Annotated in this window: 40 protein-coding genes and 1 pseudogene (2 of these 41 only partly in view); 17 read left to right on the forward strand and 24 right to left on the reverse strand. The window is 70.0% G+C overall.

Translation table 11 applies throughout. From position 1 onward, the window contains the following. Positions 1-1878, forward strand: the 3' portion of a protein-coding gene (locus ACIA8N_RS15755) for a GDSL-type esterase/lipase family protein (RefSeq protein WP_365780593.1). It extends 90 nt beyond the left edge of the window; only the last 1878 of its 1968 coding nucleotides appear in the window; the start codon falls outside the window, past its left edge; the stop codon is at positions 1876-1878. Positions 1879-1936: 58 nt separating this feature from the next. Here the strand turns inward: ACIA8N_RS15755 and ACIA8N_RS15760 are convergent, their stop codons facing one another. Together ACIA8N_RS15760 and ACIA8N_RS15765 are read right to left on the reverse strand one after the other, a co-directional pair. After that, a complete protein-coding gene (locus tag ACIA8N_RS15760; protein WP_365780592.1) occupies positions 1937-3034 on the reverse strand; it encodes a ricin-type beta-trefoil lectin domain protein in 1098 nt (365 codons plus the stop codon). 76 nt (positions 3035-3110) lie between these two features. Further along, complete coding sequence (locus tag ACIA8N_RS15765; RefSeq protein ID WP_399416589.1) at positions 3111-3362, reverse strand: hypothetical protein; 252 nt, start codon at positions 3360-3362, stop codon at positions 3111-3113. On the opposite strand from ACIA8N_RS15765, the gene ACIA8N_RS15770 reads away from it, so the two are divergent. The 5 genes from ACIA8N_RS15770 (at position 3343) to ACIA8N_RS15790 (ending at position 7954) form a co-directional block, all read left to right on the forward strand. After that, entirely contained in the window at positions 3343-3690 is a 348-nt protein-coding gene (locus ACIA8N_RS15770) for a hypothetical protein (protein ID WP_365780591.1), read from the forward strand. The genes ACIA8N_RS15765 and ACIA8N_RS15770 overlap by 20 nt on opposite strands. A 445-nt stretch (positions 3691-4135) precedes the next feature. Next, positions 4136-5536, forward strand: a complete 1401-nt coding sequence (locus ACIA8N_RS15775; RefSeq protein ID WP_365780590.1) for a hypothetical protein — start codon at positions 4136-4138, stop codon at positions 5534-5536. A 553-nt stretch (positions 5537-6089) separates the two neighbouring features. Next, entirely contained in the window at positions 6090-6935 is an 846-nt protein-coding gene (locus tag ACIA8N_RS15780) for an IS5 family transposase (protein ID WP_365780589.1), read from the forward strand. A 240-nt stretch (positions 6936-7175) separates the two neighbouring features. Then, positions 7176-7331 carry a hypothetical protein gene (locus ACIA8N_RS15785; RefSeq protein ID WP_365780588.1) on the forward strand — a complete coding sequence of 52 codons (156 nt, stop codon included), beginning with the start codon at positions 7176-7178 and terminating at the stop codon, positions 7329-7331. 98 nt (positions 7332-7429) lie between these two features. Next, entirely contained in the window at positions 7430-7954 is a 525-nt protein-coding gene (locus ACIA8N_RS15790) for an ATP-binding protein (RefSeq protein ID WP_365780587.1), read from the forward strand. Between the two features lie 298 nt (positions 7955-8252). On the opposite strand, the gene ACIA8N_RS15795 is transcribed toward ACIA8N_RS15790, so the two are convergent. Then, the gene (locus ACIA8N_RS15795; RefSeq protein ID WP_365780586.1) at positions 8253-8693 is read right to left on the reverse strand and encodes a hypothetical protein; all 441 of its coding nucleotides are present in this window, start codon (positions 8691-8693) and stop codon (positions 8253-8255) included. Between ACIA8N_RS15795 and ACIA8N_RS15800 the strand changes: the two genes are divergently transcribed. After that, complete coding sequence (locus ACIA8N_RS15800) at positions 8656-9231, forward strand: L,D-transpeptidase family protein (protein WP_365780585.1); 576 nt, start codon at positions 8656-8658, stop codon at positions 9229-9231. The genes ACIA8N_RS15795 and ACIA8N_RS15800 overlap by 38 nt on opposite strands. Before the next feature lie 495 nt (positions 9232-9726). On the opposite strand, the gene ACIA8N_RS15805 is transcribed toward ACIA8N_RS15800, so the two are convergent. Further along, the gene (locus ACIA8N_RS15805) at positions 9727-10302 is read right to left on the reverse strand and encodes a hypothetical protein (RefSeq protein WP_365780584.1); all 576 of its coding nucleotides are present in this window, start codon (positions 10300-10302) and stop codon (positions 9727-9729) included. Between the two features lie 1223 nt (positions 10303-11525). Between ACIA8N_RS15805 and ACIA8N_RS15810 the strand changes: the two genes are divergently transcribed. From ACIA8N_RS15810 to ACIA8N_RS15825, 4 genes and pseudogenes are all read left to right on the forward strand, one after another. Next, positions 11526-19226 (forward strand): DNRLRE domain-containing protein, encoded by a 7701-nt coding sequence (locus ACIA8N_RS15810; RefSeq protein WP_365780713.1) that lies wholly within the window; start codon positions 11526-11528, stop codon positions 19224-19226. A gap of 29 nt (positions 19227-19255) precedes the next feature. Then, positions 19256-19834 carry an SMI1/KNR4 family protein gene (locus ACIA8N_RS15815; protein ID WP_365780583.1) on the forward strand — a complete coding sequence of 193 codons (579 nt, stop codon included), beginning with the start codon at positions 19256-19258 and terminating at the stop codon, positions 19832-19834. 716 nt (positions 19835-20550) lie between these two features. Further along, entirely contained in the window at positions 20551-21015 is a 465-nt protein-coding gene (locus ACIA8N_RS15820; protein WP_365780582.1) for a hypothetical protein, read from the forward strand. Between the two features lie 47 nt (positions 21016-21062). Then, positions 21063-21617, forward strand: a pseudogene (locus tag ACIA8N_RS15825) (RNA polymerase sigma factor); the annotation flags it as partial. Between the two features lie 419 nt (positions 21618-22036). On the opposite strand, the gene ACIA8N_RS15830 reads toward ACIA8N_RS15825, so the two are convergent. Genes ACIA8N_RS15830 through ACIA8N_RS15845 form a run of 4 tightly spaced genes read right to left on the reverse strand, consistent with a single transcriptional unit; the run spans position 22037 to position 26646 of the window. Further along, positions 22037-23425 (reverse strand): GH1 family beta-glucosidase, encoded by a 1389-nt coding sequence (locus ACIA8N_RS15830; RefSeq protein ID WP_365780580.1) that lies wholly within the window; start codon positions 23423-23425, stop codon positions 22037-22039. A gap of 32 nt (positions 23426-23457) precedes the next feature. Further along, positions 23458-24297, reverse strand: coding sequence for a carbohydrate ABC transporter permease (locus ACIA8N_RS15835; RefSeq protein WP_365780712.1), 840 nt, complete (start codon positions 24295-24297; stop codon positions 23458-23460). 28 nt (positions 24298-24325) lie between these two features. After that, the gene (locus ACIA8N_RS15840; protein ID WP_365780579.1) at positions 24326-25318 is read right to left on the reverse strand and encodes a sugar ABC transporter permease; all 993 of its coding nucleotides are present in this window, start codon (positions 25316-25318) and stop codon (positions 24326-24328) included. 11 nt (positions 25319-25329) lie between these two features. Beyond that, positions 25330-26646 (reverse strand): sugar ABC transporter substrate-binding protein, encoded by a 1317-nt coding sequence (locus ACIA8N_RS15845; protein WP_365780578.1) that lies wholly within the window; start codon positions 26644-26646, stop codon positions 25330-25332. A gap of 180 nt (positions 26647-26826) precedes the next feature. On the opposite strand from ACIA8N_RS15845, the gene ACIA8N_RS15850 reads away from it, so the two are divergent. Then, entirely contained in the window at positions 26827-28137 is a 1311-nt protein-coding gene (locus ACIA8N_RS15850; protein ID WP_365780577.1) for an ROK family protein, read from the forward strand. 12 nt (positions 28138-28149) lie between these two features. On the opposite strand, the gene ACIA8N_RS15855 is transcribed toward ACIA8N_RS15850, so the two are convergent. The 5 genes from ACIA8N_RS15855 to ACIA8N_RS15875 form a co-directional block, all read right to left on the reverse strand. Then, entirely contained in the window at positions 28150-29169 is a 1020-nt protein-coding gene (locus ACIA8N_RS15855) for a LacI family DNA-binding transcriptional regulator (protein ID WP_365780576.1), read from the reverse strand. A 65-nt stretch (positions 29170-29234) separates the two neighbouring features. Next, the gene (locus ACIA8N_RS15860; RefSeq protein ID WP_365780575.1) at positions 29235-31691 is read right to left on the reverse strand and encodes a glycoside hydrolase family 3 C-terminal domain-containing protein; all 2457 of its coding nucleotides are present in this window, start codon (positions 31689-31691) and stop codon (positions 29235-29237) included. Positions 31692-31794: 103 nt separating this feature from the next. Then, complete coding sequence (locus ACIA8N_RS15865; protein ID WP_365780574.1) at positions 31795-32886, reverse strand: DUF1996 domain-containing protein; 1092 nt, start codon at positions 32884-32886, stop codon at positions 31795-31797. 139 nt (positions 32887-33025) lie between these two features. Then, positions 33026-35152 (reverse strand): discoidin domain-containing protein, encoded by a 2127-nt coding sequence (locus ACIA8N_RS15870; protein WP_365780711.1) that lies wholly within the window; start codon positions 35150-35152, stop codon positions 33026-33028. A gap of 243 nt (positions 35153-35395) precedes the next feature. Then, positions 35396-37588: a discoidin domain-containing protein gene (locus ACIA8N_RS15875; RefSeq protein WP_365780573.1), complete on the reverse strand. Its 2193-nt coding sequence runs from the start codon at positions 37586-37588 to the stop codon at positions 35396-35398. Between the two features lie 275 nt (positions 37589-37863). Between ACIA8N_RS15875 and ACIA8N_RS15880 the strand changes: the two genes are divergently transcribed. Then, positions 37864-38496: an RNA polymerase sigma factor gene (locus ACIA8N_RS15880; protein WP_365780572.1), complete on the forward strand. Its 633-nt coding sequence runs from the start codon at positions 37864-37866 to the stop codon at positions 38494-38496. Next, positions 38493-39590, forward strand: a complete 1098-nt coding sequence (locus ACIA8N_RS15885) for a CU044_5270 family protein (protein WP_365780571.1) — start codon at positions 38493-38495, stop codon at positions 39588-39590. Before ACIA8N_RS15880 ends, ACIA8N_RS15885 begins: the two co-directional genes overlap by 4 nt. Positions 39591-39654: 64 nt before the next feature. Here ACIA8N_RS15885 and ACIA8N_RS15890 read toward each other — a convergent pair whose 3' ends face one another. The 3 genes from ACIA8N_RS15890 to ACIA8N_RS15900 form a co-directional block, all read right to left on the reverse strand. After that, positions 39655-41202, reverse strand: coding sequence for an MFS transporter (locus ACIA8N_RS15890; RefSeq protein ID WP_365780570.1), 1548 nt, complete (start codon positions 41200-41202; stop codon positions 39655-39657). A gap of 92 nt (positions 41203-41294) precedes the next feature. Further along, complete coding sequence (locus ACIA8N_RS15895) at positions 41295-41708, reverse strand: RidA family protein (RefSeq protein WP_365780569.1); 414 nt, start codon at positions 41706-41708, stop codon at positions 41295-41297. After that, a complete protein-coding gene (locus ACIA8N_RS15900) occupies positions 41705-42979 on the reverse strand; it encodes an acyl-CoA dehydrogenase family protein (protein ID WP_365780568.1) in 1275 nt (424 codons plus the stop codon). Before ACIA8N_RS15900 ends, ACIA8N_RS15895 begins: the two co-directional genes overlap by 4 nt. A gap of 278 nt (positions 42980-43257) precedes the next feature. Here ACIA8N_RS15900 and ACIA8N_RS15905 point away from each other — a divergent pair, with 278 nt between their 5' ends. Both ACIA8N_RS15905 and ACIA8N_RS15910 read left to right on the forward strand, forming a co-directional pair. Continuing rightward, complete coding sequence (locus ACIA8N_RS15905; protein WP_365780567.1) at positions 43258-44895, forward strand: AMP-binding protein; 1638 nt, start codon at positions 43258-43260, stop codon at positions 44893-44895. 72 nt (positions 44896-44967) lie between these two features. After that, positions 44968-45810 (forward strand): PaaX family transcriptional regulator C-terminal domain-containing protein, encoded by an 843-nt coding sequence (locus tag ACIA8N_RS15910; protein ID WP_365780566.1) that lies wholly within the window; start codon positions 44968-44970, stop codon positions 45808-45810. Positions 45811-45825: 15 nt separating this feature from the next. Here the strand turns inward: ACIA8N_RS15910 and ACIA8N_RS15915 are convergent, their stop codons facing one another. The 3 genes from ACIA8N_RS15915 to ACIA8N_RS15925 form a co-directional block, all read right to left on the reverse strand. After that, positions 45826-46302 (reverse strand): anthrone oxygenase family protein, encoded by a 477-nt coding sequence (locus tag ACIA8N_RS15915; RefSeq protein ID WP_365780565.1) that lies wholly within the window; start codon positions 46300-46302, stop codon positions 45826-45828. Between the two features lie 76 nt (positions 46303-46378). Further along, the gene (locus tag ACIA8N_RS15920) at positions 46379-48655 is read right to left on the reverse strand and encodes a bifunctional salicylyl-CoA 5-hydroxylase/oxidoreductase (RefSeq protein ID WP_365780564.1); all 2277 of its coding nucleotides are present in this window, start codon (positions 48653-48655) and stop codon (positions 46379-46381) included. Further along, positions 48640-49467 carry an enoyl-CoA hydratase family protein gene (locus tag ACIA8N_RS15925; protein ID WP_030146875.1) on the reverse strand — a complete coding sequence of 276 codons (828 nt, stop codon included), beginning with the start codon at positions 49465-49467 and terminating at the stop codon, positions 48640-48642. The genes ACIA8N_RS15920 and ACIA8N_RS15925 overlap by 16 nt, the downstream gene beginning before the upstream one ends. 277 nt (positions 49468-49744) lie before the next feature. Here ACIA8N_RS15925 and ACIA8N_RS15930 point away from each other — a divergent pair, with 277 nt between their 5' ends. Next, a complete protein-coding gene (locus tag ACIA8N_RS15930; RefSeq protein WP_365780563.1) occupies positions 49745-50227 on the forward strand; it encodes an ATP-binding protein in 483 nt (160 codons plus the stop codon). Here the strand turns inward: ACIA8N_RS15930 and argF are convergent. From argF to ACIA8N_RS15955, 5 genes are all read right to left on the reverse strand, one after another. After that, positions 50218-51234: an ornithine carbamoyltransferase gene (gene argF, locus ACIA8N_RS15935; protein ID WP_365780562.1), complete on the reverse strand. Its 1017-nt coding sequence runs from the start codon at positions 51232-51234 to the stop codon at positions 50218-50220. The genes ACIA8N_RS15930 and argF overlap by 10 nt on opposite strands. 141 nt (positions 51235-51375) lie before the next feature. Beyond that, positions 51376-52608: an arginine deiminase gene (locus ACIA8N_RS15940; protein WP_365780561.1), complete on the reverse strand. Its 1233-nt coding sequence runs from the start codon at positions 52606-52608 to the stop codon at positions 51376-51378. 64 nt (positions 52609-52672) lie between these two features. Next, on the reverse strand, positions 52673-54598 hold the full coding sequence (locus ACIA8N_RS15945; RefSeq protein ID WP_365780560.1) for a hypothetical protein: 1926 nt from the start codon (positions 54596-54598) through the stop codon (positions 52673-52675). Next, a complete protein-coding gene (locus ACIA8N_RS15950; RefSeq protein ID WP_365780559.1) occupies positions 54595-56862 on the reverse strand; it encodes a hypothetical protein in 2268 nt (755 codons plus the stop codon). Before ACIA8N_RS15950 ends, ACIA8N_RS15945 begins: the two co-directional genes overlap by 4 nt. Then, positions 56859-57671: the 3' portion of a hypothetical protein gene (locus ACIA8N_RS15955; RefSeq protein WP_365780558.1), read on the reverse strand. Its footprint extends 1800 nt past the window's final position; the window shows 813 of its 2613 coding nt (coding positions 1801-2613); its start codon lies off the right edge, out of view — the gene reads right to left on this strand; its stop codon occupies positions 56859-56861. Before ACIA8N_RS15955 ends, ACIA8N_RS15950 begins: the two co-directional genes overlap by 4 nt.

Genomic DNA, 57671 nt, shown 5'->3' on the forward strand with positions numbered 1-57671 from the left:
GAAACCCTTCGTGACGCATCGTCGCACAGTGTGAGCCGACCGCGTCTTCTTGTTCTGGGCGACTCGACTGCTGCGGTGAACCCGAAGCAGCGTCCCTTGCAGGGTTGGGGTCAGGCGCTTACCGAGGTGCTCGCCGGGCACACCGAGGTTCTCAACTTCGCGCTGTACAACGCCTCAAGCCGAAGCTTCTACACCCATCCATTCATTGGCGTGCTCAACAAGGCGCGGCCGGGCGACATCGCGCTCGTGTCCTTCGGGCACAACGACCAGAACATGATGGAGCCCGACAAGTACACGAGCGAAGAGGAGTACCGGGCGTACCTGGAGCTGTTTGCGGAGGCGCTGCGGGAGCTCGGGGTGTCGCCGGTGTTCGTGACGTCACTGGCTCGTGGGACCTTCCACGCGGACGGGCGGGTGGCCAACGGTTTGCGCGAGCGCGCTGACCTCATGGTCAAGGCCGCCGCCGATGCGGACGTACCGCTGGTGGACCTCAACCAGTGGTCCGAGGAGCTGTGGCAGGGCCTCGGCCCGACGGCAGCCGTACGCCTGCTGGGCTGGTTCGAACCCGGCGAGCACTCTGAGCACCCGCAGGGCAAGCGGGACTGGACCCATCTCAACATCCGCGGCGCCGAAGCCACAGCTGCGTGGCTGCTGACCCAGCTCGTCGAGCACGACCTGCTCACAGCGGCCGACATCCCGCAGCGAGCGGTGGATGCCGTCCTGACCGACGCAGAGGTCGGCGCCTTGAAGAGCGCGGCCGCCGAACAGGAAGCCCACCTCGTCCGGGTCGAATCGTGGTTGGGGCAGAAGCCTGAGCCGCAGCGCAAGCGGCAGTGGCTGCGGCGTGCCCAGCCTGAGGCTGAGCCTGTCGCGCCGCAACCGGTGACGATCACGGCCCCTCGAGCGCAGGCGATCGTCGGGCCGCTCGTCTCCCTGACCGGCGCCTGTCCGCCGGACACGGACGCGCTCTACTTCTTCGCCGGTACACGGTGCATAGGCACCACCCGTCCTGGCCCGAACGGGGTCTGGAACTGGCGCCGCGAGAGCGGCTGGCAGGCCGGTGAGAACACCCTGCTCGTCGCTGCGGGCCGCGGCCAGGACCTGACCAACACGGCGACCGTCACCTTCGTCGTGGTCACCCACGTCGAACCCCCGGTGATCGAATCGCCGTCGGACGGTTCGTACACGCACCCCCGGCCCGAGTTCCGCGGTACTGCCCAGAAGGGCGTGCGCGCCGTCCACCTCCTCGACGACGGCATCAGCGTCGGCCAAGCCCCGGTGGACGCCGACGGCAAGTGGAGCTGGAGCCCGCCCCAGACCTGGTCCCCCGGTCCCCGCAAGATCGAAGCCGTCGCCTGGGTCGCCAGCAACCACTCCGAGCCCGCGACCATACGCTTCCAGGTACACGGGATACCCACCGGGCACCCCGCCGAACAGCTGCGCCGGCAGGCCGATGCCCCCTTCACCGAAGGCACGCACCGCCCCCCGCTGCTGGTCTCGAGCCAGCAGACCGCCCCGGCCTTGGACCGGCTGGAGACCTCTGTGGACTTCCCCGCCGCTGCCTGGGCTCCTGTCACCTTCACCGTGCCGTCGTCCGGTGCCGCCTACGTCACCATCTCCGCGGCCCTCCACACCACCGCCGGCCCCACCGCCACGGTATGGGCGCTGTGGCGGGCCAGCGGCGGATACACCCCCGCAAGCCCCGCCCGTGGACTCTCCGCCCACGGCCCCAGCCGCGTCTACGCCTCCCGCCGCCACCTGCTCACCGGTATGAAGCCCGGCGAACGCGTCACCATCACGCCGCAGTGGAACATCAACACCGGTACCAAAACCCAGGTCCACTTCAGCGGCGGCCAACTCCTCGTCGAACCCGCATAACGGGCCCGAACTTTAAATCGCGCGGGACGCGATCGCGCTCAGATCCCGGGAGCTGCGGTCATCCGGCGGCCAGGGTGGTCCACTTCTGGTTGGCGCCGCCGTGGCAGGCCCACAGCTGGATCTGCGTGCCGTCGGCGGTGGAGGAGCCCGGGACGTCGAGGCAGCGGCCGGAGGCGGGGTTGCGGTAGCCGCCGTTGTGGGGCTGCCACACCTGGTTGGTGCCGCCGTGGCAGGCCCAGAGCTGGACCTTGGTGCCGTTGGCGGTGCCCCAGCCTGCGGCGTCGAGGCACTTGCCCAGGGAACGCAGGGTGCCGTCCGTGTAGGCGGACCAGAACTGGTTGGCGCCGCCGCCGCAGCTCCACGTCTGGACGGCGGTCCCGTCGGTGCTGCCGCCGCCACTGATGTCCAGGCACTTCCCGGCGATGCCGGACTGTACGCGCGCCGGAGCGGGGGCGGGGTTCCTCAGCCACCCGGCGCTGTCCGCCGCCTGGACGCCGCGGTGGAAGGCGTCGGCCATCTTCCGGTAACCCGCGTCGTTGGGGTGCAGGGCGTCGGCCAGGTCGGCCGTGGTCAGGCTGCTCATGTCGACGTACGCGACACGCTTGCCCGCCGCCTGCGCCTCGCGCACGATGCCGGGAATGGCCTGGTTGTACGCCGCCCGGTACTGCTCCTCGGATCCGCTGGTGGACACGACCAGGGAGGCCACGAGGACGGTGGCGTCGGGGGCGGCGGCGGTGATCCGCCCGACCAGGGACTGCAGCCGGGCGGTGGCGGTGGAGACCTGGTGGGAGCGGTTGAGGTCATTGGTGCCGATGTGCAGCGTCACGACGTTAGGTCGGTAACGCGTGAGTGAGGCATCGGTGAGGGCATCGATCTGCTCGATGAGGTATCCGGAGTGCCCTTCGTTGTCGGGGTCGGACATCGAACCGGCCCGTCCCGTACCCACGAAGTCCACCGGGTGGCCGTCCACCGCCAGCCTGTCCCACAGCGGCCCCCGGTAGCCGTTGCCCGTACTGCTCCCCACGCCCCAGGTGATCGAGTCGCCCAACGGCATGACCCGCAAAGGCGGGTCGGAGGCGGGGGCCGCCCCTCCCGCTGTCACCGCGAGACCGGCGGCGGCAAGTGTGACCAAGGGGCGAATCCAGGACCTTCTCATGGGGCCCTTTCTTGCTTGAGTGAGTGATTGCTGGATCAGCGCGGCTGGTCGCCGTACGTGGAGGAGGGGTGGCGCGTCACGGAAGCGTGGTCCACTGCTGGTTGCTCTGGCCGTTGCAGGTCCACATTATGACGGGGGATACCATCGTCGGTGGTGCCGGCCCCGTTCGCGTCGAGGCACAGACCAGCTTGGATATTGTGGATCGACCCGTCGGCCCGCGACCTCCCTTCTGGGTGTTCTGACCGTTATAGGGACAGATGACGACGGGCGTGCCATTTGTGGCGCCCTGGCCGGAGGCGTCCAGGCACTTGACGCCGTCGATGCGGATCTCGCCGCTGGCCCACGTGGTTCAGAGCTGGTCGGCGGCGGTGTGGCTGTCCCAGATCAGCGCCCGCGTCCCGGCCACGCTGGAGGCACGGTCCGCGTCCAGGAAGCGGCCCGATCCAGTACCGCGCAGGCGTGCGGTACTGGCGGCCAGCGGCCTCCCTCAGGTCATCCTGAACACGGCGGCGCCGTGCGCGGGGACGCTCGCGGAGATCTGGCCGGAGGGGCTCGACGTGCCGCCGGTTCACAGGTCGGTGAGGGCGAACGACCCGCCGATGAGGCTGACCTGCGCGGCCGCGGCGGTGATGGTCGTGGGGCTCCTCCCCTGCTGAGCAGGCCTATGTTCCCGCGCTGCACCGGGCCCCTGAGCCAGACCCGCCCGGATGGCCCGCACTAGCTGTGCCCCGAACTCGCCTGCCGTCTCTGCAACAGCGCTGCTCCCGTCCCACCGCCCTTCGCTGTGGAGCGATACCGCAAGGTCCGGCGCGGCACCGAGGTCGAGCACGTTTGAGCCCATGTCCCGCTCCCCCTGATCGGCGGAAGCATGAGTTCCCAGCACGAGCATTCGGACATCGACCCGCACGAGGGCACTCAGGCCCCATCGGGTTGACGACCGTGCACCGTCGGATGTTCCACGGACATGTCCGCCGTCGCCGCGCAGGTGGCCATGGCCGGATCAGCACGCTGATGCACCATGCGTACTTGTATGCGCCCCAGAGGTCCGGTCTAGCGTTCCCGGCCAGCCAGCCAGGAGCACGCGGACACCGTGGGGGACGTATGGCAAGAACCGCGCGACAGATCCTGAACACCCTCAGCCGTCGGCAGACCGTTCACCTCCGGTCGACGACAGAACTCGCCGCCCACGTCGACTCCGCGGCGGCGGCCGTTGACAAGCAGCGCCGCGAGAAGGGCCAGGAGGCAGTCCGCAGGAAACCCGAGCTGCGGCCCATCACACAGGCCGAGCACGGCCGGTTCATCGAGCTCACTCCCTGGCAGGTGCTCCATGCCGTGGCGCGTGGCTACGTGCTGGCGGGTCAAGGCATGGGGCGGGGGCTCGCGGAGCACTGGCTGAGCCTGAAGTACTGCGAGGCGCTGTACGGCAACCGCGCCGGCGCCATGGACCTCACCGACAAGGGCCGTACCGCCGAGCGCTGGTACAAGTCCATGCAGGCCCGGGAACTGGCGGTCGGCTTCGGTCTCGCCACAGCGGAGCACATCGCGAGGGAGCGGTACCCGGACCACATCGTCTCGGTCGTGGACACGAGCACCGTCCTGCGGGCCGGATGGGCCTTGGGCGGCGCCCAGCGGGACAAGGGCTCACGCCCCCGACCCGACTTCCTCATCGAGGCGTGGAAGCCCGGTGAGCCGTCGAAGGTCACGTTCGTGGCCTGCCGGGGCAACCACCAGAAGCCGACCAAACGATCCGGCCGCACCCGCAGCACCACGATCCAGCAGCTGGTCAAGGGATCAGAGCTGGCCGAGGGCATGCAGATCGGCGAGTGGAACACGACCCCGTGCCTGATGCTGTCCACCGAGCTCATGGGACAGGGCGGGATCGTCGTCAACGCCCTGCAGTCCCGCGGCGAAGCCCTGCTCCCTCTCCGAATACCGGGAACGCCCGGGAACGCGGATGCGGAGATCACCGGCAAGTCCGGTATCCCTTACCCCAACGCCATCCGCATCCCGGCCCGCGAGGGCCGGCGGGCTCGGAACGTCGACGGCTTCCAGGTCGGCGAGAACGACCTCCCCTGGTTCGGCCAGCTCCTGGCCCGCACCGGGGCCGCCGGACTGACCGCCTTCGCCGGCGGGGGCCACAAGACCGCCCAGTACCTCACCAAACGCCAAGGCCGCGAGCACTACAACGTGCCCACTTTCGCCGCCACCTCCAGCTCCCACGACGCCGAGATCACCGTCGCCGGCAGGAAATTCGTCGGCACCGACCACGTCTTCCGCATGGAGACCGTCCGCATCGAGGCATTCTCCGGAATGGACGCGGAGCTGTACGGGCTGGTCAGCGAAGGGCGTGTGGAGGAATACCGGCAGGCAGCCTACGAACTCCGCTCCGCCCTGCCCGCCGCCGCAGAGACCGGGAGATGGAACGGACCGATCTCGTTCCACGACGACGGCACCGTCATGGCCCTGAGCAGCCTGCCCGTCCGCAGGAGCAACCCCGCCTGATCCAGCACCCGGCGTCGATGGTCCCCGCAACTCCGCGCCCAAACGGCAAGAATAGGCGCAATAGGAAAATTTCTAGCTCATGGGACATGCGCGATTCCGGGCTGCTGCAACGCCCCTGCCCTGTCGGCGGTTTTCATCCGCAGCATGCGCACCAGTTGACCGACCGTTGGCCGCCGACTCAACAGAGCGCGGCGTTTCTGACGGGAGCGCCGAACGGGCGACCTGACCGCTCTCCCGAACGGCAACACTCCGCCCTTCCCCCGCGTGGCGTCATGTTTGTCTCTGCGTCTGTGCTCACCACTCACGTGTGGGACTTCTCTGGGACTTTCCTGGGACTTTCGACTGCATCAAGTGGTACGACAGCGAAAGAAGGGAAAGGACGTTTTCCCAGGTCAGCCGCCTCACGCCGCGAGTCTGCGCAGCTCACAGGGCCGCCGAGTCCTTTCCGGGATATCTGACAAACCGTCAGAAAGTGGTCGGCACAGCCATCCTGACCTGCGACAATGAACAACGACGGGAGGTGTGGCGTGCCTCGTGGGAGTTCTCTGGGACTTTGCACGGGGAGTCACACGTGCGAGGGGATGACTCATCAGAGGGCGGGGCTCTGATCGAGCCGGTGATCACGGCGTGGAAGGGCCGGCACTGCTCGGCCAGCGGCCACCAGGGCGCCTACGCGATGCGGGAGATCGTGAACGCGATCCTCTACCAGGGCCGGGCCGGCTGCCAGTGGGCCTGCCTGCCGCACGATCTGCCGCCGCAGAGCGCGACGTACTACTACTCCGCCGCCTGGCGGGACGACGGGACCGATCAGGTCATCCGCGATCTCCTGCGCTGCCAGGTCCGTGAACGGACCCGATTAGAGGACCCGACCCTGGTGGTCCTGGATACCCAGAGTGTCCACGCGGCCGCCGGGGTCCCCGCCTCCACGACCGGTCGGGATCCGGCGAAGAGGGTGCCGGGCCGCAAGCGGGGACTGGCTGTGGACGTGCTGGGGCTGGTCATCGCCGTCACCGTCCTCGCCGCGAGCGCGCACGACAACGCCGCGGGCATCGCCCTGCTGGACCAGGTCGCCGAGAACGCCGGCGGCACGGTCGAGAAGGCGCTGGTCGACCAGGGTTTCAAGAAGGCCGTGGTCGACCACGGCACCGCACTCGGCGTCGACGTGGAGATCGTCAAACGCAACCCGCAGGACACCGGCTTTGTACCTCAGCCGAAGCGGTGGAGGGTCGAGCAGACCTACGGGATCCTGATACTGCACCGGCGTCTGGTCCGCGACTACGAGCACCACCCGGCCTCGTCCGCTTGCCGCGTCTACTGGGCCATGACCCAGGTCATGGTCCGCCGCCTCACCGGTGCGAACACCCCGACCTGGCGCGAGGCGCAGGCGGTGAGCGCGTGAACATCCAGCCCCTGCTCGACGCGCTCGGCATCCAAGAGGACGCCGCCCGGGCCCTGACCGACGACCTTCGCACGCAGATCGGTGAACTGCAGGCCCGGCTACGGGAGGCCGAGACCCACCGCGAACACCTCGCGATCACCCGGAAGACCGTCACCGGCTTCGCCGACCGGCTCCCAGCCGTCCCGCCGGACCTGCCCGAGCACCCGGACTACCCCCCGCATCCTCGGTGTCTTCAACGACGTGACCAGCCCGCTGCGGGCCCGGGACGTGTGCGAAGCCCTCGACCACGAACTGCTGCCGAAGAACATCGAGGGCACCCGTGCCAAGCTGAAACGCCTGGTCAAGCTCGGTATCCTCACCGAGGCCGACGCCGACAGCTTCACCAGGAAGCAGTAACCGCAGAGCACCGCGAGCAGCCCCACACCAGCCTCATCAGTGAGCCGATTTCTGCTGTGTCTGTTCCTGCGGACCGCACGACGCTAGCGTCGAGTCTCATGATCGTATGGCTCAACGGCACCCATGGCGCGGGCAAGACGACGACCAGTGCGCTCGTGCAGCAGCTGATCCCGGATTCACGGGTGTTCGACGCCGAGAAGGTCGGCGAGACACTCATGGACATCACACCGGGGTTGCCCGCTACGGACAACTTCCAGCACTGGCCGCCATGGCGGCCTCTCGTGGTCGAGACCGCCCGCCGTGTTCTCGACTACACCGGCGGCACTCTGGTGATTCCCATGACTGTCCTCGTCGAGCAGTACTGGCGCGAGATCACCTCCGGTCTTGCTCAGCATGCCATTTCGCTTCGACACTTCGTCCTCCATGCCGACCAGGACACCCTCCGCGGGCGCATCGCGGGCGACACTGTTCTTGGCCCCAACTCCCCGTTCCGTCTCCAATATCTTGAGCCGTACGCCGAGGCGGCCCGCACGTGGCTGCACGCCGAGGCCGAGGTCGTCGACACCACGCACCTCACGCCCGCTCAGGTCGCCCTGCAGATTGCAGAGGCTGTCAAGAGCTGACGAAGAACGACCTGCCGACGTCAAGCCTCGCAGGTGCCGAGAAGCCTGCCCACGTGACAACCAGCGTGCTTCGGCTCAATCGGGAAACGGTCAACACCTCACGAACCGCCCTCTCAGGGGACGCGGTTCGCGGGTGCGGGGGGCTCACGGCTCGGAAGCGGCTCCGGGCGGCTGTGCCAGAGGCCGTGAGGCGTGTCCGCAATGTCCGCCGCCTGGTGTCGGTGGCCGAGGACCTCGTATAACCGGGCCGCCTTGATGCGTGGCGGTGTGCGCCGCGCTGTGTCGACGAACCGAGGAATCACTTCGTGCTGCGCTCTTCCCATAGATACACATGTCTGCTGGCCGTCATCGGGACGATGACTCTCGTATCGGCCTGTGGCGACCAGAAGGAGCCCGCCGGTTCTGCGGTCTCTGTCGCGCCCGGCGCCGACCTGAGCGACCGTACGGCGGGGGCAAGCTCAGCTCCGGCGAGTCCGACCGCCTCGCCCTCCGCCTCGGCGTCGCCCTCCGCATCAGCTTCCACCTCGGCGTCACCCTCCACACCCGCAACCCCGTCCGTGTCGTCCTCCGCGTCCCGGTCCGCCTCTGCCAAGCCGTCCGGAAGCACGACTTCAACGACGAAGCCCGGGGGTACCACGGTCGGTGGCGGGTCGGGGGAACCGACGTCCGCGCCCGCCGCGGCGCCGGACTTCCCCGTGCCGGTGGAAGTCGGGAACGCGACGCAGGTCATCACGGTCAAGGCCGAGGGCTCGTACGCCACCGTCACCGCGTGGCAGAAGGGTTCCTCCGGCTGGAAGGCGCAGTTCTCCACGAGCGCCGGACGCGTGGGCTCCAACGGTGTCGTGGACGGCGCGACCCGCCGGCAGAGCACGTACACCACGCCTTCGGGCACGTACACAATCACCGAGGGCTTCGGGGTCGAGTCCGGTGGGACCGCCATGCCGTACACCAAGGTCGATGACCGTCACTGGTGGGTGCAGGACCCGGAGTCGAAGTTCTACAACCAGATGCACACGGCGGAGGGTGCGGACTTTCCGCTCACCGAGTCCGGTGAGCGCGGCAGTGAGCACCTGATCAACTACCCGACGCAGTACGCCAAGGCGCTGGTCATCAACTTCAACCGGTGGCCTGCCATGCCCGGTCGCGGTGCCGGGATCTTCCTGCACGTCAACGGCAGCGGTGCGACGGCCGGCTGTGTGTCGGTGCCGCGGGCGACTATGGACCGCTTCATGGGATGGGTCAAGCCGTCGGCGAACCCGCGGATAGCCATCGGCTGAGTCACTCCGTACAGCGCCAAGCGGCTGGGACCTTGTGGAAGGTCCCAGCCGCTGTTGTTGGTGGTGGTCGTGCTCGTCAGGGTTCGGGGTGCGGCTGGACTCGGTGGGCTCCTTTGCAGGCTCCTTGCTGAGGGTCGGTTCTCTGTCGGCCTGCTGGTGGGTGCTCGGTCGAGGCTCGTCGGTCGGAGCCCCGGCGGGTTCGTTCGGCGGTCCTTCCGTCGGGTCCGTGACCCGGGCGGACTCAGTCAGGGTGGTGGACGGAGCCGGATCGCTGATCAAGTATCCGGCGCCGGTCGCTGACGGCTGTTCATGGCGTGGACGGGATACAAGGGGTGGCATCAGGTTTTCGGCCAGACCTTAGTTGCAATTGCTTTTTGGCGCGAAGAGGTCGGTCCTGCATTTCCGCCACACAGCGCAGCGGCTATACACGACGATGCCCATTACGGCATACCCAAGCATGCAAACCAGACAGCAGGATTTCCGAAAAGTGACGCGTCACCCCTCGCCGACGCCGGAAAGCACCTCACCAGCACACGTGGCACGACCGAACTCGCCCATGGCGGTGGCTCGCTGGACGTGCTTGCCGCGGATCGCCAGTGTGCAGGCCGCCTGGCCGCCTTTTCCGTCGAGGACGACAGCGACGGTCGGGGTCTTGCCGATAGGTGCCCGAACAGACTTCTTCCAGGGCAGCGTGACGCCCTCCTCGACCGTGGCCGTGCCGTCCTCGCTGCGGGCGAGGTAGGAGATCTCGGCGGTTCCCGTCCCCGTGACCTCGTACGTCACCTCTGCCGTGGGTACAGCTTGCGGCTTCGGCTGCTCATCGGTGTCGAGCGTGCCGTAGCCGACGAGCCCGAGGCAGGCGAGCAGGACGATTCCGGCGATCAGCAACCCGCGTCGGCCTGGCGAGCCCTCGGAGTTTTCGTGTTCGTTCTCCTGCTGTGCGGCGTTTTCCGCGATTTCGCTGGATGGCATGGGAAGAGCCCGGCTTTCGGTGAGGTGAACTGACAGATGAACCGGGCGGTTATACACCATGCCTTCGGTCAAGCGCGAGCGAGCGGAGAAAATGGGCAAACAATGCCCTCCCGAGCGCGCCTTTGCCCGGTATGTCACCAGGGTTGACTTGGCGTCAGAAGAGTGGTTAGAAATCCCCCTGCGACTCCGCGAGATTGCGTCCTTTTGCTTCTCGCGGTCAACTCGCATTGCTCAAAGCCGGGCGGAAACATCCGCTCCGGCTCGTTCGGCGTGCCCATTTCGCGTACAGCGATGCGGGTGCGCCGATACCGAAAGGTATCGTGGTGAAATTTCCACACAGGAGATTCCTCTCCTGTCTGGTCGTGTCGGCGGTGGCGGGCACGCTACTGCCTCAGGCCGCCTACGCGGCCCAACCGTCGTCGTCCACGGGTGACGACACCGGTGTCTTCGACACGATCGCGGGCTGGTTCTCGGACGACGGCGAGGAACCGGCCGCCCCTCCCGCCGGCGGGACGTTGGAGATACCCAGCCGGGAGAAGCTGCCGAAGGGGGAGAAGCTCCCGAAGGCGAAGCGCGTCAAGGAGCTGACGGCCAAGCGCACCTCGCAGGCGCGTTTCTGGCAGCTCTCGGACGGCCGGATTGAGGCCGAGCTGACGGCGGTGCCGACCTCGTACAGGTCCGGGAACTCCTGGAAGCCGGTCGAGACCACCGTGCGTGCCACCCGGGACAAGGGCTTCGACTTCGCCAACACCGCGAACGCCGGCAAGAGCTGGTTCGGCTCCGACGCGGAGAAGTTCATGCGGTTCGAGGCGGAGAGCGGTGGGGCGGTCACCTTCGGCCTGACCGGTGCCGGCGTGCTCAAGCCCGAGGCGAACGGTGACCAGGTCGTCTACAAGGACGCCGTCTCCGGCGCGGACCTGTCGTACCGGGTCGGCAACGGCCAGGTGAAGGAGGACATCGTCCTGGCCGAACGCCCGGCCGGGCCGGTGTCGTTCACCTTCACCCTGGACACCGAGGGCGGTCTGACACCGAAGACCCGCAAGGACGGCTCGATCGCCTTCTTCGGCGAAGCCCCGGGTACTCCGGTCATGGTGATCCCGGCTCCGTACATGACGGACGCCAAGAAGGATCCGCAGTCGGTCACCGGCGGCACGTACAGCACCAAGGTCACCCAGAAGCTCGTCCGGGACACCGACGGCAAGGGCTGGAAGCTGACCGTCACGCCGGACGCCGAGTGGCTCGCGGCGAAGGAGCGCCAGTACCCGGTCGTCATCGACCCGACGATCACGATCACACCGATAGCCTCGGTCTCCGAAGACACCATGGTCCTCTCGGACCAGCCGGCGGTGAACTTCAACAACACCTGGAAGCTGTCGGTCGGCAAGACCGACACCGGCATCGCCCGCTCGCTGATCAAGTTCCCGATGAGCGAGATCCCGGCAGGTGTGAAGGTCGACGCGGCCCGGCTGAGTCTGTACTACGACCAGTCGCACACCACCAACGCCAACGCGGTCGCCCTTGAGGCGCACCGGGCCACCGGAGCGTGGAGCGAGGCAGGGGCAACGCCCGCGACCTGGTCCAACACCAGCGCCCTTGTCGGTGAACTGTCCGGCACCACCGTCCAGCTGGACGACGGTGACGCCGGTACGGCTGCGGTCGGCGAATGGCCGCGCGGCACGACCACGGGCGGTGCGGCGACCAACGACGACTACGCCTTCAACAAGAACACACTCGCAGGCGAGTCCTACACCTGGCAGCCGAGGGTCCCGGAAACCGACACCTACCGGGTGGACGCGCACTACCCGGCCGCGGCCGACGCGGCCACGGCCGCCCCGTACACGGTCACCCACAACGGCGGCACCAAGAGCTACACGGTCAACCAGACCGGCACCAGCGGCGTCTGGAAGACCCTGGACGCGGCGGAGCTGAGCTTCGCCAAGGGCAATGCCGGCAAGATCGTCCTGGGTGACACCGGCTCGTCCACGACCCGTACGCTGGCCGACTCGGTGCGGCTGGTGAACCCCGCCGAGATCACCAAGGCCGCCTGGGACTACAACAAGTGGCACGACTTCCCGGTCGCCGACACCGTCCAGAAGTGGGTCTCTGGCACGGCGACCAACCACGGCTTCGTGCTCAAGGCCAAGGACGAGACGGCCACCGCCCCGCAGGGCGGCCCGCGCTACGAGGCCGCCGACGGCAACGCCTACGGTGACGAGACGTCCACGTACCCGCGCCTGACGGTGACCTACGGGGCCGTCGGCACGTCCCTGAACTCGCCGACCGTGGTCCACTCCACCGGTCCGGAACTGTCCTGGCCGGCGTACGCCAACGGCAGCGGGAACACTGGTCTGGACATCGTGGAGTACCAGCTGCACCGCTCCACGCAGCAGGTCTTCACGCCGTCCGCCGCGACGCTGATCGCCCCGATCGCGTCGACCACGACCGCGTACACGGACACCACGGCGGTACCGACCCCGGACTCCTCCTCCATCGAGATCGGGAAGTCGTACTACTACCAGCTCGCGGTCAAGACCAAGAACGGCCAGCTGCTCGGCTCGCCGACCCGCATCGTGGGCATCCCCAAGGCCGGCCGGACGATGAAGATCATCCAGGCGGGTCAGGTCGACACCACGCTCTCCTCGCAGCAGCCGACCGTCAACCACGACGGTCTGGTCTCCGGCAAGGCGCAGACCTGGCTGAGCGTCGGCAACAACTCCGGCACGTACGGCAAGACCCGCGCCGCCCTGAAGTTCCCCACCACATCCATCCCCACCACCGCCACGGTGCTGGAGAACAAGATGTACATGTGGGGCGCGGAGACCACCAGCACCACGGACGGCGCGATCTACGAACTCCACTCGCTGACTCGGGACTTCACCGAGACCCAGGCCACGTGGAACAACGCCAACTCCACGACCCCGTGGACCACAGCGGGCGGTGACTTCTCGGCCACCGTTTCCGACACCGTCCCGCAGATCACCGACGAGGTCGGCCGCCACTGGTGGGACGCCACCGGACTCATGCAGTCCTGGGTCAAGACGCCCGCCAACAACAAGGGCGTCCTGGTCAAGCTCAAGGACGAGACCACCACCGGACCACAGGAACGCACGCTCTTCCTGTCCGCCGAGGCGTCCGACCCGCAGCTGAGGCCGTACATGCAGGTCATCTACGTCGACTCGACCACGGAGGACACGTACTACGCGCCGACCACTCCGGCCCGGATGACCCCGAACACCACGTACACGGTGGAGTTCACGGTCACCAACACCACGTCCGCGGAGTGGGTGGCCGGCGAGCGGCAGCTGTCGTACACCTGGAAGCTGCCCGACGGCACGGACGTCACCACCGGCGGCAACCAGCTGTCCACCGCGATCCCGGCCCTCCTGCCGGGCAAGTCGGCGACGATCCAGGCACAGGTCAAGACGCCGATCAACTCCGACAACGGCAACAAGCGCAACGAGTACGTGCTCGGCTGGGACGTCCGCAAGATCGCCGACGGCAGCTGGCTGTCCGCCGGCACCGGCGCCATCCCCTCGCTGAAGCAGAACGTCGCGGTCGAGGACCCCACCTCCAACAGCCTCGGCATGGAGAAGTTCTACTCCTACACCGGCAAGAACACCGGCGCCGGATCCACGGTCATGAACAACCTGGCCTCCGGCAACAGCGTCTGGCAGTACAACGCGTTCACCAACCCCGGCCGGGGCTTGAGCACCTTCGTCCGGTTCGCGTACAACAGCCTCGACACGAGTGACACGGTCGCCGGTCACGGCTGGTCGTTCCAGGCCTCCGGGCCCATCCGCATGGGCGCCCCGCTCGATTTCCACCCGAACCCGAACCCGACGGAGATCCGCCTCCCGGACGGCGACGGCACCACGCACGTCTTCCGCAAGCAGGCCGACGGCACCTGGAAGTCCCCCGCGGGCGTCCACTACAAGGTCACCATGAAGGCCGGCCTGGACTGCAAGCCCACCAAGGACCCGGTCCCCGACGCCTGGACGCTCACGCGCCCGGACGGCACCCGCTTCCTGTTCGGCTGCGACGGCTACCTGACGTCCACCGTCGACAAGAACGGCAACACGCAGACGTTCACCTACGAGGAGCGCAAGTCCAACAACAAGCCGACCAAGTTCCTGACCTACATCACGGACCCGGTCGGCCGTCAGACGCTCACCGTCGACTACTTCAAGAAGGGTGACGCGTCCTACGAGTACATCAACGACCTGGGCGCGAAGGTCACGGGCTCGAACCTGACCAATACCAAGATCTACGACCACGTGAAGTCCATGACGGACATCTCCGGCCGCAAGATCTCCTTCTACTACACCGGCAAGGGCCTGCTCGGCCAGATCACCGACGGCGGCGGCTCCAGCCAGCCCAAGGACTTCAAGTTCACCTACGACGCCACGCAAGGCAACAAGAACGTCAAGCTGGTCAAGGCCACCGACCCGCGCGGCAACGCGACCAACCTGGCCTACTACGCACCGCAGACCGGTGACGACCCGAAGTACCACTGGTGGACCAAGACGATCACCGACCGCCTGCAGGGCACCACGGGCTTCACCTACGCGGTGAACCCCGGCAACAGCAAGTTCACCGACACCAAGGTCACCGACGCCGAGGCACACGCCACCAACTACACGACGGACGACTTCGGCCGCCCGGTCCAGACGACCAACGCCAAGTCCCAGACCACGAAGATGTCGTGGGACGCCGACAACAACGTCACGTACCTGGAAGAGAACAACGGCGCCAAGACCGCGTACTGCTACGACCAGAAGACCGGCTACCCCCTCTGGTCGCGCGACGCGGAGAACAACAAGGCCGGCGTCCCGCCGTCCACTGACTGCGCACCGGGCACCTACCCGGCCAACTCGCAGCAGTACAGCTACCAGACCCGCCTGGACGGCTACTCCGCCGACCTGTTCACCAAGACCTCGCCCGAGGGCCGCAAGTGGCAGTTCGGCTACGACACCTTCGGCAACCTCAAAACGGTCACCGACCCCAAGGGCGTCGCCACAACTTCCGTCACCGGCGACTACACGACCTCGTACGAGTACGACGCGTACGGTCAGCTGACCAAGACGATCGACGCCAACGGCAAACCGACGACCAACAGCGACTTCGGCCCGACCGGCTACCCGACCACCATCACAGATGCGCTGAACAAGTCGACCTCATTCGTCTATGACGCTCGGGGGCAGGTCACCCAGGTGACGGACGCACTGGGTAAGAATTCGACTCAGACGTACGACACGTTCGGACGCCCACTGGTCAGGACGGTACCGAAGGACCAGACCGCAGGCATTCTGATCACGACGCCGTCGCCGACGTACGACGCCAACGACAACGTCATCACCTCCACCACACCGAATGGCGCGGTGTCCACGGCTGTCTACGACGCTGCCGACCAAGTCAAGGAGGCCACTGCCCCCAAGGACACGGCGACATCGGAGGAACGAAAGACCAGCTTCGCCTACGACAAGGTCGGCAACCTCATCTCGTCGACCGAGGCGAAGGGCTCCCTGACTCCTACCGACCCGGACGACTACAAGACCACCAGCATCTACGACGAGATCTACCAGCTCAGTTCTGTGGTCAACGCCGTCGGCGACAAGATCTCATACGAGTACGACAACGTCGGCAACGTCACCAAGGTCATCGACCCGAAGAAGAACGCGACCGCGGACACCACCGACTACACCTCGAAGACCGCCTACGACCTGAACCACCGGGTCACCACCGTCACCGATGCTGCGAGCAAGACAACCAGCCGGTCCTACGACAAGGACTCCCTGGTCGTCGCTTCCACGGACGCGGAGAACAACACCACCGAGATCACCTACGACGAGCGCGGTAGTAGGACTCAGGTCAAGGTCCCGTACACGGGCACCAGCCCCGGCATCACCTACCGGACGACCAAGTACGAGTACGACCAGGTCGGCAACGCCACCAAGGTCATTACCCCGCGCGGCGTGGACACCGTTGCCACGGATGACTTCACCGCCCGTACCGAGTACGACGCCCTGAACCGTCCGGTCAAGCAGTTCCAGCCCTACGACCCGGCAGACGCCCGCTACAACAAGACGGACGTGTACACCGAGACGGCTTATGACTCCGTGGGCCGAGTAGCGAAGACCTCACTGCCTCCGTCAGAGGGGGAGACTGTCCGCAACGACACCACGTACAGCTACTTCGACAACGGCTGGGCAAAGTCGTCCACGGACCCGTGGGACATCGTCACCACGTACGACTACAACGAACTGGGCAAGCAGACCGCCCGAACCCTGACCTCGGCTGGTGGGTCGTCGAACCGCACCATGAGCTGGTCCTACTTCCCCGACGGCAAACTCAAGTCCAAATCGGACGACGGTGTACCCGTGGGCAGCGCCGTCGTGCTGGTCGACAACTCCGACACCCAGCACACCACCTCCACCGGCACCTGGACCAATGGCACCTTGGCCGGCCAGCAGGGCTACGACCACAAGGTCCACGCTGCCGGCACCGGCACAGACGCCTACACCTGGACCCTCAACATCCCCAAGGACGGCACCTACACCGCCTACGTCAAGTACCCCCAGGTCACCGGGGCAGCAACGGCTGCGAAGTACACGGTCACTCACTCCACCGGCACCACGGACAAGACCGTCAACCAGGCCGCGAGCGCAGGCGCCTGGGTCAGCCTCGGCTCGTTTGCGTTCACTCAAGGCAACGCGGCCAAGCTCCAGCTGTTCGCAAACAGCGCCGGCGCGGTCGTCGCCGACGGTGTCAAGCTCGTTCGTGACACAACCGGGGACTCGGACAACGAGAAGAGGACCTTCACCTACGCCTACGACGCAAACAGCAACCTCACCTCGATCGACGACACCTCGTCCGGGGCCAGGATCGACGCCTACACCATCACCTACACCGGCCTGAACCAGGTCCAGAAGGTGACCGAGGCACTCGCCGGCCAGGAGAAGAAGGCCACCTCCTACACCTACGACGCCAACAGCCAAGTGGAGACGGTCACTCACCCTGACCAGTACTCCAAGTACACGTACGACCCGCGGGAACTGGTCAAGACGGTATCCATCGGCAAGACAGCGACCGACACCAACCCGAAGGTCACCGGATACACCTACACCGACCGTGGCCAAAAGCTGCGGGAGACCAAGGCCAACGGCAACACGGTCGACTACACCTACTACCTCAGCGCAGCCCTCAAGACCCAGACCGAGAAGAAGTCCAACGGCACCCTGGTCTCCACACACACCTACGCCTATGACGCCAACGGCAACAAGGCGCAGGACGTGGCGAAGAAGATGAATGCCGACAATCATGCGGCGTACCTCGACTCCACCACCGACTACACCTACGACCCGGCGAACCGGCTCGCCAAGTCGGTCAAGACCGGCAACGGCGCGGGCACCGAGAGCTACGTACATGACGACAACGCCAACGTCATCAGCCAGACGGTCAAGGGGGCGTCCACGACGTTCGCCTACGACCGCAACCGGCTGCTGAGCGCGACCACGTCAAGCGTCTCCGCGAGCTACAACTACGACCCCTTCGGCCGTCAGGAGTCCGTCACCAGCGGCGGGCAGGTTATCGACCGGACTGTGTACGACGGCTTCGACCACGTCGTCGAAAGCAGCAAGCTCGACGGCGGGTCCATGAAGACCACGAAGTACACCTTCGATCCGCTCGACCGCACCGCCTCCAAGACCGCTGGCGGCAAGACCACCGACTTCACCTACCTCGGCCTGTCGAACGAGGTGCTGAATGAAGAAGTCGCCGGCGTCCTGACCAAGTCGTACCAGTACAGCCCGTGGGGCGAACGCCTCTCCCAGACCAAGCACAACACCGACGGCACGGTCGAAGACGGCTACTACGGCTACAACAGCCACACCGACGTTGAAACCCTGACCACCAAGGACGGTGACACCAAGGCTACCTACGGATACAGCGCCTACGGCAGCGACGACACCCCCGAATTCACGGGCATCGACAAGCCCGACGCAGTCGACCCCACCGCGGAGACCTACAACCCCTACCGTTACAACTCCAAGCGCTGGGACGCCCAGTCCGGCACCTACGACATGGGTTTCCGCGACTACAACCCGGGCCTCAACCGCTTCACCACCCGAGACATGTACAACGGTGCCCTCGCCGACATGAACCTCGGCGCAGACCCGTATACCGGTAATCGATACGCGTTCACAGGCGGAAATCCCATCAGCGGGGTTGAAATCGACGGTCATGTCGCCTGCGAAACGGGGATCGGGCCGGGGTGCATGGACCAGACAAGGGACCGGATATCCAGCGGTTCGGTCGGTGGCGCATTCGGCCTGGGATTCCTCATCGGAAAGGTACTGGACCTCCTCACTGTGTGGGCCAGCAGCCCTTCGGGAGGCGGCGGAGGCGGCACCACCACTTCGCAGAACGCTTCCTGCCATCAGCAGAACGGCGGGAAGGCCGAGGACTACGGACAGCTGGATTCGTCCGGTCGCCCGACGGGTATCAGCATGTGCGTTGACAAGGCATTCCTGGCGTCGCATTCCGGGACACGAGCCAACGCGAAGAAGACCAAGGGATACTTCTGGGCCAAGGGCTTCGCTGATCACTGGGGATACGATTCCACCAAGAAGATCAATGCATGCCACTTGTTCGCCGACATCCTGGGTGGCGACGGAGAACGGCCGGAGAACCTGTCCGCCTGCGCCAGGTCCGCCAACACGTTCACGCAGGGCCGGGACCGCCAGGTGCCCAACATGCGATACTTCGAGAGGCAAGTGAAGAAGTACGCCGGAGATGGATACACGGTGCTGTACAAGGTAACCCCCATGTACAGCGGCACCCGTACCGTCCCGTTCCGGTACGACATGAGCGCTGAGCTCTGGGACAAGGACGGAAAGCCGGCTGGAACCCTCTTCAACGACCTTGTCATGAATGACCTCGACAAATCCATGGGCGGAAGTTTCAATCTGGGACTCCAGTACGACTTCACCACCGGAAGGGAAGTTCCCACGGGGGGCATGCCGTGACAACTAACAAGAGAGGAAGGACCCCTTCCATGGACGCACTTATGCGCCTGATGCCACCCCATGAGGGTGCAGGCGAAGCAGTTGACTGGCCGCGCGTGGAGCAAGCATGGGGCGTACGGTTCCCTGTCGACTACAAGGAGTTCACTGCCACGTACGGGGCAGGCTCGATCGACAGTCACCTCAGCCTGATGGTGCCGGAAATCTCTGGCGAGGGTCGCCCGCACGGGGAGATGGAAGAAGAAACACTACTTGCCCGGGATGAGTGGGAGGACGACTCAGTCTCCAAACCCGAGCAAGTGAACGCAGGTTCGGAATTCCTCCTGACGTGGGGGGTGAGTGCAGGTGCAGACCTCCTGTGCTGGCTCACTCAGGATGAAAATCCGGATTTGTGGCCTGTGGTTGTCCGCATCCACGGAAAGGACGAGTGGGTTCTTTACTCGTGTGGAATGGTCGAGTTCCTCCGCAGGCTCATCCTGGAAGAGTTTGAGGAGTATCCAATCTCCCTGGAGCCTTACGCCGGGCATGCCTCTCCGCGGTTCTTGACGCATGCAGAGCAAAGGAGAATCCGAGAGTCCGGCGGGAACCCATGGGCGGGAATCACTCCATAGCGCCCTGCTAGCAGGCCGCGGAAATTTTTCTGATCGGATTCAGGGAGAGAGTGTCAGCCCGTAGCAAACGCTTGGCCGCCGGATCTTTCCGGCGGCCAAGCGCACTTAGAGCAGAAAACGATGCACGGGTCATCCTGTATATCGCGAGTCTTTTCCGGTGATGGTGACGGCCGATTCAAACGGACCGAGTTCCCGTTCGTCGGGTCGGCTCGCGACGGCATCGTAGGATGCGCTGTGGACGCCCGTTCGGGTGGAGGATCCGCTGGCCACGCTGGCATTCTTCAACGGGTACGTCGAGCGAGGCGAGCGGATCGAGATCGCTAGAGCCGGCGGCGAGATCAGGCTCTGGATGCGGATTCCCGCCGTACTGGCCAACCGGACGTAGCGTTCGGCCCGTCGCCAAGACCGCCCAGGAGTTCCGTCCCATCGTGGACAAGCTGCGGAAGGCCGGGGCAGGGCGGGCGGGGCCGGCAGCTCCGGTAAGAGCAAGAGCTGCGCGCAGACACGGGAACACCTTCGCAGGCCGGATCGAGATCCCCGACGCCGCCCGTTGGCCCGTCCCCTCGCGGGTGTGGCGGTGCTCACATGGGGAACCCGTGATGATCTCGCAACCTGATCCGCTGGGGTTATCGGGAGCGCGGAGATCGGTCGGCCCTCCCGACAGCCACAGAGAGCCGGGAGGAACCACACCGGTTCGTCCGCGAAGGGTGGAACCGATGGACCACGTCAGCCGCACACTGCGGGCCGCCGACATGAGTCGGCGCGCCTCCGCGTTCGCCGACCGCGCAACCATGAGAGCACGGCTCCCTCTTGACTTCTCCGGAACCAGCCTTCGGATCGTCGATCGCGTGGTGGACGGGCTGCGGCAGGGAGCCGACGACTCGGTCGCGGCCGCACCAATCCTCCAGGAGCTCGGAGCGTACGTCGGAGAGGTACTCGTCCGCCGTGCACGCGCACGCTGGGTGGACTTCGACGCCATGACGTCCGAACTGCTCCAGCAGCCGGTCGGTGTCCGGATGCCCGACGGGCGGGCTTGGAATCCACTTGGCAAGGTAGTCAACCGCTTCGAGCTGGGCCCCGACGAATCCGCTTACGAGTTCTTCCTGATGTTCCCGTGGCGTGTGCAGCGCTCACCCCTTTCACAGCGCACGGACGACGGGCGACGGTCGGCAGCCGCGTAAGGTGATGCGCTGGAGAGCGGGACGCAGGTAGACCAGAGGAAGATCATTTGAGGGCGGACGACCCCGCTCTGCGGCATGCGGTGGAGCGTGCGCAGGGCGGTGACGACGAAGCGTTCGCCGACTTCTACCGGAGCGTGCAGCCTGGGCTGCTGGGATATCTGCGAGGAGTCGTCGGGGAGTCCGCCGAGGACGTGGCCTCTGATGCATGGCTTGAGATAGCCCGCGACCTGGGGCGGTTCCGCGGGGACGGTGCGGGGTTTCGCGGCTGGACCGCAACCATTGCCCGCCACCGCGCATTGGACCACCTGCGCCGCCTGCGCTCCCGGCCGTTAACGGCCCCGTTCGATCAGGACGTGCTCGATCTGCCCGCGCGACGGGAGACCGCGGGCGAGGCCCTGGAGGCATTGTCCAGCGCGGAGGCGCTGAGCCTGGTCGCGGGGCTTCCCCGGGACCAGGCCGAGGCAGTGCTGCTGCGGGTGGTCGTCGGACTGGACGGTCCCGCGGCGGCCCGGGTGCTGGGCAAGCGATTCGGAGCGGTGCGCTCCGCCGCGTACCGCGGGCTGAAGCGGCTGGCGAAGGAGGTGAAGAGATGGGGGGTGACCACGGTATGCCGGAGCACGACGACATCGAGGCAGATCTGGCCGCTGCCCTGCGGCCCTTGGGCGTGGATGACGCTTCGACCCGAGCAGCCGTCGCCGCGTTCCGTACGGCCCGCGACTACAGCCCGGGCCTCACCTTCATGACGTCCGAAGCCGCGGCCCCGCCTTCGGTATCTGGGAACAGGCATTCCGATCTCGCGTGGGACTCCTCTGGGACTTTCCTGGGACTTTCGGCGGCATCAAGTGGCACGACGGCGAAAGAAGGAAAAGGTCATCTTCGCAGGTCAGCTGCTTCACGCCGCGAGTCTGTGCAGCTCATCGCGTTGCCGAGTCTTTTCCGGGACATCTGACGTCCCCTTCGAAGGAAGGCCGCCCCGGTCGTGCCGGGGCGGCCTTCCTCCGGCTGGGCGTGGGGTTCGCGGTCAGTTCGTCGTCGGCTCGCGGTGGGTGCGGATGATGTCCGCGTATCGGCGGCCGCTCGTCTTCAGGGTCCGCTTCTGGGTGGTGTAGTCGACGTGGACGAGGCCGAAGCGCTTGTCGTAGCCGTAGGCCCACTCGAAGTTGTCGAGCAGGGACCAGGCGTAGTACCCGGCGAGCGGGGCGCCCTTGCGCAGGGCGCGGGCGCAGGCCGCGAGGTGCTGCTCCAGGTAGCGGGCGCGCTCCGGGTCGTGGACCGCGCCGTCGGGGCCGACCGTGTCGGGGAAGGCCGAGCCGTTCTCGGTGACGTACAGCTTCCGGATGCCGTAGTCCTCGGTGAGCCGGAGCAGGAAGGCCTCAAGGCCGTCGGCGTCGATCTGCCAGTCCATGCCGGTGCGGGGCACGTCGGGGAGGCGGACCTCGCGGGCGTACGGGACGGGGCCGGCCGGGTCGTCGGCGACCGTGACCGGGAAGTAGTAGTTGAGGCCGTGCCAGTCGAGCGGGGCGGCGATGGTGCTCATGTCGCCCTGACGCTCAGGGAGTTCGACGCCGTACAGCTCGCGCATGTCGGTGGGGAAGCCGCGGCCGTACACCGGGTCCAGCCACCAGCGGTTGGTGTGGCCGTCCATGCGGGCGGCGGCGGCGATGTCCTCGGGCCGGGTGGACGCGGGCGCGACGGTCGAGTGGTTGGTGACCAGGCCGACCTGGGCGCCCGGGACTGCGGCGCGGATGGCCTGGGTGGCGAGGCCGTGGCCGAGGAGCAGGTGGTAGGAGGCGCGCACGGCGGCCGTGAGGTCGGTCAGGCCCGGGGCCATGCGGCCCTCCAGGTGGCCGATCCAGCCGGAGCAGAGGGGTTCGTTGAGCGTGGCCCACCGGGTGACGCGGTCGCCGAGGCGTTCGGCGACGACGGAGGCGTAGGCGGCGAGGTGTTCGGCGGTGGCCCGCTCGGTCCAGCCGCCGTGGCTTTCCTGGACGCGGTCCTGGAGGGCCTGCGGCAGGTCCCAGTGGTAGAGGGTGACGGACGGGTCGATGCCGGCGTCGAGGAGGCCGTCGACGAGGCGGTCGTAGAAGTCGAGCCCGGCCTTGTTGACGGGTCCTTCGCCGCCGGGGACGACGCGCGGCCATGCGACGGAGAGCCGGTAGGCGTCGGTGCCGAGGCCCTTCATCAGGGCGATGTCCTCGGGCCAGCGGTGGTAGTGGTCACAGGCGGTGTCGCCGTGGTCGCCGTTGTCGATCGCGCCGGGGACGCGGGAGAAGGTGTCCCAGATGGACGGAGCCCTGCCGTCCTCGGCGACGGCGCCCTCGATCTGGTACGCGGAGGTGGCCGTGCCCCAGGAGAAGTCCGCGGGAAACGCCTCCAGATCGAGCGGGTGGGAGTCGGTGGATTCGGACATGGAGAACCTCTTCGTTGTCGGTGTGGAGGGCGTCACTTGACCGCACCCGCGGTGAGGCCGGCGACGAGGTAGCGCTGGAGGAGCAGGAAGCCGACGACGACGGGGACGCTCACCACGAGGGAGGCGGCCATCACCTGGTTCCAGTAGACGTCGTTCAGGGTGGCGTACCCCTGGAGACCGACGGCGAGGGTGCGGGTGGTGTCGGTGGTCATGACCGAGGCGAAGAGGACCTCGCCCCAGGCCGTCATGAAGGCGTAGATCGCGACGGCGACGATGCCGGGCGTCGCGGCCGGGATGATCACGCGGAACAGCGCCTTGACCGGCCCGCAGCCGTCGACCTTGGCCGCTTCGTCGAGTTCGCGCGGGATCGAGTCGAAGTAGCCGGTCAGCATCCAGATGGAGAACGGCAGCGAGAAGGTCAGATAGGTGAGGATCAGCCCCTCGCGGGAACCGAAGAGCGCGATGCCGGTGGCGTTGCCCAGGTTGACGTAGATGAGGAAGAGCGGCAGCAGGAAGAGGATGCCGGGGAACATCTGTGTCGACAGGACCGTCACCGTGAAGACCCGCTTGCCGCGGAAGGAGTAGCGGCTGACGGCGTACGCGGCGAAGATCGCCACGGTGACCGAGAACACCGTGGCCGCGCCCGCGACGACGATCGAGTTCACGAAGTAGTCGGCGAGCGGGACGGTCTCCCAGATGTCGGCGTACGGCCGCAGCGTGATCGCGCCGGGGATCCACTCGAACTTCCCCGAGACGTCCTCCAGGGGCTTGAGGGAGCTGGAGATCATCACGTACACCGGCAGCACCACGAAGGTGGTGAGCAGGGTGAGGAAGATCCGCCGGGTCCAGAGGAACGACCGGGGCGCGGCCATCGGGGAGCGCGGAACCGGCTGGGCGTGCCTAGGCATCGGTGGCCTTCCTTCCACGGGCGGTGAGCAGCAGGTAGACGCCCGTGACGACGAGGAGGAAGAGCAGGAGCAGCACGGACATGGCCGAGCCGGTGCCGAAGTTCCACGTCTGGAAGGACGACTGGTAGATGTGGAGGGAGATCAGGTCGGCGGCTTCGGGCGCGGCCTTGCCGAAGAGCACGAACGGCGTGTTGAAGTCGTTGAACGTCCAGAGGAAGAGGACGAGCACGAGGACCTGGTTGACCGGCCGCAGCGACGGCAGGGTGATGTGCCGGATCTGCTTCCACACGCCGGCGCCGTCGAGGGCGGCCGCCTCGTACATGTCCCGGGGGATGTTCTGGAGTCCCGCCATGACGGTGAGGAAGGCGAACGGCCAGCCCTTCCACACCGAGACGATCAGCAGGGCCCAGAAGCTGTTGTCCCCGATGAGCCAGAAGGCGGGGCTGTCGCCGATGCCGAGCTGGTCGTGCAGGACGTGGTTGATGACTCCGTTGTCCCGCTGGAACATGAACGCCCAGGTGATGACGGCGGCGTAGACGGGCAGCGCGTACGGGACGAGGAACAGGGTCCGCAGGAAGCCCCGGCCGCGGAAGTTCTCCTGGAGGAAGATCGCGGCGGCCGTGCCCAGGAGCCAGCACAGGCCCACGGAGAACACGGTGAACAGGCACGTGGTCAGGAAGGACTTCAGCAGCGCCTGGCCGACGGGGGCGTCGAAGTCGATCGCGACGCTGAAGTTGTCCAGACCCGACCAGGGCGCCTCGGACCAGTCGCGGATGTAGAACTGGGTGAGCTCGCGGAAGCTCATGGTGATGCCCATGAGCATCGGGACGAGGTGGACGAGGAGTTCGAGGAGCAGGGCGGGCAGGAGCAGGAGGTACGGCAGTGCGATGCGGCGACGCCCGGAGCGGCGCGGGGGGCGCGCCTCTCCGGGGGTGGCCTTGCGCACCGCCGGCTCACTCGGGGGAGCGACGGCGGTTTCGGTCATGGCGGGGCGGCCTACTTCTTGGGCATCTGCTGCTGGGCCTTTTCGAGCTTGGCCCGCACGGACTCGGCGGTGACCGCGCGGCCCGCGGCGGCGTCGGCGAACAGCTCCTTGACCGCGGTGCCGACGACCGTCTCGAACTGCGACTCCTCGGGGACCTGCGGCAGCGCGGTGGCGCTGGTGGCGAGCGTGTCGCGGATGACGGCGAGCGAGGGGTCGGCGAACGCGGCGTCCTTCTGGGCGCTCTTGACCGGCGGGACCGAACCGTACGCCTTGTTGAGGGCGATCTGCTCCTCGTCGCTCGTCATGTACTTCACGAACTTCAGCGCGCCGTCGAGGTTCTTGGTGTTCTTGAAGACGGCCATGTTGATGCCGGCGACCATGGAGTTGGTCTGCTTGCCCTGGCCGGGCTTGCCGGACGGGACGGGGGCGGGGACGACGCCCCACTCGTCGGGGCCCATGCCCTGCGCGGAGAAGGTCTGCTGGGGGGTCTGCCACAGGACCATGCCGGTCTTGTTCTTGGCGAAGTCGCTGAGGGACTGGTTCTGGGCGTACTCGGCGTTGCCGGGGGCGACGATCTTCTGCGCGGCCATGAGGTCGATGTACTGCTTGACGGCGGCGACGGCTCCGTCGGAGGTGAAGTCGGGCTTGCCGTCGGCGGTGAAGAAGTCGGCGCCGTGCTGCTTGCCGAGGACGAAGACCTGGTGGATGTTGTTGGAGAGGTTGGAGCCCTCGACGCCGATGCCGTTCTTGCCCTTCGCGCTGAGCCTCTTGCCGGCCTCGGCCACCTCGTCCCAGGTGGTCGGCGGCTTCGCTATGCCGGCGTCCTTGAACATCTTCTTGTTGTAGTAGAGCGCGTAGGCCATGGAGTAGAGCGGCACGGCGGCCGGGTCCTGGCCGGCGGCACCGGTGGAGCCGAGCGCGGACTCGACGAAGCGGTCCTTGCCGCCGATGGCCTCGAAGTTCTTCGCGTCCCACGGCAGCAGCGCCCCGGTGGACTGCAGGGAGGCACTCCACGTGTTGCCGATGTTGAGGATGTCGGGGCCCTGGCCCGAGGTGGTGGCGGTGAGGATCCGGTTCAGGAGGTCTGCCCAGGGGACGACCTCCAGCTTCACCTTGATGCCTGTCTCCTTCTCGAACTGGTCGAGCTCGGGCTGCAGGACCTCCTTGTCGACCTCGATGCTGGCGCCCTGGTTGGAGGCCCAGTAGGTGAGGGTCTTGGGCTGCTCGTTGGATCCCGATCCGCCGGTCGAACCGCCGCCGCAGGCAGCCGCCGTGAGGACGAGGGAGAGGGTGACGGCACCGACGGCTGCGACTCTGATTCTGCGCATGGGTCCTCGAGTCCTTATCAGGGGAAGGTGAAAGCCGAGGGAGGGGGAAGCCGCGTCCCACAGGGGCCCCTACCGGCCTCTCGACTTAATTTAGGATGTGAGTTAAACCTCGGGAGAAGGTCGCGTCAAGAGGTGCCGCAGAGGTATGTTGCGCATAGGGCCTAGGGAAGAGGGTGTCCGGTGAGAGTGCACAGCGGTCGTACCGTGCGTGACCTGCGGAGGGAGAACCGCACCGCGGTTTTGCAACGGTTGTATTTCGACGGACCCCTGAGCCGCTTCTCACTCGGGCCGGTCACGGGCCTCAGCTCGGGGTCCGTCAGCAACGTGGTCGCGGAACTGGTCGCGGACGGCCTGGTGGAGGAGGCCGGCAGCGTCGACTCCGCCGGCGGCCGGCCCCGCACCCTCCTGCGCATCCGCCAGGGCAGTGCCTACATGATCGGCGTCGACGTCGGTGAGACGCGGGTCCGGGTCGAACTCTTCGACATGGCCCTCACCGAGCTGGCGCGCGTGGAGAAGCCGCTTGCCGCGAACGGGCCGCGCCGAGAGGACCGTTACGACGTCGCCGTCGTGGTCGCACACGTCCGTGACTCCGTCGAGGAGGTCGTCCGACGGGCGGGGATCGAACCCGCGCAGCTGCTGGGCGTGGGCGTCGGCGTCCCCGGCATCGTCGCCAGGACACCGGAGGACGGCGCGGTGGTGCACGGGCAGACGATCGGCTGGGATGCCGTGCCCCTGGAACGGTTGTTGCGCGAGTCCGTGCCGCTGCCGCAGGAGGTGCCGTACTTCATCGACAACGGGGCCAAGACGCTCGGTCAGGCCGAGATGTGGTTCGGCGCCGGACGCGGAGCGAGCAGCGCCGTCGTGGTGCTCTTCGGCTCCGGGGTCGGCGCGTGCGTCGTCGGCGACGACCTGCGCTCCGCCCGGGCCGTCGAGTGGGGACATCTGAAGGTCCAGGTGCGGGGGCGCCGCTGCCGCTGCGGCGCCCAGGGCTGTCTGGAGGCCTACGCGGGAGCGGAGGCGCTCCTGGAGCGCTGGCGTGAGGCAGGCGGCTGCCCTCCGGTCGACGCGGATGAGGAGACGGCGCTGACCGCGCTTCTCGCCGCCGCCCACCCGTCCACCCCCGGGGCGGAGGCCGATACGACCGCACTCGCCGTCCTGGACGAGACCGCCGAGTACCTGGGCGCCGGGTTCGCCGATCTGATCAACCTCTTCCAGCCCGAGCGGATACTCGTCGGAGGCTGGGCGGGCCTTCAGCTCGGTACCCGGTTCCTCGACAGCGTCAGGGACTACGCCACCCTCTGCGCCCTTTCCTACCCCGCCTCCCACGCGAGCATCGAACTCGGCACCCTCGGACCGGACGCCGTCACGGTCGGCGCGGCGATCCTGCCGCTCGCCGACTTCTTCGCCCAGGGAGGCCGCCGGGAGCCGGCGGAGCCCGAGGAGACGACGCCGGCGTGGAAGACATCGCTCCGGGAACGGGCGGCACAGTGAAACTGCTCGTTCTCAGGCCGACTCACGCACGACGAGTTCAGGGTCGAAGACCACGCACGTCTGCCCGCTCGCCGACCCCTGAAGATGGCCAGCCAGCGCTTCCGCCATCGCGGCGGCCATCTTCTCGACCGGCTGACGTACCGTCGTCAGCGGTGGCCGACACGTGACCGCGATACTGGAATCGTCGAACCCGACCACGGCCACGTCATCGGGTACGCGCCGCCCCTGCTCGCGCAGGATCTGGCAGGCGCCCTGGGCCATCAGGTCATTGGCCGCGAAGACACCGTCGACCTCGGGATGTTCCTCGAGGATGCGGATCATCGCCGCAGCGCCGCTGTCGAGGGTGAACGCGCCCTCGACGACCGGCACCGGGCCCCGGCCGGCGTGGTCGAGGGCGTCACGGAAGCCGGCGAGCCGGTCACGGCCGGCCGGGAGGTCCTGCGGCGCGCTGATCACCGCGAGGCGCCGGCTCCCCCGCGCGAGCAGGTGCTCGGCGGCCAGCCGGCCGCCCTGGTAGTGGTCGATGTCCACGTAGCTCACCGGCAACGGCTGCGGAGGGCGGGCGAACAGCACGACCGGGACCCGCGCGTGGAGAAGCATCTGCGGCAGCGGGTCGTCGGCTTGGAGCGAGACGACGAGGGCACCGTCCGCGCTTCCCCGGCGGAGGTAGTCGACCACCTGCCTTCTGGCCTCGTCCGATTCGGCGAACATCAGCACCGGGTGCATGGCCCGGCCCCGCAGGTACGTCACGGCACCGCTGACGATGCGGCCGAAGAACGGGTCGGCGAACACACGGGCGGCGAAGCCGTCTCCCGCGCCGGAGACCAGCAGGGCCACGGTATCCGCGCGTCGCGTCACCAGGGACCTCGCCGCACCGTTCGGGGTGTACCCGGTGGTTGCGATGGCCTGGCGGACCACGTCCTGGATCCCGGGATCCACATTGCGGACCCCGTTCACGACGCGCGAAACCGTCGCCCGGGAGACGCCTGCTTCCCGGGCGACGTCCTCCAGAGTGGGCCCCCGCTTGGTCATTCGGGCACTGTAACGTGCGGTGCCCACTCATCGGCGGCTCCCCGGTTCCGTTCCGGCGCACCCCCCTATGCCTGGCGCGAACCTTCGGCGTCGACCACCGCTGAGCCGCTCGCGACGATCTCCGCGTTCCATTCCATGGCTCCCGCCGAACGTCCCACCATGATCCGGTAAAGCCCGGATTCGGTCCGCCACGCCCGCTCCGCGGAAGACCAGTGCCGCAGCGCGCGCGGCACGACGGTCACCTCGGCCGTCACCGTTCGACCCGCGTCGGCGTGGACCGCCGCATAGCCGACGAGCCATCGGGCGGGGCGCTCCACGCTGGATTCCGGTCGAGCCATGTACACCTGGACGACCTCACGTCCGGGACGCCTTCCCGTGTTGCGCAGTCCGACCCGGACGGTGAACGGAGCTCCGATCACGACCCGCGCCGGTGCTTCCACGTGCTCGTAGCTCCAGGTGGTGTAGCCCAGACCGTGCCCGAACCAGTAGGCGGGTTCACGTGCTGCGCGGATCCATGCGCGGTACCCGATGTGCAGGCCCTCGGTGTAGTCGAGCCGGCCGTCGACGGGACGGGTGCGGGTGACGGGCGCGTCGGCGAGGGAGGCCGCCCACGTGGTGGGGAGCCTGCCGCCCGGCTCGCTGCGGCCGAAGAGGATGTCGGCCAGGCCGGCACCGGCCTCCTGGCCGGGGAACCAGGCGAGCAGCAGCGCGCCGACCTCGCCGCGCCAGGGCAGTTCGACCGGGCCTCCGCTGTTGACCACCGCGACGGTTCGGGGGTTGGCGGCGGCGACCGCGCGTACGAGGTCGTCCTGAGGGCGGCCGAGGGAGAGGTCCGTGCGGTCGTACCCTTCCGTCTCGCTGTGTTCGGTCGTGCCGACGAAGACGATCACGGCGTCCGCGCCGCGGGCCGCGTCCACGGCCTCGGCGAGGGCGGCCGCCGAGTCGCGGGCCGGTGGCGCGGCGGCGACGACCGTGGCACGGCCGGTGCCGGAGGCGAGTTCGCGACGTGCCACGAGGAGAACGGGGCGCGTCCGTTCCAGGTGCGCCCGGGCGGTGCGCAGGGGCGGGGTGACGTGCACGATCGCCGGATCGTCGGTCTCACAGGGGTAGGTTCCGTCGAGGACGGCATGCCCGTCGACGGTGAGCGTCATCCGGCCGAAGCCGCCCATGCCGAAGGTCCACGTTCCGGTGGTCTCGGGCCGGAGCAGCGCGCTGATCTCCACCGTGTGCGCGCCGGGGACCGCCTCGGGTTCGAGCTGCCTGCCCGACAGCCGCCGCTCGGCGTACAGTTCACGTCCTTCGACGTCGAGACAGCGAAGCAGCACACCGGGCTCCCCCGACCGCGGATCGGTGCACCGGTCGGTGTCCAGCGGCGGCGGGGGTACGTTCGAGGTGGGGCCCGGGGCGTACACCACACGGCTCCGGCCGCGTAGTTGTGCGCGGATGCCGTCGAGCGGTGTGACCACCGCCGAGGGGAACACACCGGCGCTGCCACCACCCTGTACACGGGGCGACGCGGCGTGTTCACCGATGACCGCCACCGTCGACAGGGCACCGATGTCGAGAGGCAGGATCTCCTCGTTGCGCACCAGCACCGTCCCCGCCACGACCGCACGCCGCAGCAGCGGCCGGGCGTTCCGCGGCCCCGGACGGCGCCGACGGTGCTCCTCGAACGCGCCGACGCGGGCCGCGAGCCTGAGGAGGCGGCGCACCTTGTCGTCGATGGCGTCCCGAGGGACGCGGCCGTCTTCCACCGCTCGGACGAGGTCGGTCGCCCAGGGCCCCCGCGGGCCCGGCATCGCCAGGTCGAGCGCTGCCCGGGCCGGCTCCTCGGTGGTACGGACTGCGGCCCAGTCCGAGACGGCGACCCCGTCGAAGCCCCATTCGCCCTTGAGCGGTTCGGACAGGAGGGGGTGCGCTGTCATCGTCGTGCCGTCGACGCCGTTGTAGCCGGCCATGACCAGCCAGACACCGGCTTCCACGGCTGCCTCGAAGGGCGCGAGGTAGACCTCGCGCAGGGCCCGCTCGGAGACGCGGACGTCGGCGTGGAGCCTGTCGGTCTCGGAGTCGTTGGCGACGAAGTGCTTGGCGGTGGCGGCCACTCCGTAGTACTGGATTCCTCTGATCAGCGCGGCTCCGGTACGGGCGGTCAGCTCGGGGTCTTCCGAGAAGCACTCGAAGTGGCGCCCGCCCAGCGGAGTGCGGTGCAGGTTCAGATTGGGTGCGAGGACGACGTCGACGCCCTTGCGGACGGCCTCGGAGGCGAGCAGTCCTCCCAGGTCCGACAGGAGGTGTTCGTCCCAGGCCGCGCCGAGGGCCGAGGCGGAGGGGAGCAGCGCGGAGGTGCGCCGCTCGTCCCATGCCTCCCCTCGCACGCCCGCCGGTCCGTCGGAGCAGACCAGCTCCCTGAGTCCGATCGCCTTCTCGGCGGCCGTCCTCCAGGTCGTGGAGCCGGTGAGGAGGCGGACCTTCTGTTCCAGGCTCAGTTTCTCGACCAATCGGTCCAGCATGTCTTCACGCATGGCTTTCCCTGCTTCTTTCCGGGAGAGCGCGCTCTCCATCGAGGGCCCGGCCGCCCCCGGGGTGAGCGGGGGCGGCCGGGCTTCGGCGGGACCGTCGGCCCGGTCAGGGCAGACGGTGGTCCGCGTTCAGCACGGCACCGCGTTCGGGGCGGTAGAGGTCGAAGCCCCGTGTGTCGCACTGCAGGCCGCCGACGATGCAGTGGTCGACCAGGGCCTTGAGGGTGCGCTCCTCCCACGCGTTGAAGAAGTCGTAGTGGAAGGAGTAGCCGCGGCCACTGGCCAGGCGGACCTGGGACATGTCGCCGTTGACCGGCCACGCCATCTTGAACTCGATCATCGGCAGGGCGACCGGGTGGGAGGCCGGGCACATGTTGTCGTTGGTGCCGGGCTTGACCACCGGGTACGCCATGTGGCTCTGGTGGTCGGGGGTGTCGAGGTACAGGCCGTTCCAGCAACTGGGCGCCTGCATGCGCAGGTTGAGCTGGACGTCTGGCCGGCTCGGACAGCTCGCCGGGATGTCGTTGTTGAAGAAGCTGTCACCGCATTCCCAGCCCTCGACGAAGCCCTTGTGGCCGCGGAACTCCTGGGCGCTCTGCATCGGGTTGCCGACGACGAACCGCAGACCCTTGGGGAAGGGCCGCACGCTCCGGTAGTCGGTGACGCCCGCCTTGTAGTAGATGACCTGCGGGCCGACGGGCAGGATCTTCTGGTCGCCCTTGTACAGCGAGGGCATCCAGTACGCGGAGGCGTCCGCGGGCGCCTTGCAGGTGGTGTTCCCGCCGTAGAGCGAGCCGGTGGTGCTGGCGGCATTGGTGGAGGTGTTGCCCATGAACGTGTGGTCGTGGGACTTGCCGAACTGGCCGGGGTAGACGATCGGGTCGTCCGGCGCGGTGTGGGTGACGGCGCAGCCGGCCTGGAACTCGTGGTGGTAGGCCGGCGGCGGGGTGGCTGTGGACGGAATGACACCGGTGACCTGGGGTACGGCCGGGATGTAGCCGTCTCCGTCGGCGTCGTCGCCCGAGGCCTGGGTGGAGGCGGCCATGACGTGTCCGCTGTGGGCGTCGGCCGCTACGGCGGCGGGCGGGGTGCTGTTGTCCGTGTCCGCGGCGGAGGCGATGGTGCCGATGCCGAGGACACTGGCGATGAGGGCCGTGCCGAGGAGGAGTGCGGGGAGTCGTTTCGGACTCGGTCTCATGGGGATCTCCTGCCCATGGGGATGGTTTCGCGCGGACGCGGACACGCCACGCGACTGGTGCGCTGGGTTCCCGTGCGGTGGTGCCGGGGTGGCGGAGCCGAGCGGCAGGCCCCGCCACCCGTCATGGGAATTCGGCTCGTCAGCTGTAGACGCCGAACTCGTGGAGGGAGTAGCCCCATCCGGTGCCGCGGGCGGTGAGCTGGAGCTTGACGTACCGGGCGGTGGTGGCGGCCTCGATGGTGTCGATGTCACCGTTGCCGGTGGTGGTGGTGTGGACGGTCCGCCAGGTCGTGCCGTTGTCGGAGACCTGGACCTCGTAGGACTTGGCGTAGGCGGGGTCCCAGACGAGCTGCAGGGTACGGATGGGCTTGGCCGAGCCGAGATCGACCTGGATCCACTGCGGGTCGCTCCAGTCGCTGGCCCAGCGCGTCCCGGTGTTGCCGTCGAAGGCGTTGGAGGCGGGGCAGGGGCAGTCGCCGTAGGAGGCCTGGGCGGAGGAGGCGGTGGCGGGCCTGTTCAGGGCGATGTTCGTGCCGGTGACGGGCGGGGCGACGACCTTGACGGACTTCGTCTCGATGCCGGCGTTGCCGCGGCCGTCCTCGGCCTGGATGTAGACCTTCCACACGCCGAGCTTCTCGGGCGCCGTGACGGCGAAGGTGTTGTCGCCCAGGGAGCGGTACTGCGCGTCGACGAGCCGCTTGTCGCCGTTGGCGTAGTTTCCGCTCAGGTAGATCTTGGAGGTGACCGGATCGCCGTCGGGGTCGCGGATGTCGGCGCGGACGGTGAACTCACGGCCTGCCGGGGCCGCGGACGCCGGAGTGACGGTCATGTTGGTGATGACCGGCGGGGTGTTGTCTCCTGTGGTGGAGCCGGTGTACGCCTTCTTGACCGCGTAGTACGACAGTCGCTTCAGCCCGTCGGGCAGGAGGTTGAACCAGACGCCGCCGAAGTCGTGCTCCAGACCGTAGTGGAACATCGTCGCGCCCAGGGCGACGCCCCGGTGCCCGGTGATGCAGTCCCAGGCCTTGGTGTAGCCCTCGGCCTTCTGGACGTCGGTCGGCTCGTCGGGGATGCCGTTGACGTCGTCGGGCACCTCCCACTCACCGGCGTTGCCCGTCTCGGTGATGATGTACGGCTTGTCGTACCCGCCGTCGATCCAGTCCTGGCGCACACCGCAGATGTCGCCGTAGGCGTTCATCGAGTACAGGTCGAGGTCCGGGGCGTTGCGCTTGTAGTACGGCCAGGCGCCGGTCCACGCGTCCGTCGAGGTGACCGGGTGGTCGGGGTCGATGGAGTGGATCTTCTTGGCGACGTCGTTGACGAAGGTGGCGTACGCGTTGCGCTGGGCCTCCAGCTCGGTGCCGCCGTAACAGTTCTGCAGACCGAGGACGGACTCGTTGCCGACGTTCCACATAAGCGTCGCCGGGTGGGACTTGTAGGTGTCGACCCACTTGGCGAACTCGGTGAGCATGGTGTTCTTGTACGTCGTGTCGGTGACGTAGTTGACACAGCCACCGGAGCCCGGTCCGCCGCCCGGCTGGAGCCAGAAACCGTTCATCACCTTCAGGCCCTGGCCGGCCGCGGCGTCGAGCAGGGGCTTGCTGGAGGCGTCCGTCCCCCAGGTCCTGACGGTGTTGACGCCCATGGACTTGAGGTCCGGCATGTAGCGGGGGGCGTCGGCCATCGCCGGGCCCCAGGTGAGGCCCTTGACCGTGTACGGCTGTCCGCCCACGGTGAGCTGCCAGTCGCCCTGCGAGCCGGTGACCCTGACCGCGCTCGTCGGCGGCGGATTGGTCCCGCCGTCGGTGCCGTAGACCTGGAACTCCCACAGGGAGTAGCCGTAGCCGCCGGAGCGTGCGAGGCCCTGCATGCGGACGTACCGGCCCGAGCCGGAGACGGCGAGGTCGTCCGTGCCTCCGTCGCCGGCCGTCACGGTCTTCAGGGTGCGCCAGTCGGTGCCGTTGTCGGACGCCTGGATCTCGTAGTTCCTGCCGTAGGCGCCCTCCCAGGTCAGGACGACGCGGCTCAGGTCCTTGCGCGCGCCGAGGTCGACCTGGATCCACTGGGCGTCGGTCCACTGGCTCGCCCAGCGGGTTCCGGTCAGGTTGCCGTCGACCGCGGCGGCCGGACCGTAGGCGTCGCCCTCGGTCGACGAGGCGGTGGCCGTCTTGCCCTGGGAGAGAAGCGTCTCCGCGGCCTGTGCCTGCGGGGCCAGGCTCAGGGTGAGCGAGGACGCCAGAAGGGCCCCGAGCGTCACGAGGGACATTCCGTTGCGGCCCAGGGAACGGGGGGATGTGGAGGGGGGACTGGACACGTGTGCTCCTGGCTGATTCATGACGCCGGGCGCATGGGGCCGCCCCGCCGGGCCGGCTCGCGTGCGGCGCTTCGTATGGAGGGGGATGCACGGTGCTGTCGTACGGGCCCTTCCGGGCCGGGTCGCGGGACATGATCACCGGCCCGGAAGGGGATCGAAGGCCTCACCGCCGTACGCCGGTGAGACGGAGGCGTCTCAGGGGAAGGAGACGACGGTGGACGGCACGGTGGAGGTGCCGGCGGGGATGGTGGACGCCCCGGTGTCGTTGATGACGTGGTTGTAGTGGCCCATGCCGCCGAGGGACACCACCAGGAGGCTGTGGAACTTCACCCCGGGCTTGACGGGTGCCTTGAAGCCGTGGTCCTGGACGATGGTCGGGTCCACGTTGTAGTTGCAGTAGCTGCCGAGGCCCCACGCCTCGTGGGTGTTCACCGAGTCGTCGACGCGGTAGGCGGCGTACCCCTTCGTCGTGCCGTTCTGGATGGCGGCCTGGTTGGGGGCGTCGTACGCCTTCTCGTTCTGGTAGAAGATCGTGCGGCCGCGCTCGCCGTACCACTCCACGTCGTACTTGTTGAAGTGCTCGACGAACAGGCCGGTGGCGAGCACGTCGTCGCCGTTGACCCGGACGCCGTAGTCGGCGCGGTTGGTCTCCCAGCCCCAGCCCTCGCCGTGGTCGGCGCGCCAGACCCAGGTGTGGTCGATGATCGCGTCGTCACTGTTCACGACCATGCTGGTGGTGGCCTTGCCCGCGCCGGCGCCGCCGATGCGGATGTACACGTCCTGCACGGTGGTGGGATTGGCGGCGTGGTCGGCGCCGGCGCCCTGCGGACCGATCTCGAGGAGGGTCGGGGAGTTGACCGGCCCGGCGTCGATCAGGAAGCCGGCGAGGCGGACGCCGTCGACGTCGGCGACCCTCATCGCGGTGACGCCGTTGTCCGGGATGATCGTCGCGAGGCCGAGGCCGAGCACGATGGTGTCGGCGCGGTTCACGTTGATGGTCTGGTCGACGTGGTAGACGCCCGGGGTGAAGAGCAGGTTCAGACCCTGCGCGAGGGCCCGGTTGATGGTGGCGGCGGTGGCGCCGGGCTTGACCACGTAGAACCGGCTCAGCGGGATGGACTCACCCTGAGGGGTGCCGTTCGCCCAGCTGGTGCCGCGGGCGTTGACGCGCTTGGCGGGCGCGAAGACCTTGTACTCGCCGCCGTCGAGGTAGAGGTAGGGCTTCTCGCGGGAGATCGGCGTCGTGTCGAGCGTGGTGTAGCGGGGCTCCGGGAAGGAGGTGGCCGGGGCGCCCTCGACACCTGAGAAGGTCTGGTTCCAGACGCTGTTGGACCAGCCGCCGATGGAGCTGTCCCGGGTGTACCACTGCTGCTGCGAGTAGTTGCCGATCTGGCCGTCGACCTTGGAGTCGGCGATGTACCCGCCGGAGGCCCAGCCGTAGCCGTTCGGCGCCAGGTTGAGACCGCCCTTGACGTGCATGCGGCGGAAGGAGGACGCCTGCGAGACCGCCCACCGGTTCGTGCCGTTGACCGGGTTGAGGGTCAGGCCCTCCGCACCGCGCCAGAAGTTCTGGGTGGCGTTGCCGTTGAACCAGCCCGCGTCGACGGTCACGTCACCGTTGATGGTGGTGTCACCGGGGCGCAGGCCGAGGCCGGCGATCTGGGTGTAGAAGCCGATCTGCGCGTTCAGGTTGTCGTACGTGCCGGGCTTGAACAGGAAGGCGTGCCGGCCGGAACCGAACTGAGCCGACTCCTGCTCCTGGAAGACCTGGTCCAGCTTGCCCTGGATGTTCGGTGTCGAAGGGTCGATGACGTGGACGTTGGGGCCGAGGTCACCGCCGCCGGGCAGGACCGGGCCGCTGTCGCCACCGCCGTACACCTGGAACTCCCAGAGGGAGTAGCCGTAGCCGGTGGCTCGCGTCACGCCCTGCATGCGCACGTACCGGGCCGTGCCGGATACGGCGATGGTCTCGGTGCCACCCGCACCGGTCGCGGTCGAGTAGGCCGTCGACCAGGTGGTGCCGTCCGTCGACAGTTCGATCCGGTACGCCTTGGCGTAAGCCGTCTCCCAGCGCAGCACCACCTGGCTGAGCGCGACGGAGCTGCCGAGGTCCACCTGCAGCCACTGCCCGTCCGAGGCGGCACTCGACCAGCGCGTGCCGAGATTCCCGTCGACCGCGTCGCCGGCCGGCGTTCCGTAGTGCTCCTGGCTGGAGGCCGTCACCGGCTTCCCCTGGGACAGGAGCACCGGTGCCGCCTGGGCCGCCGTCGTCGGGACCACCGCGAGGAGCGTGGCGGCCAGTGCGGTGACGACCCCGGCCGCGAGACCGCGCCGCACGCGTCCGCGGGCTGGTGGTGAGGCCGCCAGAGGCATGCCGAATGTGGACATAAAGGGGTCTCCTTGAAGCGAGGGAAGCGTATGGGAGAGCGCTCTCCGGAACCATGCCCGCCGCCACAGTTACGGTCAATATCTCGGACAAGGCTTTTCTTTTTGCTTGACTTAAGTACCAACAGAGGTGCGCCCAGGGGCAGATCAGCCTCGCCGGCCCGAGAAGGCGCACGACCTGCGCGTTCTCGTCCGAACGTCGGCCCGCAGTCGGGCAAGCTCTGTGGCGTGCGTCACTTTCCGGGAACTCGTTCGGGTCGGGCGGACAGTCCGGGGGCATGGAGATGAGTGCGCGTGCACGGATACGGGCGGGCGACACCGACGCTTTCGGGTCGCTCTTCGACGACAGCGCCCGGGCGGTGTACAACCACGCCTTCCGGCTGACCGGGGACTGGTCGGCGGCCGAGGACGTGCTCCAGTTGACCTTTCTGGAGGCCTGGCGGTTGCGGAGGTCGGTCGATCCCGACGGGGGTTCGCTGCGGCCCTGGCTCCTCGGGATCGCCACGAACGTCGCGCGGAACACCCGCCGGGCCGGCCGGCGGCACGAGGCGGCCGTGAACCGGCTGCCTCGTGAGGAGGCGCTTCCGGACTTCGCCGAGGACCTGGTCGAGCGGATCGACGACGCGGGCCGGATCGCCGTGCTGCAGGCGGCGCTCGCCTCCCTGCGCCGGCCGGAGCGCGAGGTGGTCGCCCTCTGCGTCTGGTCCGGTCTGGACTACGCGGCCGCGGCGGAGGCGCTGGGCATCCCGGTCGGCACCGTCCGCTCCCGGCTCTTCCGCGCCCGCAAGAAGCTGCACGCGTACGTCGGTACCGAACTGCCCGTCCGTAACGGGAACTCGGAGCCCGGTCGCGGACAGGTAATGGGTGACCACGTTCGCGCCGTCCCCACCGCCCAGGAGGAAACCCGATGAGCGCCAAGCAGTCCCGGCCCACCCCGGCCGAACACGATGAGCTGGTCCAGCTGCTCCGGGTCCCGTCCGAACGGGACCTGCCCGGGCGCCGCCACCAGATCCTGAAGGACCACCTGCTGCGCGAGAGCCGGCGGGCGGGCGGAGAGGACGCCGGGCTCCGTGCCCTCCCCCGCCGCCGCCTCGTCCTCGCCGCCGTTCCGCTGGCCGTGGGCGCCGTGGCGGCCGTGACCGTCGCGACCGGCGGTCCGCTCGACCAGCCGTCCGGGGCCGCCGCGTACCCCACCGCCTCGGCCCCCAGCGCCGTTGGCTCCGGCCGGGCCGGCGGCGGCACCGCGGCGACGCCCGCCGCCGTGCTCCTGGACCGCATCGCCACCGTCGCCGCGTCCCGGCCCGCGCCCGTCGTACGGGACGGCCAGTACGTGTACGTCGTCAGCACCGTCGCGTACTCGTCGCAGAGCGACACCGACCCCGTGATGCGTCTGGAGGCGCCCCACCGGCGGGAGATCTGGCACTCCGTCGACGGCGGCCGGCCCGGGCTGCTGCGGGTGAAGGGACAGGACATCGAGCTGGTCACCCACCCGGAGGACCTCGCCGCCCAGGGCAGGAGCAGCGGGAAGAACTACCGCCCGGAGAACGCCTCCCCCACCCTCAACAGTCCGACCTACCGCTACCTGGAGTCGCTGCCCACCGACCCGGAGGTGCTGCTGGCGCGGATCTACCGGGAGACCGCGGGCAGCGGACCCGGGCCCGACGCGCAGGCGTTCGTGACCATCGGCGACCTGCTGCGCGAGCAGCTGGCCCCGCCGGAGGTCAGCGCCGCGCTCTACCGGGCCGCCGCCCGGATCCCGGGCGTCACCGTCGTCGACGACGCTGTCGACGCCTCCGGCCGCCACGGCGTCGCCGTCGCCCGTACGCACGCGGGCGAGCGCACCGAGTGGATCTTCGACAGGAACACCCTGGTGTTCCTGGGGGAGCGCGGCGTCATGGTCGAGGACACCGCCTGGGCCAAGGCCGGCCAGATCACGGCCACGACCGCCGTCCTGAACCGCGGCATCAGCGACAAGGCCGGGGAGTCCTCCCAGCGCGCGAACTGAAGCGACCGGGATGCCGACGGACCGTGGAGACTCGAGTCTCCACGGTCCGTCGGCGTCCCGGTCTTCAGACAGGCGGCGGCACCCCGCCCTTGAGGCGTTCGATGTCGGAGGGGCGGACCTGGATGACGAAGACGGCGATCAGGGCACTGACCACGGCGAAGATCGCGGCCGTGATGAAACCCGCGGAGACGCCGGCCGTCAGGACCTCGTCGCCCCAGGGGGGCGGCAGCTGACCGGTCTTGGCGAACTGCGCCTTCTCCAGCGGGCCCGCCTGGGAGAGGAAGGCCGGGACCTGGATGTCGGCCTCGGTGCGGCTGGCCGTGCCGAAGACGGTGACGAGGATCGACAGACCCAGCGAACCGCCTACCTGCTGTGTGGCGTTGAGCAGGCCGGACGCGGCTCCCGAGTCCTTCGGCTCGACGTTCGACAGCGCCATGATGGTCAGCGAGACGAACATCAGGCCCATGCCGAAACCGAAGACGAGGATCGGCCCGAGGATGCTGCCCAGATAGGTGGAGTTCACGTCGGTCAGGGTCAGCCAGGACAGGCCCGCCGCGGCCAGGACCGAGCCCGTCACCATGAACGGTTTCGGCCCGTACCGGGGCAGCAGGTTGGACGTGAGGCCGGCGCCGACCCCGATGATCGCGCTCACGGGCAGGAACGCCATGCCGGTCTTCAACGGGCTGAAGCTCAGCACCTGTTGCACGAACAGGGTGAGGAAGAAGAACATGCCGAAGATCGCCGCCGCCAGGCAGAGCATGATGGCGTACGTGCCGGAGCGGTTGCGGTCGGCGAACATGCGCAGGGGCGTGATGGGTTGCTGGGAGCGCCGCTCCACCAGGAGGAACGTGGCCAGGAGCACCACCGCCGCGACGAACGAGCCGATCGTGTACGGGTCCCGCCAGCCCTCCTGTGCGGCGCGGATGAACCCGTAGACCAGGGCCACCATGCCGAGCGTCGAGGTGAGGGCGCCGGCGAGGTCGAAGTGACCGGGGCGCCGCTCCGACTCCTTGACGTGGCGGGGGGTGAGGAAGGCGATGACCAGGGCGATGGGGACGTTGACGAAGAAGATCCAGCGCCAGTCGAGCCATTGGACGAGCATGCCTCCCGCGACCAGGCCGATCGCGCCGCCGCCGGCCGAGACGCCCGCGAACACACCGAAGGCCCGGTTGCGTTCCGGGCCTTCGTCGAACGTCGTGGTGATGAGGGAGAGCGAGGTCGGTGAGGCTATCGCGCCGCCGACGCCCTGGAGCGCGCGGGCCGCGAGGAGTTGCCATTCGCTCTGCGCGATTCCGCAGAAGAGCGAGGCGAGTCCGAAGAGCAGTACGCCGAAGATGAAGACCCGGCGCCGGCCCAGGATGTCGCCCGCGCGGCCGCCGAGCAGCAGCAGACCGCCGAAGGTGAGGGTGTAGGCGTTGACGACCCAGGCCAGGCTGGTCGTGGAGAAGTCCAGCGCGGTCTGGATGTGCGGGAGGGCGATGTTGACGATCGTGATGTCGAGGACCACCATCAGCTGGCAGGACGCGATCACGAACAGGGCGATGCCCTTCCCGTCACTGCCCTTCTTCGGGGTGGCGGTCTGTGCCGGTGTCGTCGGCTTGGGAGTACTCATGTGGCGCCTCTGAGCTTCGCCGGGTGAGTGAGCCGTGGGCCGGTCAGTCCACCTTTCGACATTAAGCCAGGGCCGAACGGGCGACCAGTTGATCAAGTGTGCGCGGGCTCGTCCAGGACCGCGAAGCCGTCCAGCTCCACCCGGGCCTGCTCGTCCCAGAGCCGTACGACTCCGATGACGGCCATCGCCGGATAGTCGCGGCCGGCCAACCGGCGCCAGACCCGGCCGAGTTCATGGGCGTGGATACGGTAGGCGTCGACGTCGGTGGTGTAGACGGTGACGCGCGCGAGGTCGGCGGGCGTGCCCCCGGCGTGACGGAGCGCGGTGAGCAGATTGCCGAGGGCGGTGGTGAACTGCTCGGTCAGGGTGTCCCCGACGACCCTGCCCTCGGTGTCGAGGGCGGTCTGTCCCGCGAGGAAGACGAACCGGGTGCCGGTGGCGGTCACGGCGTGCGAGAAGCCGGTGGGCGGGGAGAGTTCGGCGGGGTTGTGCCGGTGCAGGCTCATGGGGTCGGCTCCTCCGCGTGCGGTGTCGTGTCGCGGCCGTCGCCCGGGGACGGCTCCTCCTTGTATGGTGCGCCATCCGGTGCGGCTTCCGGTGCGCCGTCCGCTGCGACTTCACGGCGGTGGGACGCGTACAGCTCCTTGGCGATGATCGTGCGCTGGACCTCGGTGGCTCCCTCGTAGATCCGGGGGGCGCGGACCTCGCGGTAGAGGTGTTCCAGGAGGTGGCCGCGCTGCAGCGCGCGGGCGCCGTGAAGTTGGACGGCGGAGTCGACGACGTACTGGGCGGTCTCGGTGGCGAGCAGCTTGGCCATGGCGGCGCGCCGGGGCACGGCGCTGTCGGCACTGTCGGCGGTATCGGCGTTGTCGTGGCGGGTGCCCTCGTCGTACGCGGTGGCCGCCGCGTACACGAGGAGGCGGGCGGCCTCCGTACGGGTCGCCATCTCGGCGATCCGGTGCGCGACGGCCTGGAGGTCGGCGAGCCGGCCGCCGAAGGCGGGCCTGGCGGCGGTGTGCGCGAGGGCCGCGTCCAGGCCGGCCTGGGCCATGCCGACGGCGAAGGCCCCGACGCTGGGCCGGAAGAGGTTGAGGGTGTGCATGGCGACCCGGAAGCCCCTGTCGGGCTCGCCGAGCAGGTCCTCGGGCCCGACGGGGACGCCGTCGAAGGTGAGGGTGCCGAGGGCGTGCGGGGACAGCATGTCGAGGGGTTCGCCGCCGAGGCCCGGCCGGCCTGCGGGGACGAGGAAGGCGGTGACGCCCCGGGCGCCCGCGCCGCGGGTGGTGCGGGCGAAGACGGTGGCGAAGTCGGCCTCGGGCGCGTTGGAGATCCACTGTTTCTCGCCGTGCAGGCGCCAGCCGCCGCGTCCGTCGGGGACGGCGTCGAGGGCGAGGGCCGCGGCGTCGGAGCCGGCGCCGGGTTCGGAGAGCGCGAAGGCGGCGACGGCCCGTCCGGCGGTGGCCTCGGGGAGCCAGCGGGCGCGCTGCGCGGGGCTGCCGAAGGCGGCGACGGGGTGGGTGCCGAGGCCTTGGAGGGCGAGGGCGGTCTCCGCCTCGGTGCAGACCTGGGCGAGGGACTCGCGCATCAGGCAGAGGTCGAGGGCCCCGGCGTCGAAGAGCCGGGCGATCAGGCCGAGCTCGCCGAGCGCGGCGACGAGGGGGCGGTTGACCCGGCCGGGTTCGCCCTTCTCCGCGAGGGGCTTCAGGCGTTCGGCGGCGAGGGCGCGGAGCTCCGCGCACCAGGTGATCTGTTCCGGATCGAGCGAGAATGCGGGCATGTGGGCCCTCTCTGACGCCCTGGGGCGTCGTCGTCCCTGCGCGGCCGGGTGTCGTCGTCCCCGCGCCGTCGGATGTCGTCGTCCGTGCGCGGCCGGGCACCGTCCCCGCGTGGCCGGGCGTGCGCGCCCCGACCCCGCCGGGGGCTGCGTCACGGCGCCGCCCCGCGCCTTCCTCCGGGCGCTCCTGGACGCCCTTGTCGCGAACTGTTGACTGCCGTCACCAACACGATACGCTCGTGGGGCGACGGGCGACCCCACCTCGACAGAGGGACGGACTCATGGAGCTGACACCTTCGGCCCACCTCGACACCTTCGCCCGTGACCGGCTGCCGCCGCCGGACCGGTGGCCCCGTCTCCTCTTCGACCTCCCCGAGCTCGCCTACCCCGAACGGCTCAACTGCGGGGCCGAGCTCCTCGACCGCACGGTGGAACGGTTCGGCGCCGACCGGCCCGCCTTCCACGACGGGGAGGGCGGTGTCTGGAGCTACGGCGACCTCCAGGACCGGGTCGACCGCATCGCCCACGTCCTCACCTCCGACCTGCGGGTCCTGCCCGGCAACCGGGTCCTCCTGCGCGGCCCCACCACCCCCTGGCTCGCCGCCTGCTGGCTCGCCGTGATGAAGGCGGGCGCCATCGCCGTCACCGTCCTCGCCCAGCAGCGCGCCCCCGAGCTCGCCGTCATGGCGGAGGCGGCCCGCTGCAGCCACGCCCTCTGCGACGCCCACGCCGTCGACGAGCTCCTCGCGGCCCGGATCCCGGGGCTCCACGTCACCCCCTTCGGCGGCGAGGGACCTGACGACCTCCTCGACCTCGCCGCCCGCCGCCCCGGCCCGTACCCGGCGGTGGCGACGGCCGCCGACGACGTCGCCCTGATCGCCTTCACCTCCGGCACGACCGGGCAGCCCAAGGGCTGTGTCCACTTCCACCGGGACGTCCTGGCCGTCGCCGACACCTTCTCCGCGCACGTCCTGCGCCCGCTGCCCGACGACGTCTTCGCCGGCTCGCCGCCGCTCGCCTTCACCTTCGGCCTCGGCGGACTCGTCGTCTTCCCCCTGCGGGCCGGGGCGAGCGCGGTCCTGCTCGAACAGGCCGGGCCCAAGCAGCTGCTCGCGGCGATCGAGCGGCACCGGGTGTCGGTGCTCTTCACCGCCCCCACGGCCTACCGGGTCATGCTCGCCGAGATGACCCAGGGCACCGCCCCCGACCTGGGATCGCTGCGCCGCTGCGTCTCCGCCGGCGAGAACCTGCCGGAGGCGACCTGGAAGGCCTGGTACGCACGCACCGGCCTGCGCCTGATCAACGGCATCGGGGCGACCGAGCTGCTGCACATCTTCATCTCCGCCGCCGACGGCGACATCCGCCCCGGCACCACCGGGCGCCCCGTGCCCGGCTGGCAGGCCAGGATCGTGGACCGCGAGGGCGGGGACGTCCCGGACGGCGAGGAAGGGCTGCTCGCCGTGCGCGGCCCGGTGGGCTGCCGCTATCTGGCCGACCCCCGCCAGGCCGAGTACGTACGCGAGGGCTGGAACGTCACGGGCGACACGTACGTCCGCGAACCCACCGGCTGGTTCCGCTACGTCTCGCGGGCCGACGACATGATCATCTCGGCGGGGTACAACATCGCGGGCCCGCAGGTCGAGGAGGCGCTCCTCGACCACCCCGACGTGGTGGAGACGGCGGTGGTGGGCCGCCCGGACGAGCTGCGCGGCCAGATCGTCGTGGCGTACACGGTGGTGCGGGACGGGGTGCCGCGCGACGCGGGCACCGCCGCCGCGCTGCGGGCCTTCGTCCGCGCCCGCCTCGCCCCGTACAAGTCGCCCCGGGAGATCGTCTTCCTGGACGCGCTGCCGCGCACGGCGACCGGCAAGCTCCAGCGCTTCCGGCTGCGGGACGACCCGTCCGGGCACCCGGCGTGATCCGTCCGGGCGCCCGGCGTGATCCGTCCGGGCGCCCGGCGTGATCCGAAAGCCAGGCCCTAAAGTGATCACGTGGCCGAGCAGCACACTCCCCGATCCCTGATCGTCTCCCTCTACGGCGCCTACGGCCGTGCGCCCGACGGGTCGCCGGTGCCCGTGGCCGCGCTCGTACGGCTGCTCGCCGTGCTCGGCGTGGACGCGCCCTCGGTGCGTTCCTCGGTGTCGCGGCTGAAGCGGCGCGGGCTCCTGCTGCCGCGCCGGACGGCGGACGGCGCCGCCGGGTACGCCCTCTCGGACGAAGCCCGCCGGCTCCTGGAGGACGGCGACCGCCGCATCTACGCCCGTACCGAGCCGAAGCTGTCCGAGGGCTGGGTCCTGGCCGTCTTCTCCGTCCCCGAGGCCGAGCGGCACAAGCGGCACCTGCTGCGCTCCCGGCTCGCCCGGCTCGGCTTCGGCACGGCGGCGCCCGGCGTCTGGATCGCGCCCGCGCGGCTCCACGAGGAGACCCGGCACGCCCTGGAGCGCCTGGAGCTCTCCCCGTACGTGGACCTCTTCAGGGGCGACCACCTGGGGTACACGGCGACGGCGGGGGCGGTGGCCCGCTGGTGGGACCTGGGGGCCATCGCCGCGCTCCACGAGGAGTTCCTCGCGGCCCACGAGCCGGTGCTGCGGGCCTGGACGTCACGGACGGGCGCCGGGGACGCGGGGGACGCGGGGGACGCGTACCGGGACTACCTCCTCGCCCTGGACTCCTGGCGGCGGCTGCCGTACGCGGACCCGGTGCTCCCGGCGGAACTGCTTCCCGACGACTGGCCGGGCCGCCGCTCGGCGGAGGTCTTCACGGCCCTGCACGAGCTGCTGCGGGACCGGGGCGCGGAGTTCGTCCGCCCTTTCCTGTCCGAGCACCAGGGCTGATCGGCAAGGCGCCCCTCAGCGCCGTACGGCCAGGGCCCGCAGCAGGCAGGCGAAGCCCGCCGCGCCGAGGGCCGCGCGGATCAGGTTCCACGTCTCCCACGGGGTCTCGAAGGCGGCGCGGGCGGAGGCGGGGTCCTGGGTGGCGGCGAGGGCGTCGTTGAGGGGTACGTTCACCGCCGAGGTGACGACGAGGACCGCGACGCCCAGGACGAACGCGGCGAGCGTCCAGACCCGCGCGCGGCCGGCGCGGTGCTGCCAGGCGGCCACCGCCGTGAGGACCGGCGCCCCGAGGAACGGGGTGAGGAACACCGGGTTCTGGATCACCTCGTTGACGTTCCGCATCACCTCGACGTAGATCCGGTCGTCGCTGCGCGCGAGCGCCGGCATCACCGAGCAGACGTACGCGAACCACACCCCGGCCACCAGTCCGGTCGCCGCCGTCGCCGCGCCGAGGACCGCCCCGGCACCCTTCCCGCCCCTGGTCTGTGTCATGTCCTCATTCAAGGGCGGATACGGCGTGCGGACCATGGTCCGGCGTCGCACCCGCATACGCGAGGCTCCGGGGCCGCTACTCGCGGCGGCCGGTCGGGGGCCGGCGGCTGCCCGCGCGGTACGGGGCCGGCCAGGGCGCGGCGGGGCCGCGGTAGTCCTGCTCGGCCGCCGCGTGCAGGGTCCAGTGCGGGTCGTAGAGGTGGGGGCGGGCGAGTGCGCAGAGGTCGGCGCGGCCCGCCAGGAGCAGGGAGTTGACGTCGTCCCAGGAGGAGATCGCGCCGACCGCGATCACCGGGACCCCCAGCTCGTTGCGGATGCGGTCGGCGTACGGGGTCTGGTACGAGCGGCCGTAGGCGGGGGTCTCGTCGGGGACGACCTGGCCGGTGGAGACGTCGATCGCGTCGGCGCCGTGGTCCGCGAAGGCGCGGGCGATCACGACGGCGTCCTCGGCGCTCGTGCCGCCCTCGGCCCAGTCGGTGGCGGAGATGCGGACGGTCATGGGGCGGTCGGCCGGCCAGGCCTCCCGTACCGCGTCGAAGACTTCGAGGGGGTAGCGCAGCCGGCCGTCGAGGTCGCCGCCGTAGGCGTCGGTGCGGTGGTTGGTGAGCGGGGAGAGGAAGCCGGAGAGGAGGTAGCCGTGGGCGCAGTGGAGTTCGAGGAGGTCGAAGTCGCAGTCGGCGGCGCGCCGGGCGGCGGCCGTGAACTCCTCGCGTACGACGTCGAGTCCGGCGCGGTCGAGGGCGCCGGGGGTCTGGTTGACGCCGGGCCGGTACGAGAGGGGCGAGGCGGCGACCAGTGGCCAGTTGTCCTCGGGGAGCGGCTGGTCGATGCCCTCCCACATGCGCCGGGTGGAGCCCTTGCGGCCGGAGTGCCCGAGCTGGACGCCGAGGGCGGTGCCGGGTGCCTGGTCGTGGACGAAGGCGGTGATCCTGCGCCAGGCGTCGGCCTGTGCGTCGGTCCACAGGCCGGTGCAGCCGGGGGTGATACGGCCTGCGGGGCTCACGCAGACCATCTCGGTCATGACGAGTCCCGCGCCGCCGAGTGCCCTGGAGCCCAGGTGGACGAGGTGGAAGTCGCCGGGGACACCGTCCTCCGCGACGTACAGGTCCATGGGGGAGACGACGATCCGGTTGCGCAGGGTGAGGCCGCCGAGCCGGAAGGGGGTGAACATGGGCGGGGTGCCGGGCGGGCAGCCGAAGTCGGCTTCGACGGCGGTGGTGAAGGCGGGGTCGCGGAGCCGCAGGTTGGCGTGGGTGACGCGGCGGCTGCGGGTGAGGAGGTCGAAGGCGAACCTGCGGGGCGGCCGGTCGACCCGGCCCGCGAGCTCCTCGAACCAGTGGAGGCTGGCGGCGGCGGCGCGCTGGGTGGAGGCGACGACGGGGCGCCGCTCGGTCTCGTAGGCGGCCAGGGCCTCCGGGAGGGTGGGGTGCCCGCCGATGGCGCGGGCGAGGGCGAGCGCGTCCTCGACGGCCAGTTTCGTGCCGGAGCCGATGGAGAAGTGCGCGGTGTGGGCGGCGTCGCCGATGAGGACGGTGCCGCCGTACGACCAGTGGTCGTTGACGACGGTACGGAACGCGGTCCAGGCGGAGTTGTTCGCCCGGAGTTCCCGGCCGCCGAGCGCCTCGGCGAAGATCTTCGCGCAGCGGGCGGTGGACTCGGCCTCGTCGAGTTCGTGGAAGCCGGCCGCCCGCCAGACCTCCTCGCGCATCTCGACGATGACGGTGGAGGCGCCGGCTTCGTAGGGGTAGGCGTGCAGCTGCATCACGCCGTGCTCGGTCTCCGCGGTCTCGAAGCGGAAGGCGTCGAAGGCGAAGTCGGCGGCGAGCCAGATGTAGCGGCAGCGGTGGGTGGTGATCCGGGGGTGGAAGCGGTCGGCGTGGGCCTCGCGGGTGCGGCTGTGGACTCCGTCGGCGGCGACGACCAGGTCGTGGTCGGCGGCGAGGGCCTCGGCCGGCGGGGCCTCGGTGCGGAAGCGGAGCCGTACGCCCAGGTCGGTGCAGCGGGCGTGCAGGATCTCCAGGAGCCGGCGGCGGCCGAGGGCGGCGAAGCCGTGGCCGGTGGAGCGGGTGCGGTGGCCCCGGTGGACGACGTCGATGTCGTCCCAGCGGACGAGGTCGCGGCTGAGCGCCTCGTACACGACGGGGTCGGCGTCCCGGATGCCGCCGAGGGTCTCGTCGGAGAGGACGACCCCGAAGCCGAAGGTGTCGGTGGGGGCGTTCCGCTCCCAGACGGTGACCTCACGGGCGGGGTCGAGCCGCTTGAGCAGGGCGGCGGCGTAGAGCCCGCCGGGGCCGCCGCCTATGACGGCGATTCTGGACGGGGCGGCGGGGGGCATGGCTAGCGGCCCTGCCATTTCGGGGGCCGCTTCTCGGTGAAGGCGGCGTGGAACTCTGCGTAGTCCGCGCCGTTCATCAGGAGCGCCTGGGTGGCCGCGTCCAGTTCGATCGAGGCGGCGAGCGGCATGTCGAGTTCGGCGGTGAGCAGGGCCTTGGTCTGGGCGAGGGCGAGGGCGGGGCCGTCCGCGAGACGGCGGGCGAGGGCGCCGGCCCGCTCCGCCGCCCTGCCCTCCTCGGTGAGCTCGGAGAGCAGGCCGATGCGCTCGGCCTCGGCGGCGTGGACGGGTTCGCCGAGCATGAGGAGGCGGGTGGCGTGGCCGAGTCCGACGACCCTGGGCAGCAGATAGGCCGCGCCCATGTCGCCGCCGGAGAGGCCGACGCGGGTGAAGAGGAACGCGAAACGGGTGGTGGGGTCGGCGATCCGGAAGTCGGCGGCGAGGGCGAGGACGGCCCCGGCGCCCGCGGCGACGCCGTGGAGGGCGGCGACGACCGGGAAGGGGCACTCGCGCAGGGCCCGGACGACCTGGCCGGTCATCCGGTTGAAGTCGAGGAGCTGGGCGGTGTCGAGGGAGAGGGTGGCGCCGATGATCTCGTCGACGTCACCGCCGGAGCAGAAGCCGCGGCCCTCGCCGTCGAGGACGAGGGCGCGGACGGAGCGCTCGCGGGAGAGCTCGGCGAGGAGGTCCCGCAGGTCGGCGTAGGCGCCGAAGGTGAGGGCGTTGAGTTTCGCGGGGCGCGCGAGGGTGACGGTGGCGACGCCCCGGTCGATGTCGAGGCGCAGGTGCCGCCAGTCCGCGGTGCGGGGCGTGGAGCCGGTGAACGGACTCATCCGGAAGGGCCTCCTTCCTCCGCTCGGAGGGTATCACCGTACTGTGACTGTCGTCACGAGTACGCGATACGTCAGGTTGGGCCCCTGGTCCTGATGGCCGGGGTCGGAGGTCACCGGCGGGACGGGAGGGGCGCCCCTGGAAAGAGAGATTCCACCTCGTAAGGTTGAAACCAGGACGTCTCGCCGCGCCCCGCCCCGGCGAGCGCTCCGCGTGCCCGCGGAGCACCGCACCACCCGACCGTCCCACCCGTCCACCCGGCGAAGGGAGCCTGCCCCCATGCCCCGAGCGACCGGCCCCGCCGCGACCGGGCCTCCCTCCTCCTGGCGCGTCCGGCTGCCCCACACCGCCGCCGCCGTACCGATCGCCCGCGCCCTGATCCGTGACGCCCTCGCCGAACTCGATCCCGGCGCGGCCGACCGCCCCGACACCGACACGGCGGAGCTGCTCACCGCCGAGCTCGTCGCGAACGCCGTCGAGCACACGGCGGGCCTCGGCCCCATCGAACTCGTCGTCGAGCTGCTCACGGGGCCCGGCGGCTGCCAGATCGAGGTCCATGACTCCCAGCCCGCCGCGCCCGGTCAGCTCGTCTGCCCGGATCCGGGCACGGAGGTCGACCCGTGGCAGGAGCACGGCCGCGGGCTGTTCCTCATCCGCGCGCTGAGCAGCGACTGCGGACACCGGCCCACCACGCAGGGCAAGGCGGTCTGGTTCACCCTCCCGGCCGTACCGGCTCAGCGGCGGCGCCACCCTCAGATCTGAGGAGCGGGCCCCGCGAGCGTCGCGACCAGGACCGCCTTGATGGTGTGCATCCGGTTCTCGGCCTCGTCGAAGACGACCGAGTGGGCCGACTCGAAGACCTCGTCGGAGACCTCCAGCTCGGTCAGACCGTGCCGGGCGTGGATGTCCCGCCCCACGGCCGTACCCAGGTCGTGGAAGGCCGGCAGGCAGTGCAGGAACCTGACGTCCGCGTTGCCGGTGGCGCGCAGCACGTCCATGGTCACGGAGTACGGGGCGAGGGCGGCGATCCGCTCGTCCCAGACCTCCTTGGGCTCCCCCATGGAGACCCAGACGTCGGTGGCCACGAAGTCGGCGCCCGCCACCCCCTCGGCGACGTCCTCGGTGAGGGTGACGGTCGCGCCACTGGCCGCCGCGAGCTCGCGGGCCGCGGCGACGACACCCTCGGCCGGCCAGTACGCCTCGGGCGCGACGATCCGCACGTCCATGCCGAGCAGGGCGCCGGTGACCAGGTAGGAGTTGCCCATGTTGAAGCGGGCGTCGCCGAGGTAGGCGAAGGTGATCGCGTCCAGTGGCTTGTCCGTGTGCTCGGTCATGGTGAGGACGTCGGCAAGCATCTGGGTGGGGTGCCAGTCGTCGGTGAGCCCGTTGAAGACGGGGACGCCCGCGAAGGCGGCGAGCTCCTCGACCGCGGCCTGGCTGTCGCCCCGGTACTCGATGCCGTCGAACATCCGGCCGAGCACACGGGCGGTGTCCTTGACCGACTCCTTGTGACCCATCTGGGAACCGGAGGGGTCCAGGTAGGTGGTGGAGGCGCCCTGGTCGGCGGCGGCGACCTCGAAGGCACAGCGGGTGCGGGTCGACGTCTTCTCGAAGATCAGGGCGATGTTCCTGCCGCGCAGCCGCTGGACCTCGGTGCCCGCCTTCTTGGCGGCCTTGAGCTCGGCGGAGAGCGCGACCAGGCCGCGGAACTCCTCGGCGGTGAAGTCCAGCTCCTTGAGGAAGTGGCGGCCGATGAGGTCTGTGGCCATGGGTCGCGCTCCTACGGGTACGGTCGGGGGCGTCGACAGGAACGCCGGCAGGGGACGCCGGTCGGGGGACGCCGGTCAGGGACGCTGGAAGTCTATACGCAGCTCAACATTTATATACAGCCCCTGTCCCCTCGGTGCCCGTCAGACCGCGTCACGCTCCACCGGGCAGCTCATACAGCGCGGCCCGCCCCGCCCCCGGCCCAGCTCGCTGCCCGGGATCTCGATCACCTCGATGCCCTGCTTGCGCAGATGCGTGTTCGTGGTGGCGTTCCGCTCGTACGCGACGACCACACCCGGCTCCACGGCGAGCACGTTGCAGCCGTCGTCCCACTGCTCGCGCTCGGCCGCGTGCACGTCCTGCGTCGCCATCAGGACACGGATCTCCGGCAGCCCCAGCGCCGCCGCGATGGCACTGTGCATCCGCTCCGGCGGATGGTCGGTCACCCGCAGCGGCTGTCCCGCGTCCCCCGGTTCGATCGTGTACGAGCGGAGCATCCCGAGCCCCGCGTACTGGGTGAACGTGTCCTGGTCCACCATCGTCATCACCGTGTCCAGGTGCATGAACGCCCGCCGTTTCGGCATGTCGAGCGCGACGATCGTGCGCGCCGAACCGGCCGCGAACATGCCCCGGGCCAGCATCTCCACCGCCTGCGGGGTCGTCCGCTCGCTCATCCCGATGAGCACGGCGCCGTTGCCGATGACGAGGACGTCCCCGCCCTCGATGGTCGACGGGTAGTCGGCCTGCCCCTCCGACCAGTGGTGGAACGGCCCCGCCCCGGCACCGGTGAACAGCGGATGGTGCTTGTAGATCGCCTCGAAGTGCACGGTCTCGCGCTGCCGGGCCGGCCAGCGCATCGCGTTGATCGACACGCCGTCGTAGATCCAGGCCGAGGTGTCCCGGGTGAAGAGGTGGTTCGGCAGCGGACCGAGGAGGAAGTCGTCCAGGTCCAGGGCGTGGAACCGGACCGAGGTCGGCTCGCGGTGCGCCACCAGGAACTCCCGCTTCGTCATCCCGCCCACCAGCGCCTCCCTCAGCGCGACCGCGTCCAGCGAGTCGAACGCGGCGCGGAGGTGGTCGGTGGCCAGCGGCCCGTACTCCTTCTCGTCGAAGACCCGGTCGAGCACGAGCGCGCGGGCGGCCGGCACCTCAAGGGCCTCGCTCAGCAGGTCCCCGAAGAGATGCACCTCGACCCCTCTGTCCCGCAGCACGTCCGCGAACCCGTCGTGCTCCTGCCGGGCCCGGCGCACCCAGAGCACGTCGTCGAAGAGGAGGGCGTCCTTGTTACTGGGGGTGAGCCGCTTCAGCTCCAGATCGGGCCGGTGCAGGATGACGCGGCGCAGCCGCCCGGTCTCGGAGTCGACATGGAATCCCATGCGCCCATCCTGGCGGAGCCGGGCGGTCGAGTCCCGCGTTTCGGTCCAGGCGCGGACGGCGGGACTACCGGTACGACGCTCCCCCGGCCGGCCGGGGGGCCGTGCGGGGCACGCCGTACGCCTCCTTCAGGAGGGTCAGCCAGACCACCTCAGGCAGGCCGGGGCGCTCGCCCTCGACGATCAGCCAGAAGGCTTCGCGGGCGGACGGCGCCGGGCTCGTACGGAGCCGGGAGAGCAGCGCGGCGACCGTGCCGACCGGGCCGTCGCCGCCGGCGAGGACCGGGCGGACCGCCCAGAGGTGCAGCTCGGCGGCGTTGGCCGCGCGCTGCTCCTCCGGCGGTTCGGACGGGTCGGCCTCGGCGCCCGGCGGCGCGACGGCCCAGAGGTCCTGGCCGAGGACCTCCGCGCAGAGCTCCCGGCGCAGCGGATGCTCCCAGGACGGCAGGCGGCGGGCGGCCTCCCCGAGGAGGAGGGTGAGGACGACGTAGGCCTGCGGGCGGCCCAGCGCGGCGAGCAGTTCGCGGCTGCCGGCCCGCTCGACGAGCCCCCGGGCCTCCTCCACGGTGCGGGCGGCCGGCAGCTTGTGCGCGAGCCCGGTCTCGACGTCCTTCTCCCGCCCGCGCACCCTGGGCCAGGAACGCCCGGGGGCCGCACTCGGACCGGTCCACTCGGGTGCGACCTGGGGCAGCACGGGGCGGGGGTACGGGTCGCCCCCGGGGCGGTGGGACGGCTCGGGCGGTCCGGTCCTGAGAACCGGCTCGGGTGTCGGTTCAGGCGCCGGTTCCGGCTTCGGTTCCGGCGTCGGATCGATCCGTGGGGGCTCGGGCTTCGGCTTCGGTTCACTCTGCGGTACGGCACCCAGCACGGCCGTCGGCTCGCTCCCGTACTGCCCCGGCCTCGGGTCCGGGCTCGGGTCCGGGCCCTGGTCCGGGCTCGGGTCCGGGCCCTGGTCCGGGCCCTGGTCCGGCCTCGGGTCCGGGCGGAACCAGAGGTCCGGGCGTTCCGTCGGGCCGGGGATGCCGGGGGCGGGGGCCCACGGGGTCCGGCCGGTGGGGCCGGCCGCCTGCGCGGGGACGTGCGGGACGGTCGGGGTGCCCGCCCGGCCGTCGAGGGCGGCGAGCGCGCGCGTGGCCGTGTCCAGGAGTGGACCGCGGCGCGCGGCGGAGGCCGCGTGAAGGGCGCTGCCGACCGCGTACTCGCCGCCCTCGCCCTCCGCGACCCCCTGGAGGTGGTGGCGGACGAGCCGGGCCGCGATCTCCTCCGCCGCGTCGCCGCTCCGCTCCCGTGGATCGACCCGGCGGCGTTCGGTGTTGCGGCTCGCGGCGCCGGACCAACGGCCGACGAACACGAAGCGGAGCGCCGGGAGTTCGACGGTGTCATGGGTGGCGAAGGTCCACCGGCGGTCGGTGAGCGTGCCGAACATGCTGTGCAGTCCCCAGAGCACCTGACAGGCGGTGTCGCCCCGTTCGTCGAGGACGGTGAAGCGCTCGTCCGGGTGACGCAGCAACTCGGCCACCGCTCCCGTGAGTTCCTCGGCCGCGTACGCCAGGATCCGGTCGAGTTCCCCCTGCCCCCGGCCGGTCGCCGGGACGAGGACGTCCTCGGGGACGACCGGCAGCCGGCCGCGCGCCTCTGCGGCGTTCAGGTCGGCGCCCTCCCAGTTCCAGGCGTGCAGCCCGAGGCAGACCGCCGGTTCGAGGAGCGCGGGCGAGCCGACGAGGGCGTGGCAGAGCACGGAGGTCCCGCCGTCGGCGTCCGCGAACGGGGTGCGCCGGATCAGCATCACGTCCGCGCGCCGCTGGAGCCGGATCAGGGCCGGCCGGGTCTCCTCGCCGCTCGCGCGGAGCACGGGTCCCGAGGTCCTGAAGAGGTTCTCCGCCTCGTCGCGGGGGCCCGACCAGGCCACCGGGCCGAATCCGGTGCTGCCGGTGAGGTTCTCGCTGTCCCAGCGGAAGACGATCTGGTCGACCTCGTTCTCCGACCGTGTCATCGGACGATCCCCTCGGTAGGGCCCGTGCGTTCCGCCCCGGGCAGCAGCCCGCACAGGGCGAAGAGCGAAAGGAGCGGCGCGAGGACCCGGCGCGGCCGGGCCCCGTGCGGAAACCGGTCGCCGCGCGCCTGCCCCCCGGTCGCCGCGACGAAGTGCAGGGTGCAGTCGGCGCAGTCGTCGAAGGGCTTGAGCCAGGCGGGGCTGGCGTGCTGGGCGAGGAAGGCGTACGCGTCCCGGCTCTCGGCCCGTGGGACGGCGGGGTCGTGGGGGCCTGGCAGGGCGCGGCCGAGCCAGCGGTCGACGACCGGCTCGAAGCGCACCAGGTCGCTCTTGTTGACGGCGAGCGCGGCCGGGGCGGCGACGAGCCCGCCGCGCTGCCGTGGGATGCGGTTCAGAACGGTGGCGAAGGCCTCGTCGCCGAGGTCGCGCCGGCGCAGCCCGCTCTGTTCCCGCACCGGGTCGAGGGAGGGCATCCGGAGCGCGCGCAGCGGGTCGAGGACGAAGATGAACGCGTCGACGCCCATGAGGAAGCGGCCGACCTCGCTGTCCTGGGCGAGGTCCTCGCCCGCGAGGTCGAAGAAGACGACGGGCCGGGGTGTCTCGCCGCCCGCGGAGACGAGCAGCCCGTCGGCGAACCGCGCGAAGGTCTGCTGACCGGTGCGCCCCAACTGCCGTCCCTGCTGGAGGCTCTGGACGCGTTCGCGCAGATAGGTCCGGTGGGCCTCGGGGTTGAGCGGCCGGCATTTCAGTCCGTACGGTTCGAGACCGCCGAGTTCGACCTCGCCGAGCATGGCGGCGAGGAGGTGGGTCTTGCCGACGGAGGAGCTGCCGACGAGGGCGATGGAGAGCGGCTCCCCGTTCGTGAGGTAGGGCACGGGCAGTTCGTGTCCCTCGTCGCCGTCCCGGGTGTGCGGGCAGAGGTGGTACGCCTTGCGCAGGGCGTCCGACAGGTGGCCGGGGCGGCGTTCGCCGCTGAGGTCGAGCGGGATGCGGTTGCCCTTGGCGTCGATGGTGACGAGCAGCCGTTCGTCGTACTCGACGGGGAGCAGGCAGTGCGGGCACATCCGGCTCCGCGCCGGCGGCGCGGGGACGGGTTCGGGCGCGGGCGCGACGGGGCGGGGCGCCTCGTCGCCGCCGAAGACCCTGCGGAACACGGAGGTACGCGGGGGCCGCGGGTCCTGGACGGGCGCCTCCCGGGTGTCCCCCGCCGGTCCCGCGCCGGTCCCGCCTCCCCCGGACAGCGCGCGCTTGCGCGCGATCTGGGTGTCGTACTCGGCGCGCCGGCGGTCGAGCGGGTCAGCCGCGCCCGCGCCGGTGGCGAGCGGGTCGGGTACGTGGAGGAGCCGCAGCAGCTCGGCCGGGTGCGGGCGCCGCTCCGCGTTCCCGGCGAAGAGACCGCTGTGTTCGAGAGCGGCGAGGCGCCGGTAGTCGGCGAGGTCAGCCGGGGGGCCCTCGCCGCGGTCGGGGCGGCCGGAGAGCAGGTAGTAGGCGATCTCGGCGACGGACCACAGGTCGTCGCGCGGGTCGGCGGCGCCGTGGCCCGCGCGCTGTTCGGGCGAGGCCCAGGGGGCGGCGCCGAAGGGCTCGCGGGGCTCCCCGGCGCGCAGTGCCGCGTACGGTTCACCGAGCCGCACCCGTGCGCCGTCCCACCGCACGGTGTCGGGGGTGATCGCCCGGTGGACGAGGTCCACGTCGCCCAGGAGCCGCACGGCCATGGCGAGTTGGCCGGTGATCCGCTCCTGGTCCTCGGCGGCGAGGCGCCCCGCCCAGTCGGAGAGCGGACGCCCGCCCGGCGGCCGGTACAGCACGAAGGGCTCGGCCGCCGTCAGGTCGAAGCCGACGACCCGGGGCAGCACCGCGCCGAACTTCGCGCCCCCGTAGCGTCGTTCGAGCGCGACGGCGGCGGCCACCTCGCGCTCCAGGAGCCCGTACGCGTCGGGGTCGCCCTGCGCGGACGACGCGAGGCGGTACTGGTGGACCGGTACCGAGCCCGTGCCCAGGAGGGCCCGGCGGACGAGGACGCCCGGGCGGCCGGGTGGCCTGCGGTCCTCCCCGTACCGGACGGCGAAGCGGACCTGCGCCTCCTGGTGGTTCAAGAACTCCAGCTCCTGGTAGTAGGGGTGGGGCGGCGGGCTCGGCTCGCCGATGTGGTCCGGGTGGTCGGGGCCGATGGGCTGCTGCGGGTCGGTCGGGCGGGGCGCGTCGGGCGGGCCGTCGGGGTCGTGCGAGCGGGTCGGGTCGTGCGGGCGGGTCGGGTCGGTCACCGTTCTCCTGCCTCCTCAGCGCGGACGGTGTGCACGACGTCCGTGCGCAGGGGTACGAGGCGGAGGATTCCGGCGTGGCGCCCCGCACCGGTCCACACGACGTCCTCGGCGGTGCCGCGCCAGACGTCCTCCCCCGCGGCCCCGCGCCGCATCGCCTCGGGCACGAAGCGGACCAGCCGGGCCGCGAGCGGGTCGTGGGAGAGCAGCCGCAGGTGCTCGGGGCCGCACAGCGCCACCGTGCGGCCGGGGTCGTCCTCGGCGAGCAGCAGCCTGGCCACCGCGTCCGGGGCGACCCCGGTGAGCCGGGCGGCGTCGGGCCGGTCGGAACGGTCGGTGAGGGCGGTGGGGAGGCCGGACAGCGCGTCCGGGTCGCGCAGACCGTCGTAGCGGGGCGGCGGCGAGGCGGCGACGTCGCGTTCGAGGCGGACCCGGGTCTCGTCCAGGAGTTCCGCCATCCGCTGCTCGTGGACGGCGGAGACGGCGGCTCCGGGATCGCGCTCGACGCCCGCCCAGCACCGGTCGAGGATCAGCAGGGTGCCGGCGACCAGGTCGGCGACGAGCGTGTCGACGAGCAGGGGGCCGCCGTCCCCGTACCGCCGCTCCAGCCAGGCGGGCGCGGGCAGGGCGGAGGGCTCCCCCGAGGGAGCGGTGGGAGCGGTGGTGGTGCGGCGGGGGCCGCGAGGGTCACGCTCGGAGGCACCGGGCGGGTACGGGGACGCGGGCGGGGGCGGGGGCGGTGCCGGGGCACGTACCGGATCGGGTTCCTCGTCCATGTCGGACCAGACGTCCTCCTCACCCCCGTCCGCCGA

The sequence above is a fragment of the Streptomyces sp. NPDC051822 genome (genome assembly GCF_044452745.1).
Lineage (GTDB): Bacteria > Actinomycetota > Actinomycetes > Streptomycetales > Streptomycetaceae > Streptomyces.

Coding starts and splice junctions, on each gene's coding strand:
- ACIA8N_RS15760 (WP_365780592.1), bottom strand. CDS start 3,034: ATGAGAAGGTCCTGGATTCGCCCCTTGGTCACACTTGCCGCCGCCGGT.
- ACIA8N_RS15775 (WP_365780590.1), top strand. CDS start 4,136: ATGGCAAGAACCGCGCGACAGATCCTGAACACCCTCAGCCGTCGGCAG.
- ACIA8N_RS15790 (WP_365780587.1), top strand. CDS start 7,430: ATGATCGTATGGCTCAACGGCACCCATGGCGCGGGCAAGACGACGACC.
- ACIA8N_RS15810 (WP_365780713.1), top strand. CDS start 11,526: ATGGTCCTCTCGGACCAGCCGGCGGTGAACTTCAACAACACCTGGAAG.
- ACIA8N_RS15815 (WP_365780583.1), top strand. CDS start 19,256: ATGGACGCACTTATGCGCCTGATGCCACCCCATGAGGGTGCAGGCGAA.
- ACIA8N_RS15820 (WP_365780582.1), top strand. CDS start 20,551: ATGGACCACGTCAGCCGCACACTGCGGGCCGCCGACATGAGTCGGCGC.
- ACIA8N_RS15830 (WP_365780580.1), bottom strand. CDS start 23,425: ATGTCCGAATCCACCGACTCCCACCCGCTCGATCTGGAGGCGTTTCCC.
- ACIA8N_RS15835 (WP_365780712.1), bottom strand. CDS start 24,297: ATGGCCGCGCCCCGGTCGTTCCTCTGGACCCGGCGGATCTTCCTCACC.
- ACIA8N_RS15840 (WP_365780579.1), bottom strand. CDS start 25,318: ATGACCGAAACCGCCGTCGCTCCCCCGAGTGAGCCGGCGGTGCGCAAG.
- ACIA8N_RS15845 (WP_365780578.1), bottom strand. CDS start 26,646: ATGCGCAGAATCAGAGTCGCAGCCGTCGGTGCCGTCACCCTCTCCCTC.
- ACIA8N_RS15855 (WP_365780576.1), bottom strand. CDS start 29,169: ATGACCAAGCGGGGGCCCACTCTGGAGGACGTCGCCCGGGAAGCAGGC.
- ACIA8N_RS15860 (WP_365780575.1), bottom strand. CDS start 31,691: ATGCGTGAAGACATGCTGGACCGATTGGTCGAGAAACTGAGCCTGGAA.
- ACIA8N_RS15865 (WP_365780574.1), bottom strand. CDS start 32,886: ATGAGACCGAGTCCGAAACGACTCCCCGCACTCCTCCTCGGCACGGCC.
- ACIA8N_RS15870 (WP_365780711.1), bottom strand. CDS start 35,152: ATGTCCCTCGTGACGCTCGGGGCCCTTCTGGCGTCCTCGCTCACCCTG.
- ACIA8N_RS15875 (WP_365780573.1), bottom strand. CDS start 37,588: ATGTCCACATTCGGCATGCCTCTGGCGGCCTCACCACCAGCCCGCGGA.
- ACIA8N_RS15880 (WP_365780572.1), top strand. CDS start 37,864: ATGGAGATGAGTGCGCGTGCACGGATACGGGCGGGCGACACCGACGCT.
- ACIA8N_RS15885 (WP_365780571.1), top strand. CDS start 38,493: ATGAGCGCCAAGCAGTCCCGGCCCACCCCGGCCGAACACGATGAGCTG.
- ACIA8N_RS15890 (WP_365780570.1), bottom strand. CDS start 41,202: ATGAGTACTCCCAAGCCGACGACACCGGCACAGACCGCCACCCCGAAG.
- ACIA8N_RS15895 (WP_365780569.1), bottom strand. CDS start 41,708: ATGAGCCTGCACCGGCACAACCCCGCCGAACTCTCCCCGCCCACCGGC.
- ACIA8N_RS15900 (WP_365780568.1), bottom strand. CDS start 42,979: ATGCCCGCATTCTCGCTCGATCCGGAACAGATCACCTGGTGCGCGGAG.
- ACIA8N_RS15905 (WP_365780567.1), top strand. CDS start 43,258: ATGGAGCTGACACCTTCGGCCCACCTCGACACCTTCGCCCGTGACCGG.
- ACIA8N_RS15915 (WP_365780565.1), bottom strand. CDS start 46,302: ATGACACAGACCAGGGGCGGGAAGGGTGCCGGGGCGGTCCTCGGCGCG.
- ACIA8N_RS15920 (WP_365780564.1), bottom strand. CDS start 48,655: ATGGCAGGGCCGCTAGCCATGCCCCCCGCCGCCCCGTCCAGAATCGCC.
- ACIA8N_RS15925 (WP_030146875.1), bottom strand. CDS start 49,467: ATGAGTCCGTTCACCGGCTCCACGCCCCGCACCGCGGACTGGCGGCAC.
- ACIA8N_RS15930 (WP_365780563.1), top strand. CDS start 49,745: ATGCCCCGAGCGACCGGCCCCGCCGCGACCGGGCCTCCCTCCTCCTGG.
- argF (WP_365780562.1), bottom strand. CDS start 51,234: ATGGCCACAGACCTCATCGGCCGCCACTTCCTCAAGGAGCTGGACTTC.
- ACIA8N_RS15940 (WP_365780561.1), bottom strand. CDS start 52,608: ATGGGATTCCATGTCGACTCCGAGACCGGGCGGCTGCGCCGCGTCATC.
- ACIA8N_RS15945 (WP_365780560.1), bottom strand. CDS start 54,598: ATGACACGGTCGGAGAACGAGGTCGACCAGATCGTCTTCCGCTGGGAC.